Annotated in this window: 51 protein-coding genes and 1 pseudogene (2 of these 52 running past the window's edge); 32 read left to right on the top strand and 20 right to left on the bottom strand. The window is 70.3% G+C overall.

Annotated elements, in window-relative coordinates; all coding sequences use genetic code 11:
* From rpmH to GTY96_RS28100, 8 genes are all read left to right on the top strand, one after another.
* Positions 1-121, top strand: partial view of a 50S ribosomal protein L34 gene (gene rpmH, locus GTY96_RS28135; protein ID WP_014400872.1) — the 3' portion only. The gene continues 32 nt to the left of window position 1, outside the view; only the last 121 of its 153 coding nucleotides appear in the window; its start codon lies beyond the left edge, outside the window; the stop codon is at positions 119-121.
* A gap of 15 nt (positions 122-136) precedes the next feature.
* On the top strand, positions 137-556 hold the full coding sequence (gene rnpA / locus GTY96_RS28130) for a ribonuclease P protein component (RefSeq protein WP_143907530.1): 420 nt from the start codon (positions 137-139) through the stop codon (positions 554-556).
* Entirely contained in the window at positions 553-771 is a 219-nt protein-coding gene (gene yidD, locus GTY96_RS28125; RefSeq protein ID WP_143907532.1) for a membrane protein insertion efficiency factor YidD, read from the top strand. The genes rnpA and yidD overlap by 4 nt, the downstream gene beginning before the upstream one ends.
* A gap of 52 nt (positions 772-823) precedes the next feature.
* Positions 824-2,650 (top strand): membrane protein insertase YidC, encoded by a 1,827-nt coding sequence (gene yidC / locus GTY96_RS28120; protein ID WP_143907534.1) that lies wholly within the window; start codon positions 824-826, stop codon positions 2,648-2,650.
* Positions 2,647-3,429 carry a hypothetical protein gene (locus tag GTY96_RS28115; protein WP_143907536.1) on the top strand — a complete coding sequence of 261 codons (783 nt, stop codon included), beginning with the start codon at positions 2,647-2,649 and terminating at the stop codon, positions 3,427-3,429. Before yidC ends, GTY96_RS28115 begins: the two co-directional genes overlap by 4 nt.
* A gap of 60 nt (positions 3,430-3,489) precedes the next feature.
* On the top strand, positions 3,490-3,717 hold the full coding sequence (locus tag GTY96_RS28110; RefSeq protein ID WP_143907538.1) for a hypothetical protein: 228 nt from the start codon (positions 3,490-3,492) through the stop codon (positions 3,715-3,717).
* A gap of 152 nt (positions 3,718-3,869) precedes the next feature.
* Positions 3,870-5,465 (top strand): tRNA modification GTPase, encoded by a 1,596-nt coding sequence (locus tag GTY96_RS28105; protein WP_143907540.1) that lies wholly within the window; start codon positions 3,870-3,872, stop codon positions 5,463-5,465.
* Positions 5,466-5,541: 76 nt separating this feature from the next.
* Entirely contained in the window at positions 5,542-6,150 is a 609-nt protein-coding gene (locus tag GTY96_RS28100; RefSeq protein WP_143907542.1) for a Uma2 family endonuclease, read from the top strand.
* Positions 6,151-6,155: 5 nt separating this feature from the next.
* Here the strand turns inward: GTY96_RS28100 and GTY96_RS28095 are convergent, their stop codons facing one another.
* Positions 6,156-7,151 carry a GspE/PulE/PilB domain-containing protein gene (locus GTY96_RS28095; RefSeq protein ID WP_143907544.1) on the bottom strand — a complete coding sequence of 332 codons (996 nt, stop codon included), beginning with the start codon at positions 7,149-7,151 and terminating at the stop codon, positions 6,156-6,158.
* Between the two features lie 331 nt (positions 7,152-7,482).
* On the opposite strand from GTY96_RS28095, the gene GTY96_RS28090 reads away from it, so the two are divergent.
* Positions 7,483-8,046: a cysteine dioxygenase gene (locus tag GTY96_RS28090; protein WP_235685917.1), complete on the top strand. Its 564-nt coding sequence runs from the start codon at positions 7,483-7,485 to the stop codon at positions 8,044-8,046.
* A 19-nt stretch (positions 8,047-8,065) separates the two neighbouring features.
* Here the strand turns inward: GTY96_RS28090 and sppA are convergent, their stop codons facing one another.
* Positions 8,066-9,862, bottom strand: a complete 1,797-nt coding sequence (gene sppA / locus GTY96_RS28085) for a signal peptide peptidase SppA (protein WP_143907548.1) — start codon at positions 9,860-9,862, stop codon at positions 8,066-8,068.
* Positions 9,863-10,129: 267 nt separating this feature from the next.
* Between sppA and GTY96_RS28080 the strand changes: the two genes are divergently transcribed.
* Positions 10,130-11,116 (top strand): aldo/keto reductase, encoded by a 987-nt coding sequence (locus tag GTY96_RS28080; protein ID WP_143907549.1) that lies wholly within the window; start codon positions 10,130-10,132, stop codon positions 11,114-11,116.
* A gap of 20 nt (positions 11,117-11,136) precedes the next feature.
* On the opposite strand, the gene GTY96_RS28075 is transcribed toward GTY96_RS28080, so the two are convergent.
* Positions 11,137-11,526 carry a hypothetical protein gene (locus tag GTY96_RS28075; protein ID WP_161666331.1) on the bottom strand — a complete coding sequence of 130 codons (390 nt, stop codon included), beginning with the start codon at positions 11,524-11,526 and terminating at the stop codon, positions 11,137-11,139.
* Positions 11,527-11,757: 231 nt separating this feature from the next.
* Between GTY96_RS28075 and GTY96_RS28070 the strand changes: the two genes are divergently transcribed.
* The 7 genes from GTY96_RS28070 to GTY96_RS38625 all read left to right on the top strand — a co-directional run bounded on the left by GTY96_RS28070 (position 11,758) and on the right by GTY96_RS38625 (position 20,677).
* Positions 11,758-14,568 (top strand): M16 family metallopeptidase, encoded by a 2,811-nt coding sequence (locus GTY96_RS28070; RefSeq protein ID WP_161666330.1) that lies wholly within the window; start codon positions 11,758-11,760, stop codon positions 14,566-14,568.
* Positions 14,569-14,610: 42 nt separating this feature from the next.
* Complete coding sequence (locus GTY96_RS28065) at positions 14,611-15,072, top strand: macro domain-containing protein (RefSeq protein ID WP_143907552.1); 462 nt, start codon at positions 14,611-14,613, stop codon at positions 15,070-15,072.
* A gap of 36 nt (positions 15,073-15,108) precedes the next feature.
* On the top strand, positions 15,109-15,786 hold the full coding sequence (locus tag GTY96_RS28060) for a glutathione S-transferase family protein (RefSeq protein WP_161666329.1): 678 nt from the start codon (positions 15,109-15,111) through the stop codon (positions 15,784-15,786).
* Positions 15,787-15,944: 158 nt separating this feature from the next.
* Positions 15,945-16,499 (top strand): hypothetical protein, encoded by a 555-nt coding sequence (locus GTY96_RS28055; RefSeq protein WP_143907555.1) that lies wholly within the window; start codon positions 15,945-15,947, stop codon positions 16,497-16,499.
* A 522-nt stretch (positions 16,500-17,021) separates the two neighbouring features.
* The gene (gene mnmG / locus GTY96_RS28050) at positions 17,022-18,869 is read left to right on the top strand and encodes a tRNA uridine-5-carboxymethylaminomethyl(34) synthesis enzyme MnmG (RefSeq protein ID WP_161666328.1); all 1,848 of its coding nucleotides are present in this window, start codon (positions 17,022-17,024) and stop codon (positions 18,867-18,869) included.
* Between the two features lie 76 nt (positions 18,870-18,945).
* On the top strand, positions 18,946-19,599 hold the full coding sequence (gene rsmG / locus GTY96_RS28045) for a 16S rRNA (guanine(527)-N(7))-methyltransferase RsmG (protein ID WP_143907559.1): 654 nt from the start codon (positions 18,946-18,948) through the stop codon (positions 19,597-19,599).
* Between the two features lie 157 nt (positions 19,600-19,756).
* On the top strand, positions 19,757-20,677 hold the full coding sequence (locus GTY96_RS38625; protein ID WP_143907561.1) for a helix-turn-helix transcriptional regulator: 921 nt from the start codon (positions 19,757-19,759) through the stop codon (positions 20,675-20,677).
* Here the strand turns inward: GTY96_RS38625 and GTY96_RS28035 are convergent.
* Entirely contained in the window at positions 20,667-21,623 is a 957-nt protein-coding gene (locus GTY96_RS28035; RefSeq protein WP_161666327.1) for an oxidoreductase, read from the bottom strand. The two genes, GTY96_RS38625 and GTY96_RS28035, sit on opposite strands and share 11 nt — an antisense overlap.
* A 278-nt stretch (positions 21,624-21,901) precedes the next feature.
* Here GTY96_RS28035 and GTY96_RS28030 point away from each other — a divergent pair, with 278 nt between their 5' ends.
* The 6 genes from GTY96_RS28030 to GTY96_RS28005 all read left to right on the top strand — a co-directional run bounded on the left by GTY96_RS28030 (position 21,902) and on the right by GTY96_RS28005 (position 30,772).
* Positions 21,902-22,294: a VOC family protein gene (locus tag GTY96_RS28030; RefSeq protein WP_143907565.1), complete on the top strand. Its 393-nt coding sequence runs from the start codon at positions 21,902-21,904 to the stop codon at positions 22,292-22,294.
* Positions 22,295-27,489: 5,195 nt separating this feature from the next.
* On the top strand, positions 27,490-28,281 hold the full coding sequence (locus tag GTY96_RS28025) for a ParA family protein (RefSeq protein ID WP_143907567.1): 792 nt from the start codon (positions 27,490-27,492) through the stop codon (positions 28,279-28,281).
* A gap of 110 nt (positions 28,282-28,391) precedes the next feature.
* Entirely contained in the window at positions 28,392-29,279 is an 888-nt protein-coding gene (locus GTY96_RS28020; protein ID WP_143907569.1) for a ParB/RepB/Spo0J family partition protein, read from the top strand.
* A gap of 3 nt (positions 29,280-29,282) precedes the next feature.
* Positions 29,283-29,732 carry a bactofilin BacM gene (bacM, locus tag GTY96_RS28015; protein WP_143907571.1) on the top strand — a complete coding sequence of 150 codons (450 nt, stop codon included), beginning with the start codon at positions 29,283-29,285 and terminating at the stop codon, positions 29,730-29,732.
* A complete protein-coding gene (locus tag GTY96_RS28010) occupies positions 29,733-30,275 on the top strand; it encodes a hypothetical protein (protein ID WP_255442867.1) in 543 nt (180 codons plus the stop codon).
* Between the two features lie 305 nt (positions 30,276-30,580).
* The gene (locus GTY96_RS28005) at positions 30,581-30,772 is read left to right on the top strand and encodes a hypothetical protein (RefSeq protein WP_143907573.1); all 192 of its coding nucleotides are present in this window, start codon (positions 30,581-30,583) and stop codon (positions 30,770-30,772) included.
* An 88-nt stretch (positions 30,773-30,860) separates the two neighbouring features.
* Here GTY96_RS28005 and egtD read toward each other — a convergent pair whose 3' ends face one another.
* The 3 genes from egtD to GTY96_RS27990 all read right to left on the bottom strand — a co-directional run bounded on the left by egtD (position 30,861) and on the right by GTY96_RS27990 (position 34,096).
* The gene (gene egtD / locus GTY96_RS28000; protein ID WP_143907575.1) at positions 30,861-31,880 is read right to left on the bottom strand and encodes an L-histidine N(alpha)-methyltransferase; all 1,020 of its coding nucleotides are present in this window, start codon (positions 31,878-31,880) and stop codon (positions 30,861-30,863) included.
* 7 nt (positions 31,881-31,887) lie between these two features.
* Positions 31,888-33,222, bottom strand: a complete 1,335-nt coding sequence (gene egtB, locus GTY96_RS27995; RefSeq protein WP_161666326.1) for an ergothioneine biosynthesis protein EgtB — start codon at positions 33,220-33,222, stop codon at positions 31,888-31,890.
* 211 nt (positions 33,223-33,433) lie between these two features.
* On the bottom strand, positions 33,434-34,096 hold the full coding sequence (locus tag GTY96_RS27990) for a trimeric intracellular cation channel family protein (RefSeq protein ID WP_161666325.1): 663 nt from the start codon (positions 34,094-34,096) through the stop codon (positions 33,434-33,436).
* A 133-nt stretch (positions 34,097-34,229) separates the two neighbouring features.
* On the opposite strand from GTY96_RS27990, the gene GTY96_RS27985 reads away from it, so the two are divergent.
* Complete coding sequence (locus GTY96_RS27985) at positions 34,230-34,607, top strand: response regulator (RefSeq protein ID WP_143907581.1); 378 nt, start codon at positions 34,230-34,232, stop codon at positions 34,605-34,607.
* A gap of 30 nt (positions 34,608-34,637) precedes the next feature.
* On the opposite strand, the gene GTY96_RS27980 is transcribed toward GTY96_RS27985, so the two are convergent.
* On the bottom strand, positions 34,638-34,907 hold the full coding sequence (locus GTY96_RS27980) for a hypothetical protein (RefSeq protein WP_143907583.1): 270 nt from the start codon (positions 34,905-34,907) through the stop codon (positions 34,638-34,640).
* 320 nt (positions 34,908-35,227) lie between these two features.
* Here GTY96_RS27980 and GTY96_RS27975 point away from each other — a divergent pair, with 320 nt between their 5' ends.
* The 3 genes from GTY96_RS27975 (at position 35,228) to GTY96_RS27965 (ending at position 36,758) form a co-directional block, all read left to right on the top strand.
* Positions 35,228-35,737, top strand: a complete 510-nt coding sequence (locus GTY96_RS27975; RefSeq protein WP_161666324.1) for a hypothetical protein — start codon at positions 35,228-35,230, stop codon at positions 35,735-35,737.
* Positions 35,738-35,863: 126 nt separating this feature from the next.
* Entirely contained in the window at positions 35,864-36,244 is a 381-nt protein-coding gene (locus GTY96_RS27970; protein WP_143907585.1) for a helix-turn-helix domain-containing protein, read from the top strand.
* Between the two features lie 28 nt (positions 36,245-36,272).
* On the top strand, positions 36,273-36,758 hold the full coding sequence (locus GTY96_RS27965; RefSeq protein WP_143907587.1) for a cupin domain-containing protein: 486 nt from the start codon (positions 36,273-36,275) through the stop codon (positions 36,756-36,758).
* 4 nt (positions 36,759-36,762) lie between these two features.
* Here the strand turns inward: GTY96_RS27965 and GTY96_RS37965 are convergent, their stop codons facing one another.
* From GTY96_RS37965 to GTY96_RS27930, 8 genes and pseudogenes are all read right to left on the bottom strand, one after another.
* Complete coding sequence (locus GTY96_RS37965) at positions 36,763-36,969, bottom strand: Imm52 family immunity protein (protein WP_235685915.1); 207 nt, start codon at positions 36,967-36,969, stop codon at positions 36,763-36,765.
* A 24-nt stretch (positions 36,970-36,993) separates the two neighbouring features.
* Positions 36,994-37,321, bottom strand: a pseudogene (locus GTY96_RS38620) (Imm52 family immunity protein); the annotation flags it as partial.
* Between the two features lie 130 nt (positions 37,322-37,451).
* Positions 37,452-40,301 carry an Ig-like domain-containing protein gene (locus tag GTY96_RS27955; protein ID WP_143907589.1) on the bottom strand — a complete coding sequence of 950 codons (2,850 nt, stop codon included), beginning with the start codon at positions 40,299-40,301 and terminating at the stop codon, positions 37,452-37,454.
* Between the two features lie 257 nt (positions 40,302-40,558).
* On the bottom strand, positions 40,559-41,362 hold the full coding sequence (gene epsA, locus GTY96_RS27950) for an exopolysaccharide biosynthesis glycosyltransferase EpsA (RefSeq protein WP_161666323.1): 804 nt from the start codon (positions 41,360-41,362) through the stop codon (positions 40,559-40,561).
* 10 nt (positions 41,363-41,372) lie between these two features.
* Positions 41,373-43,538: a GH44 family glycoside hydrolase EpsB gene (gene epsB / locus GTY96_RS27945; protein ID WP_161666322.1), complete on the bottom strand. Its 2,166-nt coding sequence runs from the start codon at positions 43,536-43,538 to the stop codon at positions 41,373-41,375.
* A gap of 60 nt (positions 43,539-43,598) precedes the next feature.
* Positions 43,599-44,135, bottom strand: coding sequence for a serine O-acetyltransferase EpsC (epsC, locus tag GTY96_RS27940; RefSeq protein WP_014400828.1), 537 nt, complete (start codon positions 44,133-44,135; stop codon positions 43,599-43,601).
* A gap of 5 nt (positions 44,136-44,140) precedes the next feature.
* Positions 44,141-45,169 (bottom strand): exopolysaccharide biosynthesis glycosyltransferase EpsD, encoded by a 1,029-nt coding sequence (epsD, locus tag GTY96_RS27935; RefSeq protein WP_143907595.1) that lies wholly within the window; start codon positions 45,167-45,169, stop codon positions 44,141-44,143.
* Positions 45,166-45,696, bottom strand: a complete 531-nt coding sequence (locus tag GTY96_RS27930; RefSeq protein ID WP_235685914.1) for a hypothetical protein — start codon at positions 45,694-45,696, stop codon at positions 45,166-45,168. The genes epsD and GTY96_RS27930 overlap by 4 nt, the downstream gene beginning before the upstream one ends.
* A 171-nt stretch (positions 45,697-45,867) precedes the next feature.
* Between GTY96_RS27930 and epsE the strand changes: the two genes are divergently transcribed.
* Entirely contained in the window at positions 45,868-47,094 is a 1,227-nt protein-coding gene (gene epsE, locus GTY96_RS27925) for an exopolysaccharide biosynthesis GT4 family glycosyltransferase EpsE (RefSeq protein ID WP_161666321.1), read from the top strand.
* A 33-nt stretch (positions 47,095-47,127) separates the two neighbouring features.
* Here the strand turns inward: epsE and GTY96_RS27920 are convergent, their stop codons facing one another.
* The gene (locus GTY96_RS27920; protein ID WP_143907601.1) at positions 47,128-47,820 is read right to left on the bottom strand and encodes a hypothetical protein; all 693 of its coding nucleotides are present in this window, start codon (positions 47,818-47,820) and stop codon (positions 47,128-47,130) included.
* A 211-nt stretch (positions 47,821-48,031) separates the two neighbouring features.
* Positions 48,032-48,871: a hypothetical protein gene (locus tag GTY96_RS27915; protein WP_161666320.1), complete on the bottom strand. Its 840-nt coding sequence runs from the start codon at positions 48,869-48,871 to the stop codon at positions 48,032-48,034.
* A 376-nt stretch (positions 48,872-49,247) separates the two neighbouring features.
* Here GTY96_RS27915 and GTY96_RS27910 point away from each other — a divergent pair, with 376 nt between their 5' ends.
* Positions 49,248-49,796, top strand: a complete 549-nt coding sequence (locus GTY96_RS27910; RefSeq protein WP_143907605.1) for an RNA polymerase sigma factor — start codon at positions 49,248-49,250, stop codon at positions 49,794-49,796.
* A 103-nt stretch (positions 49,797-49,899) separates the two neighbouring features.
* Complete coding sequence (locus GTY96_RS27905) at positions 49,900-51,468, top strand: DUF6119 family protein (RefSeq protein ID WP_161666319.1); 1,569 nt, start codon at positions 49,900-49,902, stop codon at positions 51,466-51,468.
* Between the two features lie 26 nt (positions 51,469-51,494).
* On the opposite strand, the gene GTY96_RS38415 is transcribed toward GTY96_RS27905, so the two are convergent.
* Positions 51,495-53,147, bottom strand: coding sequence for a mechanosensitive ion channel family protein (locus tag GTY96_RS38415; protein ID WP_304503247.1), 1,653 nt, complete (start codon positions 53,145-53,147; stop codon positions 51,495-51,497).
* A 161-nt stretch (positions 53,148-53,308) separates the two neighbouring features.
* On the opposite strand from GTY96_RS38415, the gene GTY96_RS27895 reads away from it, so the two are divergent.
* Complete coding sequence (locus GTY96_RS27895; protein WP_161666318.1) at positions 53,309-54,355, top strand: cation diffusion facilitator family transporter; 1,047 nt, start codon at positions 53,309-53,311, stop codon at positions 54,353-54,355.
* 7 nt (positions 54,356-54,362) lie between these two features.
* Here GTY96_RS27895 and wzy read toward each other — a convergent pair whose 3' ends face one another.
* A complete protein-coding gene (gene wzy, locus GTY96_RS27890) occupies positions 54,363-55,946 on the bottom strand; it encodes an exopolysaccharide repeat unit polymerase (protein ID WP_143907609.1) in 1,584 nt (527 codons plus the stop codon).
* A gap of 114 nt (positions 55,947-56,060) precedes the next feature.
* On the opposite strand from wzy, the gene epsH reads away from it, so the two are divergent.
* Positions 56,061-56,243, top strand: the beginning of a protein-coding gene (gene epsH / locus GTY96_RS27885) for an exopolysaccharide biosynthesis glycosyltransferase EpsH (RefSeq protein ID WP_407926984.1). 1,071 nt of this gene lie beyond the right edge of the window; only the first 183 of its 1,254 coding nucleotides appear in the window; its start codon is at positions 56,061-56,063; its stop codon lies off the right edge, out of view.

The raw sequence follows: 56,243 nt of genomic DNA, 5'->3' as shown, positions 1-56,243 counted from the left end.
CCGGCGCAACCGCGCCCACGGGTTCCGTAAGCGGAACGCCACCAAGTCCGGCCGGGATGTCCTCAAGCGCCGCCGCGCGAAGGGCCGTAAGCGCCTGGTGGTGTCGTCGTTCAAGAAGTAACTGGACGCACGGACGATGGCCGAGGGAGCGGCGCCGCGGGTGCCTCAGGCAACCGACGAGCGCTTCCCCAAGGCCTTTCGCCTGCTCCAGCGGCGTGAGTTCCTCGAAGTCCAGGAGGGCGGTCAGAAGATTCCGTCCGACTGCCTCCTGGCCCTCGTTCAACGCAATTCCCGGGCGCACTCCCGCGTAGGACTCACCGTCTCCAGCAAGGTGGGCAACGCGGTGGTGCGCGCGCGCCTGCGCAGGCTGCTTCGCGAGCTGTTCCGCAAGCGCCGCGGGCAATGGCCCCCCGGTCTCGACGTAGTCCTGGTCGTTCGCTCCTCGGCGAAGGGAGCCTCCTTCGCGCAAGTTTCCCGTGCGTTCGACGGCGTCACCCGTAAGCTGCAACGGCTCTTTTCGGCACCACCGGTGCCACCCAAAGAGTCCGCCCCATGAGTCCACTCGCCTTCGTCATCGCCCTGCCCATCCGCTTCTACCGGCGGTTCCTGGGGCCGCTGCTGCCGAAGGCGTGTCGGTTCCATCCCTCGTGCTCCACCTACGCCATGCAGGCGCTGGAGAAGCACGGCGGCTTGAAGGGCAGCGCCCTCACTGTCTGGCGCCTGATGCGCTGCCAGCCATTCCACCCCGGTGGATTCGATCCCGTCCCCTGACGGTTCGCCTCCGCCCGCCCTCCGGCCCTCCTCCGCCGGTACAGGGAAATCCATGACGAACGACCCGCTGTCGCCCCAGTCCAACGATTCACAGAAGCGGCTGCTCCTGGCGCTCGCCCTCTCCTTCGCGGCCACCGCCGCCTACACCTTCTTCTTCGCTCCGAAGACGCCGCCGCCGGGCGCCGAGGGCGCGGACGCCGGTGTGGAGATGGCCGCCACCCTGGATGCCGGTACCCCGGGCATGGCCGCCGTGCCGCCACCGGGCCTGGGCGAGGACGCGGGCACCCACGCGCCCTCCACGGAGGCCCCCCCGCCCCCCGTGCGCACCGCGGACTTCGCCCGGCCGGAGGTCAAGTACACCTTCTCCTCCGAGGGCGCCGGCCTCACCTCCGCCGTGCTCCAGGGCACGAAGATGCGCGAGCAGCAGTCGCTCACCGTCAAGGAGGGCTTCGAGAAGCTCTTCGGCAAGGACATCCCGCCGCCGCCGCAGATGAACGTGGCGCACCCGGTGCCCGGCCAGCCCCTGCCGCTCGCGGTGACGATTGAAGGGGGCGCGCCGCTGGCGGCGAACACCCGCTACGCCGTGCAGGAGGGCCCCTCGGACAACGGCGGCAGCGTCGCGTTCACCGGCCGCCAGGGCCCGTGGGAGGTGACCAAGACGGTCCTGTGGCCGCGCGAGGGCTTCGAGTTCACCTACACCCTCCAGGTGCGCAACACCTCCAGCCAGCCGCAGTCGGGCGAGCTCAAGGTGCACTACGGCCGCGCCATCGACCCGGAGTTCGAGCACGCGCCGTCCTTCTTCGGCGGCGTGGGCAACCTGAGCCGCTCCGCGTGCTGGGTGGACGACAAGCTCCACAAGCTGTCCCCGGGAGACAAGCCGCCGGAGGAGACGCGCGGCCAGATTGCCTTCTTCGGCATCGACCAGCAGTACTTCCTCTCCGCGCTCTACCCGCTGGACGGCCCCATCGCCGGCCACTGCACGCTCGTCGCCTCGCCCACCGCGCGCGAGGTGTCCGCGGGCTTCCCGCTCAACGTGGCCCCCGGCCAGGTGGCGACGTTCCGCTTCGGCGGCTACCTGGGCCCCAAGGATCCGGACCTGCTGCGCCCGGTGCCGGGCCCCGAGCTGCGCAACGTCGCCGGCCTGACCGCCGCGCCGTTCCACCCGCTGCTGGAGGACACGGTCGACTTCGGCATCTGGGCGGTGGTCTGCAAGCTGCTGCTCACCATCATGAAGTTCTTCCACGGCATCGTGGGGAACTGGGGCGTGGCCATCATCCTGCTCACCGTGGTGGTGAAGCTGGCGCTGCTGCCGCTCACCTACCGCTCCATGGTCAGCATGGAGGCGGTGAAGGTGCTGCAGCCGAAGATGGATGAGATCCGCAAGAAGTTCGCGGAGGACAAAGAGCGCCAGAACGTGGAGATCATGAAGCTGTACCAGGAGGCGAAGGTGAACCCCCTGGGCGGCTGCCTGCCCCTGCTCATCCAGATGCCGGTGTGGATCGCGCTCTTCACGTCGCTGCGCAACAGCTTCGAAATCTACGGCGAGCCGTTCGTCGGGCCCATCTGGCGGGACCTCACCTACAAGGACCCCACGTACCTGCTGCCCCTGGCGCTGGGCGTGTCGATGATCATCACGCAGAAGATGCAGCCGCAGATGATGGACGCGGCGCAGGCGCGGATGATGACCTGGGTGATGCCCGTCATCTTCACCTTCACGCTGCTCCAGTACCCCGCGGGCCTGTCGCTCTACATCTTCACCAACAACGTGCTCTCCATTGGCCAGCAGTACGGCCTGCGCAAGTGGCTGGACCGCAAGAAGAACCAGACGGGCGGCGGGACGCCGGCGGTGGTGTCCGCCGGGGGAGGCAAACGCAAGTGAGCGGGACTCAGGGCGTGGTGGGCGGGGGGGACTTCCGCCCTCGGGTGGAGCGGCTGTTGGGGGACATCCTCGGGCTGATGGGCTTCCCTGCACGGCTGGACCTGCAGGACGCCTCCGACGGCAGCCTGTCCGTGGCGCTCCACTTCGAGTCCGGCGCCCCTCAGGGCGTGGAGCCGGGCAAGCGCAGCCAGGTCCTGGATTCGCTCCAGTTCCTGCTCAACAAGATGCTCCACCGCCCTGGCGTCGAGCGCCGCTGGGTGATGCTGGGCGCGGGCGCGCACCCGGAGCCCCGGCCGCGCCGTGACGCCGGGCAGCCGGCCCCTGTCGCCGCGCCGACGGCCGCCGTGGCGCAGGTGGCGGCGGCCGCGCCCGCGCAGCCTGCTCGGGCCGCCGCGCCGGCTCCCGTGGCGCAGCCGCAGCCGAACGCTCGCGGTGGCCAGCGCGGGGGACAGCCCGTCGCGAAGGCCGCGCCGGCGCCGGCGAAGGGCGCGGAGGCGGACGAGCGCTCCGTGCAGGTCGAAGAGGATCCGGTGCTGCGGGAGGCCGTCCGCCGGCTCGCGGAGAAGTCCGCCAGCCTGGGGCGCTTCTACGCGTTCGCCGCGATGAAGACAGAGGACCGCACACGCGTCCTGAAGGCGGTAGAAGGAGTGGAAGGCGTGAAGGTGGCGGCCGAAGGTGAAGGCCGCAACCGACGCGTGGTGTTCACCCCGGCGAAGCCCGCCCCGATGCCCAAGCGGAGCCTGCTGCCGGACGACGACGAGGACGACGTCGACGCCTGAGCGGGTGCCCCAAGGGGCCCGCTCGGAGCCGCCGGCGGGCGCCTGGGACGAGAGGAGCGAATGGGTAAGGCGAAGGGTTTGAAAGACAAGCTGTATGGCGCGGCGGTGCTGAAGATGAGCTTCCGTCTGCGTGGGGACGAGGAGTCCCCGGCCTTCCGCTTCGTCTATCCGGGCGTGCTGCGCGACCTGCAGGTCGACGACGCCGAGGTCGAGAAGTACATCAACGAGCACCGCGACGACGTGGAGCGCGCCGCCCGGGGTTCCACCCCGCCGCAGGGGCCCCGCTAGTCGTGGCCGCCGGGCCGGTCCGTCCGAAGGGCGAGGGCGGGCCGCTCCATCCGGTGTGAACGCATCCCGGGTGGGGATGCGTGCCTTTCTTCGTGAGGGGGCAGCGGTCTGGAGGGCTCCCTTCGCGCGCTGCCATCCCCTGCCCCGCCGCCATGACGCCTGACTCCGCCACCATCGTCGCGCTCGCCACCGCTCCCGCCTCGGGGGCGGTGGGCATCCTCCGGGTGTCCGGCCCGGCCGCGCTGGAGGTAGGGCGTGCGCTCGCGCCCGGTGTTCCCCTGGCGCCCACGCCGCGCCATGCGTACCTGGCGGCGTTCGTGGACGCGGCGGGCGGTGTGCTGGATGAGGGCCTGTTCCTCTACTTCCGGGCGCCCCAGTCCTTCACCGGCGAGGACGTGGTGGAGCTCCAGGCGCATGGCAGCCCGCGCCTCTTGCGGTTGTTGCTCGCGAGGGCGCTGGAGGATCCCCGGGTCCGCCCGGCGCTCCCCGGCGAGTTCACCCGCCGCGCGTTCCTCCATGGCCGCATCGACCTGACCCGCGCGGAGGCGGTCGCGGATCTGGTGGCCGCGGACTCGGAGGCGGCGGTGCGCGCCGCCGCGGCCGGGCTGTCCGGGGCCCTGGCGGAGCGGATCCGCGCGCTGGAGGAGCCGCTGCGCGAACTCCACGCGGACCTGGAGGGCGTCCTCAACTTCCCGGACGAGGCGGAGGACGCGGACGCGGACGCGGGCCCTCGCGTCGCCGCGCTGCGCGCCGTGGCGGTGTCCCTGCGCGCGGAGGTGGGGCGCGGAAGGCTGGTGCGCCAGGGCGCTCGCGTGGCGCTGTACGGTCCAGTGAACGCGGGCAAGTCCACGCTGTTCAACCGGCTGGTGGGCGAGGCCCGGGCGCTCGTGGACGCCGAGCCCGGCACCACGAGGGATGCCCTGGAGGCCCGCGTCGAGTGGGACGGGCTGGGCGTCACGCTCTACGACACCGCTGGTTTGAGAGAGGCCGCCGGTCGCGTGGAGGCCCTGGGCATCGCGCGCACGAGGGAGCTGCTCGCGGCCGTGGACCTGGCGGTGCTCGTGCTGCCGCCGGATGCGTCGCGCGAGGAGGCCGCGTCGTGGATGCGTGAAGCGGGATCCACGGCCGTGCTCGTTGTCGTCGGCAAGTGCGATGTCGTGCCGGAGCTGCTGACGCAGCCCGTGCACTCCGCTGTCGAGCCTGAGTCGCCGACGCAGCCCGCGCATTCCTCTGTCGCGTCCGAGTCGCTGTCGCAGCCCATGCGCTCCGGAGTCGAATCCAGGTCACCGAAGCAACCCATGCACTCCGCGGTCGCGCCCGAGCCCCTGACCTCACTGGGGCAGCGCGATGTCGCGAGGGAGCCTCCGAAGAGCGTCCCCACGGTGCCCGGAGGCGCGGCCTCCGTGCCCCAGACTTCGCTCGTTGAAGCGGACAGCGCCACGGCCATGCCGCGCGTCAGCGGCCTCACGGGAGCGGGCGTGGACGCGCTCCGGACCTCCGTGCTCTCTCGATTGTGGGGCGGTGGCACGCCCTCCGCGGTGGCCCTCGTCTCCGAACGGCACGCGGATGCCCTGCGTCGCACCGCCGAGGCGCTGGACCGCGCGGAGGAGGCCTCGCGCATGTCCACCCTGGAGGTGCTCTCCGGCGAGGTCGGACTCGCGCTGGAGGCCCTGGGCGAAGTGTCCGGAACGAGCGTTTCCGAAGCCCTCCTGGACACCCTTTTCCAGCGTTTTTGCATCGGAAAGTAGCCCCGGGCGGGCAGCGGTCCGCATGTCAGACCCCTCCCTAGAATGCCTCGCGTTCACCGGCGCTCCCCGAGGGTTCATGACGGCACTCCAGCAGCTTCAACCCACCTCCCACCCGCTGCTGTCGGCACTGCCGACAGGCTGGGTCGGGGAAATCCTCGATGGCGAGCTGGTGGCCTCGCCCCGCCCTTCCGTCGCGCCTGCTCGCGCGGCCTTCATGATGGGCGTGGAGCTGGGAGAGCGGCTGGACCCGCGCCGGGGTGGCAACGGCCGCTGGTGCTTCCTGCGCGCGCCAGAGCTGCACCTGGGCGGTGATGTCCTCGTACCGGACCTGGCCGCGTGGCGCCGGGAACGCGTGGCCGCCCCGCCGGAGCCCGGCGCCGCCTTCTTCACCCTCGTGCCGGATTGGATCTGCGAGGTGCTCACCCCCGCGACCACCGCGTTGGACCGGGCGCGCAAGCTGCCCCTGTACGCACGCGCTGGCGTCTCCCACGTGTGGCTCGTGGACCCCGTCGCGCGCACGCTGGAGGTCTACCAGCGCCTCAAGCGCGGCTGGCTCCTCACGGCGAGCCACGAGGACGACGCCCTGGTGCGCGCCGAGCCCTTCCCCTCCATCCACCTGGACCTGGGAGCGCTGTGGCTCCCCGACGGGGTGGAGGAGATGCCCCGGCTCGTCGCGTTGCCGTGAGGCCGTCAGCTCGCGTGCTTGAGGCGCGCTTCCTCGGAGGCGCGCGACAGCCGCCGCACCGCGCGCAGCAGCAGGTCCGGATCCACCGGCGCCGCCACGAAACCCCGGGCGTGCACCGCCTGCGCCCGATGCAGGTCTCGCTCCGGTGTCTTGCCCGCGACCAACACCTGCGCGCGCAGCCGCTGGGCCAGCACCTCCATCGCGGGCAGCGGGGCCACCACCACCTGCGACTCGCTGGCGGTGCACACGTCCCCGGTGCTCGCCACCTTCACCGTGAAGCCCGCGTCGCCCAGCACCCGCACCAGCCCGGCGGCCGCGTCCGCGCCCCAGCCGTACACCAGCACTTGCTCGCGCACCGTCACGCGCGGCTCGGGCACCGGCGTCCGCTCGGGCTCCAGGGGCGCCAGCATGGGCAGGCCCGGGACGTCCCGCGCTTCCGTCGGAGCCTCCATGGCCGTCAGCTCCGCCAGGGACGTGCCCACCACCAGGGGCAGCGTTTCGTCCCACTCCGGCAGCGAGAAGCCCTCCATCCCGGGACGGCGCTGAGGTGTCGCCGGCTCGCCCCGGTACAGCCGCCCGATGGCCCGCTCCAGCGCCGCGTCCGTGGCCAGCCTCGGCACCACCCGCGCCTTGCCGGACACGCTCTTCACCACGTCCAGCGTCGCCAGGCTCGCCGGCGCGGCCAGGGCCACCACCAGCACCGTGTCGCGAGGCCCCTGCCCTTCCAGCCGCAGCGGGACCACCCGGTTCGCCTCCGCCACCCGGCGCGGAATCAACCGCGCGAGCGACGCGTCCAGCGGCTGGGTGTCCAGGTCCACCGCCTCCACTCCGGACTGGGCCGCCAGCGCGGACAACACCGCCTCCGCCGTGCAGAAGCGTTGATCCACCACCACCTGCCCCAGCGCCACGCCCCACTTGCGCTGGTACGCCAGCGCCGACTGCAACTGCAACGCATCCACCACACCCCGCGCGAGCAGGATGTCCCCCAGACGCTTCTTCATCGCACGCTCTCCTCCGGCCCCCCTCGGTGCTTCGGCCGGGACGACCTGCCCATCACACCCTCCCCCTCTACGTCAGGAAGGTGTAAAATTACAGCGAAAGCGCATCCAGGCTGGCGGCGGCGATATCCGATTTCCCAACTGGGCTGGGAAATCCGGTACCCTTTCCCGTGGAGCCACCCGGGGCTTCGCTGTCCTTCAACGGACCCCGCTCCAATCCTTGAGGGGGGGACGACGAGGCGGACGTTCACAGGTGGACCCAAGGGTGGCCGGATGTCGCAGACGTTCCTAGCCTGTAAGCATGGCTGATGCGTGCCTGAGAGAATTCGTGCGGATGCTCCGCGCACGCCGTGGGTCCCCCGGGGGGCTCGTGGGCGTGGACGCCGCCCTGGCGGGGCTGCGGGTGGCTCCGTCCAGCCTCAGGCCCTACCTGCACTTCCTGCCGGGCCGCTACACGCGCAACCTCGTCCACCGCGACGAGGGGTTGGAGATCATCGTCAACTGCTGGTCCGCGGGCGTGGCCTCGCCCATCCACGACCATGACGGCCAGGAGTGCTGGTTCAGCATCCAGCGCGGCGAATTCCTCCTGGAGAACTACCCGCTGTTGGAGGGCGGGACGGAGCCCGGCAGGGCGAGGCTGGGGCCGCCCTCGCGCGTGGGCCCGGTGGGCGCGGGGCACGTGGACTTCCGTGACCCCAGCGCGTCCATCCACCGGGTGAGCGTCTCCGGCGCCGCCCCGGGCGTGACGCTGCACGTCTACACGGGCCCGGTCGCGAACTGCCTCGTCTTCGACCCGCGCCGCCACCGCTGCGCGTCACACACCCTGCGCTACCACAGCGTCTTCGGGCGGCTGGTGCGGCCCAACGAAGGCCGCGCGCCGCTCCCCGTGCACCTCTGACGCGGGGCGGTCCCCTCCCCTACCAGCGCAGCTCCGGCATGGGCGCGTACAGCGTGCGCCCTTCCACGCCCTCCTCCCCCAGGCCCAGCTTCGCGCCCACCCGGTACACGGCCCGCACCTGCTCCAGCACCTGGGGCGCGACCGCGGACTGGGCGCCGGCGGCGTCGTCGTCGCTGTTGTCCGCCTCGTGCTTGCCCAGGAGCTCCGACAGCACCTGTCCGGTGGGCTTGGGGCGCGGGAAGACCACGATGCGGAGGGGGGCGTCCTTCTCCAGCTTCGCGGCCTCCCTCACCAGCTCCAGCGCCTTCGGGTAGCCGCCGAGCGCGTCCACCAGCCCGCGCGCCAGCGCGTCCTCGCCCGTCCACACGCGCCCCTTCGCGACCTCCTGCAGCTTCTCCAGCGGCATGTTGCGCGCCTGGGCGGCGCGGCTGGTGAAGTCCAGGTAGATGGTGTCCAACTGGGACTCCATCTTCGCGCGCTGCTCGGGCGTGAACTCCGAGTCCGAGCTGGAGAAGGTGGCGTTCTTGCCGAAGGAGATGGTGTCCCAGTTCACGCCCAGCTTCGCCCACAGCTCCGACGTGACGAACTTGCCGTTGTACACGCCGATGCTGCCCGTCAGCGTGCCCGGCTGGGCCACGATTTTATCCCCGGCCATGGCCACGAAGTAGCCGCCGCTGGCCGCGTACGTGCCCATGGAGACGATGACGGGCTTGCCCGCCTCGCGCGCCCGCTGCACCTCGCGGCGGATGGTGTCGCTGGCGGAGTAGCTGCCGCCCGGGCTGTCCACGCGGAAGAGGATGGCCTTCACCGAGGGGTCCTCCACCGCCTTGCGGAAGGCCGCCGCCACCGTGTCGCCGCCCATCACCTCGCTGCCGGAGAGCGGGTTGGACTGGCTCTTGCCCCGGAGCACCTCGCCCACCCCGAAGATGAGCGCGATGGAGGTCCCCGTCTGGTAGGGCCGGCCCGCGCGCTCCAGGTACTTGTCCACGTAGAGGAACTTCGCGCCGTCGCCGGCCTGCTGCTTCAGCTCGTCGTAGATTTCGTCGCGGTAGCGCAGCCCGTCCACCAGCTTCGCGTCCACCGCCTGCTGGCCCATGTACGGAGCCCGGTCGATGATGGCGCGCACCTCGTCCTCGGACAGCTTGCGGCCCTCCGCCACGCCCTTCACGATCTGGGAGAAGAGGCTGCCGCCGTAGGCCTCCGTGGCCTCGCGCTGGGGGGCGCCGTAGGACTCGTCGGTGAAGGTGTTGACGGCGTTCTTGTACTCCGCGCGCTTGCCGAACTCCGGCTTCACCCCGACCTTCGCGAACGCGTCGCGCGCGAAGGGCGTCTCCATCAGCAGGCCGGTGACGTCCACGTCGCCGGAGGGCTGGATGTAGACGGAGTCGAAGGCGCTCGCCAGGTAGTAGGCGCCGGTGCCGTTGCCCGCCTCCCCGAAGCCGTCCGCGTACGCCACCGCCCGCTTGCCCGTCGCGCGGAAGGCCTTCACCGCGTCCCGCAGCTCCTGCACCTGCGCGGCGCTGCCCGGCTGCCCCACGCGCACCACCAGCGCCTTCACCCGGGGGTCCGTGCCGGCCTTGCCCAGCGCCTCCACCACGTCCCGCAGCGTCGTGGGCTCGTCCCCGAAGGCCCCCGCGAGCGACGTGTCCAGCGTGTATTCCGGCAGCGGGTGCTTCAGGTCCAGCTCCAGCACCAGGTTCGACGGCACGCTCGGCTTGCTCGCCGACGCGAGCATCAACAGCCCCACCACACCCACCACGAAGAGGATGGACAGCGCTCCAATGAAGGCCAGCGCGCCAATGAAGAAGCGTTTCATCCGGAAGGACTCCTGGTTCCACCTGCCCGAGGGACAGCCCCCCGCATCCAGGCGGCCTACCATCAACGCACGCGCCCGACGATGCTTGCCTGCTCCCCAATGGTGAGAGGCGGACGGGACGCGGCGCACGCCCGTCCCGGTGGATGGGGGGCGGGCCTGGACCCGCGCCCGGGCAGGGGCCGCCACGGTGCACACCGTCCCTCCAGGGGCCTGCCGGGCGCGGCGGGAGGACCGCCGTGCCCTCCTTCCGCCCCCAGGAGGCATGGGATGCAGAAGCGACGGTTGGGCAATTCAGACATGGACCTCACCCCGCTGGGCTTTGGCGCGTGGGCCATTGGCGGGGGTGGCTGGGCGTTCGCCTGGGGTTCGCAGGACGACGCGCGGTCCATCGAAGCCATCCAGCGCGCCCTGGATTCAGGCATCAACTGGATCGACACCGCGGCGGTCTATGGGCTGGGACACTCCGAGGAGGTGGTCGCGAAGGCGCTCCAGGGCCGCGACCGGCGCCCGTATGTCTTCACCAAGTGCGCCATGGTCTGGAATGACCAGGGCGACGTCAGCCGCGCGTTCAACGCGGAGTCGGTGCGCAAGGAGTGCGAGGCGTCCCTGCGTCGGCTGAAGGTGGATGCCATTGACTTGTATCAGGTGCACTGGCCGGTGGACTCCACGGCGGAGCTGGAAGAGGGCTGGACGGCGCTGGCGGAGCTGCAACGCCAGGGCAAGGTGCGCTGGCTGGGCGTGTCCAACTTCAATGTCTCTCAATTGCAGCAGGTGCAGAAGATCGCGAAGGTGACGTCGCTGCAGCCGCCCTACTCCCTCATCCACCGGGACATCGAGGATGACCTGTTGCCCTACTGCCAGCAGCAAGGCATTGGCGTCATCGTGTATTCCCCCATGGCCTCCGGGCTGCTCACCGGCGCGATGACGCGCGGGCGCATCCAGCAGATGCCAGACGACGACTGGCGCCGCCGCAGCCCGGACTTCCAGGAGCCGAAGCTGTCGCACCACCTGGCCCTGGTGGAGCGCATGCGCGAAGTGGGCGCGCGGCATGGGCGCTCTCCCGCGGAGGTGGCCATCGCCTGGGTGCTGCGGGATCCGGCCGTCACCGCCGCCATCGTGGGGGCGCGCAGCGCGAAGCAGGTGGATGGCTTCATCCACGCGGCGGACCTCCGGCTGACGTCCGAGGAGGTGCGCGAGGTGGAGGAGGCGCTGGGCTCGGGCTCCGCCATGGCGCCGGGGGGCATCTACGCCTGAGGGCCGGCGGGGCACGGGGCTCAGTGCTCCCCTGCCCCCTCCACGTGCTGCTCCAACACGACGATGCGCTGGCGGTCGGCGGCCTGCGCATCCGCCAGGTGGTGCAGCATGCGGCCCATCTGGTCGAACATCTTCGTCTGCACGCGTTTGACCCCGTCCAGCTCCTTCGCCAGGGTCGACACGTGGGTCGTGAGCTCCCCCACGTTGTCTCGGAACTCATCCAACTGAACCGCGAAGGCTCGCACCTGGTTCGCGAGGACCTGGGTCCGCTTGAAGAGCACCCGGACCTTCGTGTTGACCACCTTCAGGGACTTGTCCGTCCGCGCGAACTGGACCCGTGACTCCTCCTGCAGCTCGCGGAACTCATGCAGGAGCTGCAGCACCATGTCCCCGCCCATCGCCTTCGCCATTCCGTTTCCTCCCTGGTGGAGCGCGTGCTTCCTACCAACCCGTCCTGACATCGGATCCGCGCCAGGATACATGACAACCCGTGGGGTTTGAAGCCGGAGATACGACCTGGAATATCCTGTCCGGGTCCTTGCGCGAATGCCTGCCCGGGGGGCATGACTCGGCTCGGGATGGCGGGACCCCCTGGAGCGGTTAGAGGTCCCGTGCCCACGCCTTCGCACCCCGAGGACCGCATGCCGCGTCGTACCCCGCTCGCCCTGCTGGCCGTCCTGCTCGTGGCCGCCCCGCCCGTCTGGGCCCGTGCCCCGGCCCCCACCGCGAAGCTCGCCGTCACGGCTCGGGCCCCCGTGAAGCCGGTCGCCCCCGTGGCCAGCGTGGAGGGCATCACCGAATACCGCCTGCCCAATGGCCTGCGCGTCCTGCTCTTCCCGGACCCGACCAAGCCCACCGTCACCGTCAACGTCACCTACCTCGTGGGCAGCAAGCACGAAGGCTACGGCGAGACGGGCATGGCCCACCTGCTCGAGCACCTGATGTTCAAGGGCACGCCCACCACCCCCAACGTGCCCCAGGCCCTCACCGAGCGCGGCGCGCGGCCCAATGGCACCACCTGGTTGGATCGCACCAACTACTACGAGACGCTGCCCGCCTCGGACGACAACCTGACGTGGGCGCTCACCTTCGAGGCGGACCGCATGGTCCACAGCTTCATCGCCCAGAAGGACCTCGACAGCGAGATGACCGTCGTGCGCAACGAGTTCGAGTCCGGTGAGAACGACCCGCGCGGCATCCTCTTCAAGCGCACCATGAGCGCCGCCTACCTCTGGCACAACTACGGCAAGGCCACCATCGGCGCCAAGGCGGACCTGGAGCACGTGCCCATCGACCGGCTCCAGGCCTTCTACCGGCGCTACTACCGGCCGGACAACGCGGTGCTCGCCATCGCCGGGCGCTTCCAGCCGGAGAAGGCCCTGGCCCTGGTGCAGTCCACCTTCGGCAAGCTTCAGCGCCCCCCGGAGCCGGTGCCCCTCACGTACACCCAGGAGCCCACCCAGGATGGTGAGCGCGAGGTGACGCTGCGCCGCGTGGGCGACAATCAACTGCTCACCAGCCTCTACCACGTGCCCGAGGGCGCCCACCCCGACTTCGCCGCCATCGACGTGCTCACCGAGGTCCTGGGCGACGTGCCCTCCGGCCGCCTCTACAAGGCGCTCGTGGAGACGAAGAAGGCCGCGCGCGCCGGGGCCTTCAACTTCCAGCTGCGCGACCCGGGCGTCGTCGGCTTCAGCGCCGAGGCCCGCCAGGACCAGCCCCTGGGCCCCGTGCGCGACGCGCTGCTCAAGACCGTGGAGGAGGCCGCGCGCACGCCCTTCACCGACGAAGAGGTGAACCGCGCGAAGACGAGCCTCGCCAAGCAGACGGAGCTGCTGCTCAACAACTCCGAGCGCGCCGCCATCCTCCTCTCCGAGTGGGCCGCCGTGGGCGACTGGCGCCTGCTCTTCCTGCACCGCGACCGCGTGGAGGCCGTCACGCCCGCGGACGTCACCCGCGTGGCCGCCGCGTACCTCAAGAGCTCCAACCGCACGCTGGGCACCTTCCTGCCCACGCCGAAGCCGGACCGCTCGGAGCTGCCGCCTCCGGTGGACGTGGCGAAGGCGGTGGACGGCTACCAGGGCAAGGCGCTGGTGGCCCAGGGCGAGGCCTTCGACCCCTCCCCCGCCCACATCGAGTCGCGCGTGCAGCGCGGCGAGCTGTCCTCCGGGGTGAAGTACGCGCTGCTCCCCAAGAAGACGCGCGGCGAGATGGTCAACCTCACCCTCAACCTGCGCTGGGGCACCGAGGAGACCGTGAGCGGCAAGCTGCCCGCCGCCGCGTACGCCGGCCGCATGCTGATGCGCGGCACGACGAAGCACACCCGCCAGCAGCTGTCCGACGCGCTCGACAAGCTCAAGGCCCGCGTGAGCCTGGACGGCGGCGCGCTGGGCGCGAACCTCTCCATCGAGTGCCCGCGCGCGAGCCTCCCGGAGGTCCTCACGCTGATGGCCGAGGTGCTGCGCGAGCCCGCCTTCGACGCGAACGAGTTCGCCGTCCTCAAGCAGGAGCGGCTGGCCGCGCTGGAGTCGCAGCGCAGCGAACCGCAGACGCAGGCCAGCATCGCGTTCTGGCGCGTGCTCAACGCGCGGTACCCCAAGGGCCACCCGTTCTACGTGCCCACGCTGGAGGAGCGCCTGTCCGACGTGAAGGACGTCACGCTGGAGCAGGCGCGCGACTTCCACCGCCAGTTCTACGGCGCGTCGCGCGGGGAGCTGTCGGTGGTGGGAGACTTCGACGCGAAGGCGCTGCTCCCGCTCACGAACGCGCTGTTCGACGGGTGGAAGAGCCCGGCGCCCTACGCGCGCGTGCAGAAGACCTATCAGCCCGTGGGCCCGCGGGCCGTCGCGCTGGAGACGCCGGACAAGGCCAATGCGTACTTCCTCGCGGGACAGACGCTGAAGCTGCGCGAGGACGACGCGGACTGGCCGGGCGTGATGATGGGCAACTTCATCCTGGGCGGCGGCTTCCTCAACTCGCGGCTGGCCACGCGCGTGCGCCAGCAGGAAGGCCTGTCCTACGGCGTGGGCAGCAGCGCCTCCGCGGGGGACCTGGACGCGGTGGGCTCGTTCGTCACCTACGCCATCTACGCGCCGCAGAACGTTGAGAAGCTGGAGGCCGCCATGCGCGAGGAGGTCACCCGCGCCGTGCAGAAGGGCTTCACCCAGCAGGAGCTGGACAAGGCGCGCTCGGGCCTCCTGGAGTACCGCCAGTCCGCGCGGGCCCAGGACGGGAACCTGTCGCAGCGGCTGGCCGACGACCTGTATCTGGGCCGCACGTTGATGTTCGACGCGGCGCTGGAGGCGAAGCTCCAGAAGCTGACGCCGGAGGACGTGCGCAAGGCATTGGCGAACCACGTGGACTGGAGCCAGGCCACCGTCGTGCGCGCGGGCGACTTCGCCGCGGCGGCGAAGCAGGCACCCGCGCCGACCAAGGCGAACGCGGCGCCATGAAGCGTGTCTGGCATTGATGGGATGCGGTAGGCTCGGGCGCTCATGCCCGTGCGAATCGTGGAAGGCGATCTGCTGGAACAGCCGGTGGACGCCATCGTCAATGCGTGGAACCGGAACATCATCCCCTGGTGGCTGCTGTTGCCGCAGGGGGTGTCGGGCGCCATCAAGCGCCGGGGCGGCACCGGGCCCTTCCGCGAGCTGGCGCGCGTGGGGCCCATGCCCCTGGGCTCGGCGGTGGTCACGGGCCCGGGGCGCCTGCCCTTCAAGGGCATCATCCACGTCGCGGGCATTGACATGCTGTGGCGCGCGTCCGCCCGGTCCATCCAGGACTCGGTGCGCCACGCGCTGGAGCGGGCCCGGGAGCACGGCTTCCAGTCCGTGGCGTTCCCCATCATCGGCGCCGGCTCCGGGAGCTTCAACGAGGACCGCGCGCTGGAGCTGATGCGCGAGACCTTGAGCGACGCGCCCGCTTTCGACGTGCGCGTGGTGCGCTTCCGCCGTTAGACGAGCGCACGTTCTACACGCGAAGCGGAGGCCGTGATGATTGACCTGTATACGTGGGGCACGCCGAATGGGTTCAAGGTGTCGGTGGCGCTGGAGGAGCTGGCGCTGCCATACACGGTGCATGCGCTGGACATCTCCACGGGCGTGCAGAAACAGCCCGCGTTCCTGGCCATCAATCCCAACGGCCGCATCCCAGCCATCGTGGACCGCGCGGAGGGAGACTTCGCCGTCTTCGAATCCGGCGCCATCCTGGTGTACCTGGCGGAGAAGACGGGCCGGCTGATGCCCACGGACGCGAAGGGCCGCTCCCGCGTCATGCAGTGGCTGATGTTCCAGATGGGCGGCGTGGGCCCGATGCAGGGACAGGCCAACGTCTTCTTCCGCTACTTCCCGGAGAAGCTCCAGCCAGCCATCGACCGGTACCAGAACGAGACGCGCCGCCTGTACACGGTGCTGGAGCGCCAGCTGAAGGACCACGAGTACCTGGCGGGGGACTACAGCATCGCGGACATCGCGAACTGGGCCTGGGTGCGTTCACACGACTGGGCCGGGGTGTCGGTGGAGGGGCTGCCGGGCGTGCAGCGGTGGCTGGCCGCCATCGAGAGCCGGCCCGCAGCGCAGCGCGGACTGGACGTGCCCACGCCGCGCAAGCAGGAGGACGCGAGGACGGCCGCGCAGCGCATCGAGAGCGCTCGCGGCCTCATCCAGCGCTGACGCCCGTTCCCGTCCCGGGTTCCCGACCCGCGCCGCCGGACATTCCGCTCCGGCGTGCGCATGATGGGGGCCGGGCCCGCCCAGACCTCCGTGGCGGTTCGCCCGTTCAAGTCTCTCGAGGGCCGATTCGGGGCCCTCCGGAGCGAGGAGTGGACGACATGGGAGCGGTGCGGAGTCTGGGCCGGTGGGCGGGGCTGTGTCTGGCGCTGGGGTTGTTCGGGGCGTGCACGTCGGGTGGGGGAGAGTCGGTGCGCGCGTCGCGGGACAACGTGGCGCCGGATGGCTGTGCTCCGGCGACGTGCTCGCAGGCGATGGTGGCCTGTGGGCGGACGCCGGATGGCTGTGGCGGTGTCATCGACTGTGGCGACTGCGAGGCGGGCACGTGCTCGCGGGGCCGCTGCGTGGCGCCGCCGGTGGCCTCGGAGCCGAAGCGGGGCACCGCGGGTCCCACCAGCACCTGCGCCCCGGGGTGCGGACCCAACGAGTCCTGCGTGGACGACCGCTGCGTCTGCCAGCGCGCGACGTGCTCGTCGCTGGGGCTGAAGTGCGGCACCGCGGACGACGGCTGCGGCGGCGTGGTGCGGTGCGGGGCGTGCGTGCCGGCGTGCCAGCCGGACGAGATGGAGTGCTGCGGCGCGTGCATCCCGAAGTCGGATGGGCGCTGCCCGGAGAACGTGCACTGCCCCACGGCGAACCCGCTGCCCACGCGCTGACGCCGGAAGCCCGGTTCCGGGGCCCGCTTCACGGCCCGGAACCGGGAATGTCAGACCCCCCCGCTATACCTTCCCCCGTCGCGCACACGGGAGGACGGCCGGCCTCGCAGGTTCGAGTCCGACAACCCCATGCGCCCTCACCGCACGGGCAGGCTCTGTCTCCCGTGTGCGCGACGCCATGTGAAGGCACGGGACCGGGGGACCCGTGCAGGCAGGTCCCATGGATGCCATCGCCGTCGCAGGGCCAGACGCCACCGGTGTGTCGGGCGCGCCCTGGGACGGAACCACGATGACCGGTGCGCGCGAGGCGGGCGGCGTTGTTACCCCTCCCACTGTCCGCCTCGCGTGCTCCCGTAACTGGGGCGCCACCGTGTCTGTCTTTTCCTCGCGCTCCCGGCCCAGGGGGCGGGCAGGGGAGGGGACCGTCCGGTGGAGGGGGTCCGCGCGCCCCGGCTTGCCACGGATGCGTCCGGGCGTGATACCCCACGCGGGGCCTCGGTTCCTTCCGGGCGCCGTGACGCGATGGAACTCCGATACGACATCGTGGTGGTGGGGCTGGGCCACGCCGGCTGTGAGGCGGCGCTCGCGTGCGCACGCATGGGCCTGTCCACGCTGGGGGTGACGCTCAAGCGCGAGCGCGCCGCCGTGATGAGCTGCAACCCCGCCGTGGGCGGCACCGCCAAGGGCCACCTGGTGCGTGAGCTGGATGCGCTCGGCGGCCAGATGGGGCGCGCGGCGGACCTCGCGGGCACGCACCTGAAGACGCTCAATCCCTCCAAGGGCCCCGCGGTGCAGGCCACCCGCATCCTCTGCGACCGCGACGCCTACGCCGCCGGCATGCAGGCCGTGCTCTTCACCCAGCCGAACCTCACCGTGCGCGAGGCCGAGGTGTCCGCCGTCGTCTCGGAGGGCGGGCGTGTCCGGGGCGTGGTGCTGGGGGACGGCACGCAGGTCGTCGCCCGCGCGGTGCTCCTCACCACCGGCACCTTCCTGCGCGCCCTGATGCACGTGGGGGAGCAGAAGGAGGTCGGTGGCCGGCTGGGGGATGACGCGGCCCGGGGCCTGTCGGATTCGCTGCACGCCCTGGGCTTCACGCTGGGCCGCTTCAAGACGGGCACGCCCGCGCGCCTGTCCCGCGACAGCATTGACTGGGATGCCGTCACGCCGCAGCCCGGCGACGCGGGCGTGCGTCCGTTCTCCTGGCGCACGCGGGGGGAGCTCGCGGCGGGAGCGCCATTCCCGCGCCAGCCTGGCGTCACGTGCGGCCTCACCGCCACCACCGAGGCGACCCACCGGCTCTTGCGCGACAACCTGCACCGCTCGCCCCTGTTCCAGGGGGACATCGTGGGGCGGGGGCCGCGCTACTGCCCGTCACTGGAGGACAAGGTGGTGCGCTTCGCCGCGCGCGAACGGCATCAGGTGTTCCTGGAGCCAGAGGGGCCCCTGTCACCGCTCGTGTACCCCGCGGGCCTGTCCACGAGCATGCCCGCGGACGTGCAGTGGGACTTCCTTCGCACCATCCCCGGCCTCTCCCGCGTGGAGGTGATCCGCTACGGGTACGCGGTGGAGTACGACTACGCGCCGCCCACGCAGCTGCACCCCACGCTGGAGACGAAGGCCGTCGCGGGCCTGTACTTCGCGGGGCAGCTCAACGGCACCTCCGGCTACGAGGAGGCCGCCTTCCAGGGCTTGTGGGCCGGCATCCAGGCGGCGCTCCAGGTGAAGGGCGAACCGCCGCTCGTCATCGGCCGCGACGAGGCGCACGGCGCGGTGCTCGTGGACGACCTGGTGACGAAGGGCGTGGACGAACCGTTCCGCATGTTCACCAGCCGCTCCGAGCACCGGCTCAAGCTGCGCGAGGGGAACGCGGACCTGCGCCTCGCGAAGCACGGCCACCGCGTGGGGCTGCTCCCGAGCGAGGCCCTGGAGCGCGCGGAGGCGCGGGCCCACGCGGTGACGGGAGAGGTGGCCCGGCTCAAGCGCGTCGGCCTGGCGCCGCGGCTCAAGCGCCCGGAGGTGACGTACGCGCAGCTCGCGGAAGGACGCGAGGACTTCCCACCTCTCGCCTCCGACGTCGCCGAGGAGGTGGAGGTCGAGGTGAAGTACGAGGGCTACATCGCGCAGGCGGCCCGGGCGGCGGCGCGCGAGTCGGAGGCCTCCGACCGTTGGCGCATCCCGGAGGCGTTCCGCTTCGAGGACGTGCGCGGCCTGAGCACGGAGGCGGTGGAGAAGTTGTCGACGCATCGGCCCGCGACGGTGGGGCAGGCGCGCCGGATTCCAGGCCTGACCCCCGCCGCGGTGTCGCTGCTCCGGGTGGCGATCAAGCGCGGGCAGGGGCCGTCAAGTGATCAGGAACAGGGCTGTGGATAACGTGTGGATATTTCTGGGGATCCATTTCCCCTGAGTGATTCCAAGGACTTGAAGGGCCCTTCGGGGTGGAGGTGTTGTGGATAACGCGCGGTTCGCAGATCAGCTGGCCTCGGGATGCAGTGCGTTGGGCGTGTCGGTGGGCGAGGACGTGGGCCCTCGGCTGCAGCGGCTGATGGCGGAGCTCCTGAAGTGGAACGCGAAGGTGAACCTCACGGCCATCACCGCGCCGGAGGAGGTGCTGGAGAAGCACTTCCTGGACTCGCTGGCGGTGCTGCCGGAGGTGACGGGCGCGGCGTCGCTCCTGGATTTGGGCGCGGGCGCGGGCTTCCCGGGACTGCCGCTCAAGCTGGTGTTGCCCGCGATGGGCGTGACGTTGGTGGACGCGGTGGGAAAGAAGGTCGCGTTCATCAAGGCGGCGGCGGCGAGCCTGGGCCTCATCGGCGTGCGCGGCCTGCATGCGCGAGCGGAGGGGAAGCCGGAGGTGGAGGGGATTCCGCGCGCGCAGGTGCTCATCGCGCGGGCGTTCATGGACCTGCCGGACTGGCTCGCGCTGGCGCCCGCGTACGTGGAGGAGGGCGGGCGCGTGGTGGCGATGCTCGGCAAGGCGCAGACGGACGCGGAGCTGCGGGCGCGAGCGTCGGAGCGGAACCTGCGCGTGGTGTCCGCTCGCGCGTACCGGCTCCCGTTCTCCGGTGCCGAGCGACAGGTCGCGGTGTTCGCGAAGGAGTAGGGGAGGGGAGCGCTGGTTCGGAGGCAGGGGCGCGACCTGAAGGTCCGCGTCCCGCGCGAAAAGAGCGCCCCTTCATCTGATGACAGGCACGCGCCCGATGCGGCTGGCCGCGAGCCTCGCTTCGGATCCGTGAAGTTCCCGTGGGCCGTCCGGGAGGGTGTTCGCGGAAGGGGAGGGGAGCGCAGGCCGGCGGTGCCGCGCATGCGCCCATCGCCTAACCTTCGGGCGCGTGACGGCCACCCCTCGAAGTCCTGGGCGCGCGGAGCTCGCGCACTTCCTCCGCAGCCGCCGTGCGCGTGTGCATCCGGAGGACGTGGGCCTGCCATCGAGCAGCCGGCGGCGCACGCCGGGCCTTCGTCGCGAGGAGCTGGCCCGGCTCGCGGATGTCGGGGTGAGTTGGTACACGTGGCTCGAGCAGGGGCGGGACATCCACGTGTCGGAGCCATTGCTGGAGCGCCTCTCGCTCGCGCTCCGCCTGACGCCGACCGAACGCGCGCACCTCTTTGAACTGGCGCAGGGACGGCCGGCGGCGCGTCCGTTGATGACCCCCACCACCGTCAGCATCGCCCTCCGGCGGATCCTGGAGGCCCACCCCTATCCGGCGTTGGTTTCAACGCAGCGCTGGGACGTGCTCGCGTGGAACGAAGCGGCGTCTCTCGTCTACGGGGACCTGGATGCCTTGCCCGTCGAACATCGCAACGGGTTGTGGTCGCTGTTCATGAACCCGGAACGGCGGGCCCGCATGCCGGAGTGGGAGGCCGCCGCGCGCAGGGCCGTGGCGGGCTTTCGCCTCGACGCCGCGCGCGCGGCCAACCGGGAGGCGTTCGACTCGCTCGCGGCGAGGCTGGTGGAGTCCAGCCCGGAGTTCGCGCGCCTCTGGGGCGAGCACGACGTGGTCGAGTTCCCCGAGATGCTGAAGGTGATCATCCACCCCGAGCTGGGCCCCATCGAGTTCGAGAACGTCACGCTCCTGCACGCGGAGCCCGACGGTCACGTGCTCCGCGTCTCGTTCTACGCGCCGCGCCCCGGGGTCAGCATGGAGCGCGCGCGGAAGCTGTTCCCACGCATCACGGAGTGAACCGCACGCCGGTCCACGCCTCGCTCCGCGCCCACAGCCTGTCGGCGAGGGCCGGATCCACCGCCCACGCCTTCACGCCCCGCCGCGAGGTCTCGTCGTTGGCCGCCGCCACCTGGGCGATGTCCACGTCCTCGCAGTAGACGCCGCCCATGCCGTCCAGTTGGGGGCTGGTCGCGCACCAGACGCTGGTGGCCGCGCCCTGTTCGGGGGTCTTCATCGGGGCCAGCTTGTTCGCGGACTCGACGGCGGCGCGGACCTCCTCTTCGGACATGGAGCGCACCAGGTCCGTCATGATGGCCCCGGGGTGGACGGAGAACGCGCGCACGCGGTGGGCTTCTCCCCGTGCATCGAGCCCGAGCGCGAAGAGGATGTTCGCCGTCTTCGACTGCCCGTAAGCGACCCACTTGTCGTAGGGGCGCCGCTCGAAGTGGGTGTCCTCGAAGTCGACGCCGGAGTTCCAGTGGCCGCGCGACGACAGGGAGACGACGCGCGCGCCGTTCGCCTTTCGAAGCGCGGGCCAGAGCCGGGCGGTGAGCTGGAAGTGGCCCAGGTGGTTGGTGGCGAACTGGGACTCGAAGCCGCGCGCATCCCGACGGAGCGGGGTGGCCATGATGCCCGCGTTGTTGATCAGCATGTGGAGGGGCCGGCCGGACGCGAGGAGGCGCGAGGCGAACGCATCGATGGACGCGGGTTCGCCCAGCTCCAGGTGTTCCAGCTCCACGCGCTCCAGCCCGGCGAGCGCCGCGCGTGCCTTGTCAGGCGTGCGGGCGGGGACGACGACGGTCGCGCCGGCGGCCTGGAGCGCGCGAGTCGTCTCCAGTCCGATGCCCGCGTAGCCGCCGGTCACGATGGCGATGGCGCCGTCGAGTCGCTTGTCGCCCAGCACCTCGCGCGCGGTGGTGCGGGCGCCGAAGCCGGAGGGGAGGGGTTTCTGGTTCGTGGTCATGGGCGCAACCTGAAGGTTCGCGGCCCGCGCGAAAAGAGCGTCCCTTCATCCTATGACCGGCACCACCCGGATGCGTCCGGCCGGGAGCACCCCGCCGGTTCCTGCCGTTGTCTTCGCATCCCCTGGCTCGGTCCGGGAGGAGGGGAGGGCCTCAGCGGATCCGGGGTACATCGCTGACGGCCGGCGGAGCGAGCTGTCCTGGGGGCCGGGGCCCCACCGGTTTTCGGAAGCGGTTCGTGATGAGGTCCGCGGCAAGTGATGGCGAGGAGGCACGACACATGGACACAGCGAAGCTGCGGGTAGCGAGGCCGGCACGGGACCTGGAGGCGGTGGTGCGCTTCTACCGGGATGGGCTGGGCTTCGAGGTGCTGGGCGAGTTCGCGGACCACGCGGGTTTTGACGGCGTGATGCTGGGGCATCCAGGGGCGCCGTATCACCTGGAGTTCACGGTCGAGCACGGACACGAGGCACCCCGAGCGCCCTCCCAGGACCACCTGTTGGTGTTCTACGTGCCGGACCCCGAGGCGTGGTCGGCCCGGGTCCAGCGCATGGAGGGCGCGGGCTTCGCGCCGGTGTCCTCGCGCAATCCGTACTGGGATGTGAACGGTAAGACCTTCGAGGATCCGGACGGCTACCGCGTCGTGATTCAACGCGCGGCCTGGCCGCGCTGAAGCAGGGACGCCGGGGCAGGGGAGGGGACCTGGTTTTTTCCCGGGCCCCGGGCGCGGACTCGAACCGGCGCGCGGAACGCACCGGCCGCCGAGATGCCAGGGCGCGCGGGTCCACGAAGGTGAGTCCCATTCGTTGAGCGGTCCTGTGCTGGGTTCTTGGGGCAGCCCATGAGAGCCGATGCCGCCGGACCGTGTTCCACGTGGAACAGCGTGACCTCCAACGCGCCGAAGTCGCCGGCTTCGGTTCGCGCGTGAGGTCCTGATGGGCGCGCCGTGTTGTCGCGAGCAACCCACACGAAAGCGCCAGCCAGAGGACTCGCGCGGGTCGACGCGGTGGGGTTCGTCATGGCTGCACCGTGCGAGGCGCGGTGGGTGAAGCCGCTGCTGGTGAGCGGGCTCACCGCATGGATGGCGAACCCTCGCGCGCGAGCACGGCCACATGCGCGGGTGGCGGGGCGTGGGGACAGAGGTCCTGGTGGGTGCCGTCACAGGGCCTGTGCGGATGCCGCCGTGGGAATCAGAACGGGCGCCGAATCGGGAATCGGAACGGATACCAGCGTTGCTGAACCGATGACCCGTGACTGGGGACCGTTACGGTCTGCTTGTGGGGTCCCATGCCCTCACGCAAGTGAAGCCAGGCAGCGGATGGGGGCGCACGCTGGATCCAGCGCGCCGCGTGTCGAGGCCACCACGGGATGAGCAAGGTCCGCTTCTGGAGCCGTGGCCCTTCCTGCTGTTCCACGTGGAGCGTCCGCGCCTGAGCCCCGCGATGGATGCGCAGGAGCGAGGACGAAGTGCAGCTCACTCAGCCATCGATGGTGCATCCACGAACGATGGCCACGGTCCCGCGGAGGATGACCGCCGACAAGCATGTTCAAGCGGAGGCCATCGGTGCCGCCGCGAACCGAGGTGGATCCGCTTCAAGACACGCGGCCCCTGTTCCACGTGGAACACCCAGCGCAGTGGAGGCTGAAGCGAGAGAGGGGCGCATGGCGAACGGCCCTATCCGTGATGTCCCCGCCCGCGATGCGCGGCTCGTGTTGGCGCGGGTCGTTCGATGGGAACGCCGCACAATGGAGTCCGGCTTCGCGGTGGTCCCGACGCGTGTCCTGACAGCGTCATCCAGCGCCCCCCAACTGCCGCTGGTTGGAGCGGCGCCATCGAACCGCACCGCGTGCACGGGATTCGCGGCGTGGCGTTGGTTCGATGGATCCATGAAAGGAAAGCAGCACAGGCCGCGTGGAGCACCCGATGGACAAGGGAGCCCCGGTCCGGGCGCACGGTGTTCCACGTGGAACACGGCCGGCCTCCTGCCCGGGATCCGGTGCATCGATGTGCCGCTTCAACTCGCGAGGAAGGAGCGGGCCGGACGCTTCATGTGCCGCCAGTGATGCCTGCCGTGGAGCACTTGATGGAGCGCGAGGGGTGGGGCCAGGAGGGCGCGGCCTCGCGCATGTTCCACGTGGAACACGGCCCAAGAGAGGGCCCTCCTGGTTGCTTGGACTCCGGCCATCAACGCATCGGTTGCCGTGCTGGAGGCACGGCTCGGATGTGGCGGACAGGCCGCATGAACGGAGGCACATCACGGATGCCTGCCTCGTGAGCGGTGGCCTCCAGTCGTCGGATCCGTGGGGCACCTTCAGCACTTCTGGGCGGCCGCGGATGCGGAACGAAGCACCCTGAAGGAAGCACCTGTCTGGTGCCTCGCCCTTCAACCTCGACGCTGAATCACGCGTCGCTGAAGGGGTTCGGTTCGTTTCCAAGCCAGGGTGTCTTGGGGGCGTGTTCCACGTGGAACGTCAGCCGTGGATGCATGCGTGGCCCGCTGTCGCGGATGGATGCGCTGAACCGTTCCCGCGCATCGGCTGTCGTCATGTCCGCGCGAGGTGATCACTCAAGGAACGCCAGCACGTGTTCCACGTGGAACAGGGGAAGCCCCATGGCGGCACCGCTCCACGCCGCCCCCCTTACGGGATGCGCTGAACGCTCCGAAGTGCCGCGAAGGGGTGTCCACGCAGTTCATGACGTGCATGGCCTGTGAGCGGCGAACTCGAAGCCGCGGAACGGACGCCGCGTTGCTGATGGGTGCCTCCGCATGACGGTGTTCCACGTGGAACGTCCGCCATCCTCATCCGGTGAATCGAGCGACCACTGGAGCGCGTGCGCACGCGCGTCGACTGAGGTCCCCGCGTGCCACGAAAGTCGTTCACGTCGTCTGCAGCTGTCCGGCATGGCCCCGAACCTACGGCCGCGAATCCGGCGCCATGCCGCCAGTGGGGTGCCTTCGCATGACGGTGTTCCACGTGGAACGTCCGCCATCCCCATCCGGTCATCCGCCGAATCGAGCGACCACTGGACCGCATGCGCACGCGCGCGTCGACTGAGGTCCCCTCGTGCCACGACAGACATTCACGCCGCCTGCGGCTGTCCGGCATGGCCCCGAACCTACGGCCGCGAATCCGGCGCCATGCCGCCAGAGGGGTGCCTCCGCATGACGGTGTTCCACGTGGAACATCTGGCATCCCTGCGCGGCCTGTTCGCGGCGCGCGATGACGACGCACCGCCTGGCGGATGCGTGAGCCCGGTTCCCACGGCCTGCGTTGAGGTTCGAGTCTCCCGTGCCGGGTCCTCGCTGAAGCACGCATCTCCGATACGGGACCTGGGCCGCGCATCCGGTGGCGTTGGCCAACACCGCGTGGCTGTTCCACGTGGAACAGGGGCCACGCGAAGAGCTCATGCGGTTTCGCGAACCCTGTGCGGCATGCGGTCGCGGAGGAAGTCCAACGGCCGCTTCGTTCGCGGCGGATGCGAGGCCACGAGCACTTGGGCGAACAGGACTGAGTTGGGCGCGTGAGCCCATGGAGTCAAAGCGGGGGGCCGAAAGGCCGCCATCGAGGTGTCGCGATCCCGCGCGACGTTGATGCGTGCCGGAAGTGGAGTCGACGCGGGCATCCGTCATGGCGACAAGGGCGCTCCGCGCGGAGGCAGCACGTGGGGTCATGAATCGCGTGGTGGGCGCGGTGCGACCGATGCGGAGGCGGAAGCCGTCATGCCGTGAGGCGTTCGCGCGTGCTGCGATGCAGGCACTCACGGTGGCGTTGCGGCGGAGTTCGTCGGCTGAAGCCGTGAGGCGTTCGCGCGCGGTGCGGTGCGAGCACTCAAGGCGGGTGCTGCGGCGGAGGTGGTGCCGTGAAGCCGCGAGGCGTTCGAGTGCGGTGCGAGCACTCAAGGCGGGTGCTGCGGCGGAGGTGGTGCCGTGAAGCCGCGAGGCGTTCGCACGTGCTGCGGCGCGGGTACTCGAGGTCGCTCTGCGGCGGAGGTCGTCGTCGGTGCAGTGAAGGCGTCAGGCGTTCGTTCGCGGTGCGGTGCAGGCACTCAAGCCATCTCTGGGACAGAGGTCGTCAGTGGTGTCGCGTGGCCCGAGGCATCCGTGCGTGCCAGGGGAGGGGGCAGCACGAGGACTCAAGGCAGCGTTGTGACCGAGGTTGTCGGTGCCGTAGCGAAGCCGCGAGTCGCCCGGTCGTGCTGCGGTGCGAGCACTCAAGGCGGCACTGTGGCGGAGGTCGTCAGTGGGGCCGTGATGCCGGGAGGCGTTCACGTGGAGGGGGCACGAGGACTCAATGCAGCGTTGCGACCGGAGTCGTCGGTGGTGCCTCGAAGCCGAGAGACGTCCGTGCGTGCTGCGATGCGAGCCACTCAAAGCGGTGCTGAGGCGAAGGTCGTCGGTGGTGCCGTGATGCCGGGAAGCGTTCACGTGGAGGGGGCACGGGGCACGAGGACTCAATGCAGCGTTGCGACCGGAGTCGTCGGTGGTGCCTCGAAGCCGCGAGTCGCCCGGTCGTGCTGCGGTGCGAGCACTCAAGGCGGCACTGTGGCGGAGGTCGTCAGTGGGACCGTGATGCCGGGAAGCGTTCACGTGGAGGGGGCATGGGGACTCAATGCAGTGTTGCGACCGGAGTCGTCGGTGGTGTCTCGAAGCCAAGAAGCGTCCGTGCGTGCTGCGATGCGAGCCACTCAGAGCGGCGCTGAGGCGAAGGTCGTCGGTGATGCCGTGATGCCGGGAAGCGTTCACGTGGAGGGGGCACGGAGACTCAATGCAGCGTTGCGACCGAGGTCGTCGGTGATGCCTCGAAGTCTTCACGGGGAGGAGGCACCGGGAGGACTCAATGCCGCGCTTCGGTAGAGGTTGTCGGTGGTGTGGTGGAGTCGCGAGGCGTTCCTGCGTGCCGCGATGCGGGCACTCACGGTGGCTTCGCGGCGGATGCTGTCGGAGCGCGGTGGAGCCGCGCGGCGTTTGGTCGTGCCGCGATGCGGGGACTCACGGCATCGCGGCGACCGAGGTCATCTCTGGTGCCGAGCCTCCATGAGGCGCCCGTACATGCCGGGGGCGGCACGAGGTCTCAAGGTGGCGTTGCGGCCGAGGTTGTCGCCGGTGCCGTGAAACCGAGTGGTGTTCGCATGAAGGGGCCGGCACGAGGACTCAAGGTCGCGCTCCGGCAGAAGTCGCCACTGGTGCCGCGAAACCGCATGGTGTTCGCGTGGAGGGGACAGCGCGGGACTCAAGGCCGCGCTTCGTCGGAGGTCGTCGTCGGTTTCGCGAATCCGCGCGGCGTTCATGCGTGCCGTGGAATGGAGGACCCAGGCGCGGACGTGCATGGCGGCAGGAACTCTCCGCAACGGCGCCGCGAGGTCGCGCGGCGCTCACGCAATGGCGAATCCTCACGGCGATGCGGCAGCAGAGGTCATCGGGCGTTCACCCACGCCATCGGCTGGATGTCGTGGCGCGGGCAAGCACACCGGAACGACGGCCATCCCGAAGTGCCACGAAGCCGCGCGGCGTTCACATCCGTCGACGGTGGATCCATACCCGCTGCGTTCCACGTGAAACGCCGGACCCGCGAAGCCGCACGCGCCTTCCCGTCGCGGACCCCTCGAAAAAACCAACCCACCGGAACGCGCGCCCACAAGCAGCCAGGCAGGCTCATCCGGCGCCCGTTCATCACGAATTCCCACCCCTCTAGAGCTTCCACGGCCCCCCGAGCGAGGGGCCGGGCAGGGTCGCCGCCGCCCACATGGATGGGAAATTGATCCGTCCTCGAACCCCGTGCTAGCTGCCTGATCAGCACTAAGCCGTGCTTCTCGAGCACGAATGAGTGTGGGCTCCGGCCCAGCCGGAGCGAGAGAGGATGGGCCACGTGGGTCGTATCATCTGCATCTCCAACCAGAAGGGCGGGGTGGGTAAGACCACCACCGCCATCAACCTCGCCGCGAGTCTCGCGTCCGCGGAGCGCCGCACCCTGCTGGTGGACATGGACCCTCAGGGCAACGCAGGCAGCGGCCTGGGCCTCAAGCGCGACGCCCTCCACGGCACCGTCTACGACGCACTCCTCGGCGGTCGCCCCGCCTCCGAGCTCATCCACCCCACCGAGCTGCGCTTCCTCCAGGTCATCCCCGCCACGCCCGACCTCACCGGCGCGGAAGTCGAACTGGTCGGCCTGGAGCGCCGCGAGTTCCGCCTGCGCGAAGCCCTGCTGCCGCTCAAGGACAAGTACGACTACATCATCATCGACTGTCCGCCCTCGCTCGGCCTGCTCACGCTCAACGCGCTCGTCACCGCGGACTCCGTCCTCATCCCGCTCCAGTGCGAGTACTACGCGCTGGAGGGCCTGTCGCAGCTCACGCACACCATCGACCTGGTCAAGCAGGGGCTCAACCCGTCGCTGAAGATGGAGGGCATCCTGCTCACCATGTTCGACGCGCGGGCCAACATCGCGCACCAGGTCGTCGACGAGGTGCGCGGCTACTTCAAGGACCAGGTGTTCCAGGCCGTCGTGCCGCGCAACGTGCGCCTGTCCGAGTGCCCGTCCTTCGGCAAGCCCATCATCCTCTATGACATCAAGTCGAAGGGCTGCGAGAGCTACCTGGCGCTCGGCCGCGAGCTGATGCGCCGGGACAGCCCCAAGCCGTCCAAGCGCCGGGTCGCCTGACCGGTCGCTTCATTCGAAGCGAATGGTGGGACCGGGTGCCCGGTTCGCCGTGAAGCACCTCAAGGCCCATGCGCGCCGGCCCCACGCCGGCGCGGGAGTTTCCGACCGCCGTGCAGAAGAACGCTGACACCCAGAAGCGCGCCCTGGGCCGGGGCCTCTCCGCCCTCATCCCGCAGGCCGCCCCCGCCGCCCCGGCGCCCACGGCTCCCTCGAAGGCCGGCGTGCTCAAGCTGGCCATCGAGTCCATCCACCGCGACTCGCTCCAGCCCCGCCGCCACTTCGACGAGTCCAAGCTCCACGAGCTCACCGAGTCCATCAAGGCGCAGGGCCTGCTCCAGCCCATCCTCGTGCGCAAGGACGGGGACGGGTACAAGATCATCGCCGGCGAGCGCCGCTGGCGCGCGTCCCAGGCCGCCGGCCTCAAGGAGATCCCGGCCATCGTCCGCGAGGTCACGGAGGCCCAGTCCTTCGAGCTCGCCCTGGTGGAGAACCTCCAGCGCGCGGACCTCAACCCCATTGAAGAGGCGGACGGCTACAAGCGCCTCGTCGAGGAGTTCAAGCTCACGCAGGAGCAGGTGGCCCAGCGCGTGGGCAAGGAGCGCTCCACCGTCGCCAACGCGCTGCGCCTGCTGGCCCTGCCCCCGGATGTGAAGGACATGGTGGCGGACGGCTCCCTCAGCATGGGCCACGCGCGTGCGCTGCTGGGCGTGCCCCGGCTGCCGGAGCTGCAGAACCTGGCCCGGCAGGTGACGGAGAAGAAGCTGTCCGTGCGCGACACGGAGCGGCTGGTCCAGCAGGGCCGGTCCACGAAGAAGGATGCCGGGAAACCGGCCCCCAAGGTGAGCCCCCAGGTGAAGGCGCTGACCGAGGAACTGCAACGTCGGTTGGGGACAAAGGTACGGCTGTCGGAGAAAAGCCCGGGAAAAGGCACCCTGGAAGTGGACTTCTTCTCCTACGATGACCTGGATCGGCTGTTGAAGCTTCTGAGGAAGGAGTAGGGCGTGGCGCTCCTTGGCGGGAAGAAAGACGAAGCACCCAGCAAGCCCTTGTTCAAACGGGAGGAGGATTTCGTGTCGACGCGTCCGGGTGAGGTTCACACGCTTCTGGGCAAGGGAAGCGAGTTCGAGGGGAAGCTCACCTTCGAAGGTCAGGTTCGAATCGACGGCAAGTTCAACGGGCAGATTGTCACCAAGGACGTGCTCGTCATTGGCGACGGCGCCCGCGTGCAGGCGGAGATCCAGGCCGGCACCGTCATCATCAATGGCACGGTGGAAGGCAACGTGCGCGCCACGCAGCTCATCGAGCTGAAGCAGCCGGGCCGCGTGAAGGGCAACCTGGAGACGCCGTCGCTCTCCATGGACCGCGGCGTCATCTTCGAGGGCTCCCTCAAGATGGAGAACCTGGGCGGCAACAAGGGTGGCAACCCGCCGCCGCCCGGAGAGAAGAAGTAGGTGCGTGTCCGCGCGTCCAGCGTGCGGAGGGCCGCGGGGCTGGTCTCGCTCGCGCTCTTCGTGGGCTGCCGGGGCTGCCAGGAGGAGACTCCCTCCACTGGCGGCCTGACGGAGGACGCGGGGCTGCGCTCGGGTGTGAAGGTGCCGCTGCCGCCGGGCTGGTCCGCGCAGGTGGCCACCGACGGCAGCTTCCAGGCGGGCCCTCCTGGCCGCCCGGCGCTGCGCGTGGACTTGAAGCCGGGGCAGGGCGAGCAGATGCCCTCCTCGGAGAAGCTGGCGGACACCGTCCGTCAGCAGATGAAGCACTTCACGCTGTCGCTGGACCAGGAGGAGGACACCACCTCCTTCTCCCTGCTGCGCGTGACCATGGCCCCGTCCCTCGCGGATGGAGGCCTGGGCCCGGAGGCCCCCGCGTTCTTCGGCGCCCGGCGCGTGGGGGACGACCTGTTCCTCTGCGCCAGCCTGCCCGGCGCCTCCGTCGAGGACGTGCGCCTGGCCACCGAGGCTTGCCGGACCATCCAGGTCCAGGCCGCGCCCCGGTGAAGTGAAGCCCGCACGCGGGGTGGCCCCCCTCCGGGGATCCGCGATGACGCCGCGATTGTTCGGGAACGTCCTGCGCGGCCCGCGTGTCCCCATTACGTGAGACGGGTGATGGTTTCCGGCGACTGCCACGGGGAGGGGATGGACTTCGGGACCAACCCGAGGTGCAATTCCGTCCACGCGGCGTCACCGCGGGTCTCCGGGACTTCCCGAAACCCTTCCGACTTCCTAACCTTAGCCTCCCGACCTGTGTCGAGCGCCCGCCCGTCCCGGGTCTTCACGCTGTGCCCCTCGTAAGGAGTCCGCGCATGACGCTCACCGAGATGCTTCCCCTCCCCCTGGCCGTCGTGGAGATCGGCTCCCTGGGCGAGCAGCTTGCAGCGGCGGGAGGCCTGGTCATCACCGCGGCGGCGGCGCTCTGGGCCGCGTGGACCCGCCCGACGCAGCAGCCGGCCCCGGTGCCGGTGCCCGCGCGTCGCGGTCCTCCGCGCCGCCGCTAGCCGTCCCCGGCGGTCCCTGCTGATTCGGGTCCCGGCCCGGCGCGTCTGGACGATGCGCCGGGCGGCCCCCTCCGAGCGGGTCTCCCGCTCAGCGCTTCATCGCCAGCGACAGCGCGAAGTCTCCGTCCGCGTCCGTCCACCACGCGGCCAGGTCGAGGCCCGCGTCGCTGAGCTCCGACTGCACCTGCTCGCGACAGAACTTACAGCTCACCTCCGTGCGCAGACATTCGCCCTGCGCGAATTCCACGCGCCGGCCCAGGTCCTCCAGCCACACGGACTGGGGCTTGCGCGAGATGAGCCGCATTTCGATCCACTTGTTCGTCTCATCGAACGGGGCCAGGTGTTCGAAGGCCTCCGGGTCGAAGTCCGCCTTCAGCTCGCGGTTGAGCACGCGCAGCACGTTGCGGTTGAAGTCCGCCGTCACGCCCGCGCTGTCGTTGTAGGCGGCGAAGAGGCGCTCGCGGTCCTTGATGAGGTCCGTGCCCAGGAGCAGTCCGTCCCCTGGCCGGAGCCCGGAGGACAGCTCGCGCAGGAACAGCGCGCGCTCGCGGGGCTTGAGGTTCCCGATGGTGCCGCCCAGGAAGGCGATGAGCCGGCGGCCGCCGCCCGGGATGCGGCCCAGGTGCTGCTCGAAGTCCCCCACCACCGCGTGCACGGTGATGCGCGGGTACTCGCGCGCCAGCCCCTCCGCCGCCTTGCGCAGGAAGGCCTCGCTCACGTCGAAGGGCACGAAGCGCTTGAGCTGCCCGGCGGCGTCCATCGCGTCGAGCAAGAGGCGGGTCTTCTCGCTGGTGCCGCTGCCCAGCTCCACCAGCGTGTCCGCGCCGCTCAGGTTCGCGATGTCGTCCGCGTGGGCGTGGAGGATCTCCCGCTCGCGGCGCGTCGGGTAGTACTCCGGCAGGCGGGTGATGTCGTCGAAGAGCTGGCTGCCGCGCTCGTCGTAGAGCCACTTGGGCGAGAGCTCCTTGGGGCCGTGGCAGAGCCCTTCGAGCACCTCGGCGCGCAGCGCGCGCTGCGCATCCCCGGGCTTCACGTACACGTCCACCTTCACGCCCGTCGCCGCGGTGTCCACGCCCCCTGCCTCACCCTGCTCCGTCCTCATCCTCATGCGTTCCTCACCTCACGTCCCGTGCACAGCGAAAGCCGGCGAAGATCTGCCGCCGGATGGGGAAGTCCCAGTTGCGGAAGCTGTTGCGCACCGCGACCGGCGCGCTCGCCCAGGCGCCGCCTCGCAGCACCTTCGACGTGGCGCCGAAGAAGACCTCCGAGTACTCGCGGTAGGGAAAGGCCCGGAAGCCCGCGTACGGCTGGAAGTCGCTGGCGGTCCATTCCCAGACGTCCCCCACGAGCCCCCAGACCCCGTCCGCGCCGCGGCCCGCCGGGTGGCTGCCCACCGGTGACGGTCCCCAGCGCGTCCCGCCCAGGTTGGCGTGCGCGTCCGTGGGCTCGGCGTCGCCCCAGGGGTACTCGCGCGCCACGCCGTCGCTGCCCTGCGCGGCCTTCTCCCACTCGGCCTCGGTGGGCAGGCGCTTTCCGGCCCAGCGCGCGTACGCGTCCGCTTCGTACCAGGACACGTGCTGCACGGGCTCATCCCTGGGCAGCCGCTCCACCGTGCCGAAGCGGCGGCGCAGCCACACGTGCGAACCCTGCGGCATCCAGAACAGGGGATGCTTCAAGCCCTCCGCCTGGAGCCACGCGAAGCCCTTGGGGTCCCACCAGCGCGCGTCCTCGTAGCCGCCGGACTCCACGAACACGAGGTAGTCCCCGGTGGTGACGGGATGCGCGTCCAGCAGGAAGGGCGCCACGTCCACGGCGTGCCGGGGCCGCTCGTTGTCGTAGGCCCACGCGGAGGTGCTGCCCAGGTGCACCGGGCCGCCGGGGATGAAGACCTCGGATTGGGGCACCGCGCCGGGCCGGGGGCGCGGCGCCTCCACCGGGTGGTACTCCACGTGCGTCATCAGCTGCAGCGTGGCGGCCAGCGTCTCCGCGTGCTGCTGCGCGTGCTGCGCCACCATGCCGAAGACGCAGCCCCCGGTGAGCAGCGGATCCGCGCTCGCGTCTGGCAGCGTCTCCAGGTGCGCGCGCACCGCTTCGCGCACGCGGGTGGCGTAGGCCCAGGCGGCCTCGGGCTCCAGCAGCGGCAGCGCGGAGCGGGTGTTCCGGGGGTGGCGGAAGGCGTCGTAGATGGCGTCGAACGCGGGGTCCGTGAAGGCCGGAGCCCCCAGCGCGCGCAGCAGCCACTGCTCCTCGTAGTTGGCCACGTGGGCCACGTCCCAGACCAGCGGGGACATCAGCGGCGAGTGCTGCCGCATCAGCTCCGCCTCTGGCAGCGGCGCCAGCATGGCCTGGATGCGCTCACGCCCCGCTTCCAGCTCCCGCCACGCGCGCGCCTTCCACCGCGTGTCGTCCCTCGAGGGGGTGCTTCCTTGTTCCCTGCTCCTCAGCGACATGGTCGGCCCAAGGTAGGAAGGGGCTCCGGGCCCCGCTAACCCCCCGGGCCCCTCTGGTAAGGGACTCCCGTGAGGGAACGCACGTTTGCGGGCCTGCCTGCCCTTCGTCATTCCGCGCAGTCCTAACCGGAGGCTCCCGCGCTGTCGGGTGATTCTGGACCGAAAGGTTCGTTTTTTCCCAAAATATTGGGACGAAATACGGTCTTTCGGCTCAGGGAGGTGGGGGCGGGCGGCGCGCGCGGAGCCGATCCATCAGGAGGAGCAGGTCGAAGCGGGCGGGCAGGTGCCACCGGCGCCACATGGCCCCCAGGCGCAGGGCGCTGGCCGCGCAGATGGAGAGGGTCTCCGCCAGGGGCGCGGGCAGCGCCAGGCCCACGGCGAGCGCGACGTACAGGAGGCCGCAGAACAGGGCCACGGAGGTGTACAGCTCCCCGGGAGAGACGAGCGCGGTGCGCTCCCCCAGGAGCACGTCGCGGATGACGCCTCCGCCCACGGACGTGACGATTCCCAGGAACACCGCGGACGGCAGGGGCAGCTGGAACGCGAGCGCCTTCTCCAGCCCCAGCACCACCCAGAGCCCCAGCAGGAGCGCGTCCACCACGTCGAGCGCCCGGTACAGCCGGGACAGCCACGGCACGAAGAGCACGGCGAGCACCGCGCACGCCACCACCGCCAGCAGGTAGCGCGAGGAGCGCAGGGCCGCGGGCTGCTGCGCGAGCAGCACGTCGCGCACCATGCCGCCGCCCACGCTGGTGCAGGTGGACACCGCCAGCACCCCCATCACGTCCGCCCCTCTCCGGAGCGCGTGCAGGGCCCCCGACAGGGCGCCCAGCCCCACCGCGCCCAGCTCCAGGTAGACGGGCAGCATCAGCATGGGCCCAACCTCCCAGAGCGGATGTCCTCGCCCCAAGGGGGCCACCCCGCGGGGCTGGCCATCTGTCCACAAGTAGTCGGGTTATTCTGGGAAGGCGTGTCCGAGTGGGGGAGGGGGTCTCTATGCTGCGGGCATGTTCCAGCCCGCGCCGCGCAAGCCCGTGCTCGTGGTGGAGGACGACGATGATGCTCGTGCCGCCATCGCCGAAATCCTGGAGGGGGAAGGCTATGAGGTGGCCGTCGCCGCCAATGGCCGTGAGGCCCTGAACGAACTCCAACACCTGCCGCCGCCGAGCCTCATCCTGCTGGACCTGAGGATGCCGGTGATGGACGGCCCTGAGTTCCTGCGCCACCTGCGCGCGGACTGGCCGCGGTTGAGGGCCGTGCCGGTGCTGCTGCTCAGCGGCGTGGGCGCGGAGATGCTGCCGGACACGGGCGGGCTGCTGCGCAAGCCCATCGTCCCCGACGAGCTGGTGGCCACCGTGGGCCGGCTGGCCGGCCGGGACGCCTGAGGCGGGCGGCCGCGCGAGAGGGCCAGGGCTTCAACCCACGCGCGTCACCGCGAGCAGCGTGAGCGTGCTGGCGCGAGGGTCGCGCTCGTAGAGCAGCTCCAGGCCGTGGCCCTCCACGCGGTAGCGCGCGGGCCCCGCCACCGAGTCCTGGTTCTTCGACCGCTCCGCCAGGCGCGCCAGGGCCTGCTGCAGGGCCTCGAACGCCTCCGCGGACATGCGCCCCACCTCCCGCCACGCGGGCGGCGCGTAGTGGACGCGGTACGGGAGGATCAGGCGGTTTCGGGCGGAAGACTGGGGCACGGGTTCGGTTCCTTGGCGGAAGACGGCCCTTGCGAACCCCATGCCTACCTGTGCTCCCGGGAATTCCAGGCACTTTCACGCCTGACGGCCCTGACGGCCTGAAGAAGTTACGGATCCGCCGGAATCGTGGGGGAAGAAATGACGGGCCACCTGACACTTCGGGGAGGGAGGTGGAGGGGGGCCTGGCCGCCTGCCCGGGCGTCGGTGTGGCGGGCCACCGGTGCGGGGTGGCTGCCCCCTTCCGCGCGGGGTGCGCAGCGTTGAGCAGTGGACGGGCCCGCTTCCGGTGCCCGCCGCCCTCAACTCAAGGAGGCACACCCATGGCACGGCGGATTCCCACCCCCTGGTCGCTGACGAACGGGCTGCTGTTCGGCGTGGCCGCGGGGGTGATGCTGGCGCTGGCGGAGACGGCCCTGGCGGTGGCGGCGGGGGAGTCTCCCTTCGTCCCGGTGCGGATGACGGCGGCGGTGGTGCTGGGGACGCCCGCCTTCACGCCGCAGGTGTCCACGGCGGCGGCGGTGGCGGTGGGGCTGCTGGTGCACCTGGTCATCGCGGCGGGCTGGGGGGTGGTGTACTCGCTGCTGGACGCGATGTTGCCGGTGGATGGGCGGGGCCGGTGGGAGTTCCAGGCGGCCGTGGGGATGCTCTTCGGCATCTTCGTGTGGCTGGTGGACTTCCAGCTCCTGGCGCGCGGCTACTTCCCGTGGTTCCTGGGCGTTCCGCAGTTCCTCCAGATTGTGTGGCACGCGGTGTTCATGGGGCTGCCCATGGCGATGCTGTTCACGATGGCGGAGCGCCGGCGCGCGCCCGTGCCGGAGCCCTCGCCGTGAGGGGGGCGGCCGGGGTGCGCGGGGGAGGGAAAAAACGCCAGAGGTAAGGTGACATGACCCGACCTTCAGGGTTATGCCGTGCGGCCGAGGCCATGGAGGCGCTTCCTCGCGGGGACTGGCAAGGGCATGGACACTGAACTGGCGGGCATCCTCGGCGCGGCGGCGCGCACGGTGCGGGTGCGGATGGGCCTGACCCAGGCGGACGTGGCGGATCGCATCGGCATGGCGTCGGAGGTGTATGGCCGGCTGGAGCGGGGCCACATGCTGCCGAGCGTGCAGAACCTGCGTCGGCTGTGCGTCGTCCTGAACATCCCGCCGCACGACCTGCTGGGGTTGGGCGAGGCGTTCGCGGCCCCTCCGCCGAAGGAGAAGCCCCGGGCGCGGAGTGACGAGGACGTGCCGGAGATGCGGCGGCTCTTGCGCAACCTGCGGCGGCTGACGCCGGTTCAGCTGAAGCTGATGAACCTGGTGGCGTCCGCGATGCAGCAGCAGAAGAAGAAGCCCTGAGGGGGTGAGGCGTTAGACTGGTGGCACCATGGTGGAAGAACTGGTGCGCAGGCTGGACCTCAAGCCCCATCCGGAGGGCGGGTATTTCCGGGAGACCTACCGTGCGGCGTTCCAGGTGCAGACGCTGCGGGGGCGCAGGTCCGCGGGGACGGCCATCTACTACCTGCTGACGCGGGGTGAGTTCTCCGCCTGGCACCGGGTGGTGGGCGCGGACGAGCTGTGGCTGTTCCACGATGGCGAGCCCCTGGCGCTGCACCTGATGCACGAGGACGGCCGGCTGGAGACGGCGGTGCTGGGCCGGGACGTGACGAAGGGGGAGCAGCCGCAGGTGCTGGTGCCGGCGGGAGTGCTCCAGGCGGCGGAGCCGCTGGGCGCGTACACGCTGGTGGGCTGCACGGTGTCGCCGGGGTTCGACTTCGCGGACTTCGAGTTGCCGGAGGCGGAGGTGATGGTGGCCCGCCACCCCGCGCACGAAGCGCTGCTGCGGAGGCTGGCGAAGCCCGGGCCGCGCTGAGGGGTCAGGTGCCCCAGGGGCGCAGGGGCGTGAGCATGCCCGCGTCCTGGAGGCGCCGCTGGACGTCCGCGGCCAGCGCGACGTGGGCCGGGTTGGAGGCGGTGAACCGCTCCTGCGTGAGGGTGATGAGCGTGCCCCGGTCCGGGAGGCGCTCCACCTGGACGGGGGTTGGGAGCGGGGGGACGGGGCCGCGGAAGTCGGCGAAGTACATGACCCAGCCGACCGTCCAGGAGACAGACGGAGTTCATGTGTGTCGCGGCGCTGCCGCAGTGACCGTGGACCTTCGAGGTCTCCTCCTCAGTGAGGCCCGCCCAGAGCCAGAAGCGCGACATGTCCATGAATCGGCTGGCCTTGCCCTTCAGGAGCTTCGAAAGCGTGGCCGCGTCTGGCTGCACCCGCAGCTTCCGTGCTTGCTCGAACGTCGCGGCTGTCTGGTGCCAATGCCTCCACGTAGGCTCCAACGGGCCCAACTGGCGGAGGAACGACTCCAGACGATGGGCGCAGGCCTCGACAGGTTCCGGTCGAGCCAACCAGTAGCAGCCTGAGTAATACGTCTCCTTCATGGTCGCGGCATTCCTCGCCCGGCAGCATGCGGCCCGCTCCCAATCCCTGACAACCACCCCCAAAACACAACGGGGCGGAAGGCCCGTGAGGACCTCCCGCCCCGAAGGGTCCGGCTTCAATCGCTGTCGGCTAGTGGTTCTTCACCGTGAAGTTGAAGCTCTGGATGACGAAGTTGTCCACCGCGTCCGTCATCCACACGTCCACCGTGTGCGTGCCATCCAGCAGCTCGCGGGTGTCCAGCTCCGCGGTCCAGGTGCCGTTCGGCTGGAGCGTGCCGGCGCGGATGCCCGACCCGTCCCGCGTGAAGGCCACGTTCTTGATGGCGCTCAGCGCGTCCGTCACCCGGGCGGACAGCGTAATCACCCCGCTGGCCGTGCTGCCCGGGGCCGGCGTGAGGAGCGTCGCCGTCGGCGCCTGGGTGTCATAGCGCACGGTGCGCGTGGTGCGGACGTTGCGGCCCGCCTCGTTCGTCACGTCGATGGTGAACGTGTTCACCCCCGACGCCAGCGTCACCGACGTCTGGATTTCACCGCCGCCGCGCGGCAGCTGGAACGTCTGGCTGCCCAGCTTCACCGTCGTGCCAGACATGGACGACACGCGAATCACATACGGCAGCGTGTGGTTCGCGCGCGGCCCGAAGGTGGCGCCGTCCGCCGGGTCCGTCGTCACCGTGGGGGTGCCGGCGTCCACGAACACGTGCACCACGGCCTCCGTCACGTTGCCCGCCGAGTCCGTGGCGCGCACCAGGATGCCCTGATGGCCGAAGTTGGGCAGGCTCACCGGGTGCGTCACCGAACCGGTGCCGAACTCCAGCAGCGTGCTGTTCACCCACTGCGTCTCCACGCGCGTCGGGGTCTGCTCGTCAATCAGGCTCGTCACGTCCACGATGGCCGTGCCCACCACCTGGCCCTCCACCGGCGACTGGATGGTGATGACCGGCGGGATGCGGTCCACCGTCAGGTTGATCTGCTTCGTCGTGATGCCGCCCAGGTTGTCGCGCCCCGTGAGCTGGATGATGTTCGGCCCCTCCACCAGCTCCACCGGCGTGTACACCAGACCGCCGCTGGCCTCGGGGTTCACCACCACCGGCGTGCCGCCGTTCACGATGAACGCCGCGTAGGTGATGACCGCGCCGTTGGTCGCGGGCTTCACGAAGCCCCACACCGACAGCGTCGTCTCGCGGAGGAACGCGGGCTGGTTGCCCATGATGACCTCCGGCGGGGTGTACGGATAGGCATTGATGACCAGCGTCTGGGACGCCGTGCTGCCCAGCAGGTTCGGCTTGGCCGGCTGCAGCGTCACGCCCGAGTACACCGCGCGGTAGTCCTGCGCGCCCGTGGCGGACCACGTGTCCGTCGCCAGGCTCCACGGCAGGGAGAACACGCCGTCGCCGTCCGCGTCGTCATCCGCGCCAATCGCCACGCCCGCCACGAAGAACGTCACGACGCCCTTCAGCGGCCCCGTCACGATGACGTTGGACGCGTCCCGCACCCGGGCCGACAGCAGCGTCGCCTGCCCGATGGTCACCTGCGCGTTCGCCGCGGGCGTCAGGATGGCCGTCGTCGTCGCCACGCCCGTCACCGGCGGCGGCGGCGGCGTGTACGTCCGCACGCGGGCGGAGGCCGACACGCCCACCGCGCCACCCGAGGCCGCCTTCACGGTCACCTCCGACAGCAGCGACGGCAGCAGGTTCGCCGGAGCGCGCACCGTGAGCGTCACCGTGGACTCCGCGCCGGAGGCCAGGAACACCGTGGGCCGGCTCAGCGTGGCCGTCCAGCCCGGCAGGCCGCCCGCGGCGCTCAGCGTGTACGTGTCCGCCTGGTAGCCGTGGTTCTTCACCTTGAACGTGTAGGTCGTCTCCTGGATGGCCGGGTCGTAGATGGGGAACATCTTCGTGTCCTCGCCCACCACGGACACCTCCACGCTGAAGTCGCCGAAGCACGCCAGACCCAGCGACGCGAACGTCGTCGGGATGTCCGGCGACGCCGTGCCCGAACCCCAGCTGCCGTCCGCGGCCTGCCGCGACTTCAGCCACTCAATCGCGTTGAACAGGCGCGCGTTGCTGGCCGGCTCCAGGCCCGCCAGGCACATCGCGTACACGCCGATGCCGGTCGCGAAGTCATTGGACGCCTCCGACGGCAGGTTGCCCCAGCCCTTGCCGCTCACCGCCGGCATCGCCACCATCTGGTTCGCCAGCGTCTGGATGGCGGTGGTGTTCACCCCGTTGGTGCCCGGGCCCGCGGCCTTCAGGCCCACGATGGCCCACGACTTCTGGAACGTGTACGGCATGCCGTCGCCCGTGCCGGACGTGTCGTTGTTGTTCAGGTTCGCGCGCAGGTACGCCGCCGCCTTGTCGATGGCCGTCTGGTACGCCGCCGCCTTCGCCGGGTCCACGCGCTGCTTCGCCTGCGCCAGCGTCACGATGAAGCGCGCGGTGAGCGGCACGCTGCCGTGGTCCACCGGGAAGTTGATGTGGTCCTCCGGCCACCGGCCGCTGGCCTGCTGGATGCCCAGCGCCCAGTTGGCCGCCATCACCAGCGCGCTGCTGTACTGCGTGGACACGTACTGGTCGAAGCCCGCCAGGCCGAAGGACGCCCAGCTCGTCTTCTCGTTCGGGTACGCGGAGCCCTCGTGCAGCCAGTTGCCCGCGGGCTTCTGGTCCGTCTTGATGCGCTCGGCCAGGAAGTCCAGGTTGCCCTGGATGGTGCGGCCGTTGCTGGTGGCCTGGGCCATGTTGTAGCCGTTGGCCTTGGCGCTCGACAGACCGAACACCGCCGCGCCCTGACGGTGACACGCGATACAATTCTGTGACGTGGTCCAGTTGGCCACGTCCGAGCTCAGGAATTGGATGGCCTTCTGCGTGGCCTCCGTGTTGGTGGCCGCCGCCGCCGGGAGGGCAAAGGCAGACAGCAACACCGCCGCGAACGCAGCGAGGCACGCCGCCCAACGGGGCGACGAACGGTAGACAACAGGTGACATGAGGGGTCCAGGGGCCTACGGGTGGGCACGTCCCAGAGCGCGGGAGGCCCGTCCCAGCGCACACCCCGGCCCGTCCACCCGCGCTCGACTCGCGCGCCCCGGTGGTCCGATACCTGCGTCTGACTGGGAAGATGCACCCCGCGAAAGGTGTGCGGGGCAAGAATACTCAAGCTTGGCTGTATTTGTCCAGGGAGGGGGAAGCGCCTCTAAACCCAGAATTCAAGGACAGACAGTCAAGCTTGTGAGTCCTCCGGGACTCATTCTCCCTGTCTACCGCTGGTGCGCTTCCACAGCTCGCGCAGCAGGATGATGCCGAATTGTGAGTCGTTGAGAATGTATCGGCGCCACAGGCGCTTGGGCTCATGGGTGAGGCGGTAGAGCCACTCGAAGCCGGCCTTGGAGATCCACTCCGGGGCGCGCTTGGCGGTGCCGGCGATGAAGTCGAACCCGGCGCCAATGCCAATGGCCACCGTGGGCCCCAGCTTCTGGGCCACCTGGGAGATCCACACCTCCTGCTTGGGGCTGCCCAGCGCGACGAAGAGCAGGTGCGGATCCTTCTCCCGGATGCGCGCGACGATGGGGTCGTTCTGCGCGTCGCCGGCGTCCAGGTTCACCATGGGCGAGTCCCAGCCCACCACCTCGATGCCGGGGTACTCCGCCTGGAACTGGCGGCCCACCTTCTCCGCGACGCCGGGGCCGGCGCCCAGGAGGAAGATGCGCCACTTGCGCTCGGCGCCCAGCTTCACCAGGGGGAGGATGAGGTCGGAGCCGGCGATGCGCTCCGGCAGGGACACGTCCAGCATCCGCGACGCCCAGACGATGGGCATCCCGTCCACCACGGAGATCGTGGCCTTGGCGTACGCGTCGCGGAAGCGGGTGTTCGTCTCCGCGAGCACCACGTGGTCCACGTTGGCGGTGAAGACGTAGCCGCCCTGGTGCGCGTCCACCAGGGCGCCAATGGCGGTCACGGCCTCCGGGAAGGACAGCTGATCAATGGCGAGCTGGCCGATGCTCAGGCGCGGGCGGGGAGAGGCGGCGGCGGGGGCGTGTGCGGTGGTCAAGGCGTCGTCTTCACTTCACCGTGAGGTCCAGCACGGTGATGGAGTAGGGGGGAAGGCGCTGCGACAGGGTCTGGTCGGCCTGGGTGCCCTGGGCCTGTTCGGTGAAGCCGCCGGGCGCGCCCGAGTAGCCCAGCACGCGCACGGTGTTGAGCGCGCCGCAGCCCTTGAACTCCAGCTGCGCCTGGGCGGCCTGCTCGGGGTCGAAGTTGAGCAGCACGGCGGTGAGCTTCTTGCCGGAGGCGTCCCGGGACGCGAAGAGGCTGGTGCCCTCCGGCGCCGTGGTGGACAGGGCGTTGTCCTGGAAGCGGCCGCCCTTGCCGTCGAAGTCGCGGTACGCGCGGAACGCCCAGAACGTGGGGCTGTTCTCCGCGGGGTACTGCCAGAAGAACGCGGAGGTGAGCCCCTGCTGGCCGAAGCGGCCCAGGGCCTCCGCCTGCGCCAGGCCCCCGCTCATGTGCTTCATCGCGCCGAAGTTGTACTCGCCAATGGACAGGCCCCGGCCGGGGTAGTTCTCCGAGATCCACTGCTTCACGCGGGGGATCAGCTGGATGGGCTCCGCGATCCACGACTCGTCCTTGTAGGTCGGGTCCCACAGCGCGCGGGTGGAGCGGATCCGCCGCGCGTTGGTGTCCGGGTCGGTGGCGCCCTCCAGGCCCAGGCCCACGTTGCTCTGCGGGTAGAAGTGCACGTCCACCACGTCCAGCACGCGCACGCCGGTCTTCTTCTCGTGGTCGCGCAGCTCGCGCAGGTACCAGGGGAGGAGCGCCACGTCGCCGTGCGCGCGCCGGTCGGTGTAGGGCGGGCGGCCGGGGGCGAAGTCGGCGGCGGACCAGAAGTAGTTCGTCCAGCCCCACTCCGCGGGGCCGGCGATGACGGCCTCGGGGTCCGCGCGGCGCACGGCGGTGCCGTAGTCGATGGTGCGCTTGAGCAGCTCGTCGTAGGTGAGCGGCTCGGGGTGCACGTCCCGGTGCGTGGAGCTCCAGAGGGCGGGCTCGTTGTCCAGGATGTACATGTTCACGCCGCGCGCGCCGCCGCGCCTGGCGTCCGCGGCCTTCAGCGCCTTCACCCATTCAGAGATGAACTCCGGCGGGGCCTGCACGCTGGTGGCGGTGGGCGCGGCGGGGACCAGGGGCGTGCCGTCGCGGCGCACGCCGTTGCCGCCCGCGGGCTCCGTGTCGTCCTGGGCCTGCTGCGGGCCGAAGTCCGCCACTGGGAAGCCCACGGCGGACGTGTCCTTGGCCACCCAGCCGAGCAGCGGCAGCGTGAGCGCGGACTGCATGTTGTGCTGGCGGTTGGACTCCAGGAAGTCATCCGCGCCGAAGCCCAGCTGCACGTTGCGGAAGTACCAGTCGTTGCCGGTGTTCCACGCGCGCCCCAGCTTCCAGTTGTAGCGGGAGGTGGGGTTGCCGCCCCAGCGGCGGATGGTGGCGCCCAGCTTCCACTGGTGCGTGTCCGTGGTCTCCTTGTTGCCGTCCAGCGCGATGCCGTAGATGAGCGGGCTGATGGGCTTCGCGGGGCCGGAGCAGTCGATGACCATCTTCGACTCGCGGCCGTCGCCCCGGCCCATGCGCCCGCCGCCCGCGGCCCTGGCGGCGGCGATGTCCGGCGACAGCGGCACCAGGGCCACCTTGTCGAAGAGCACCCAGTCGCGGCCCACGTCCTTCGAGGCGCGCATCACCACGCGGTCGAACGGCTCGTTGCGCGGGTTGAGGACCTCCATGGGCACGACGACCTCCGCCCACTCGCGGTCCTTCCGGACGATGAACTCCGGGCTGATCCGCACGTGCGGGAACACCCGGGGGCCCGCCGAGTCCAGGCGCACGTCCAGGAACTCGCCGTAGGCCTCCGGCGCGGTGAAGCGGAAGCTCAGCGCGCCATACGCGCCCGCGAGCTTCGGCTGGTAGAGGATCCACCCGCCGTAGTTGAACATCCGCAGGCGCGCGGGGGCGCTCTTCGGCAGCTCGCGCGGCGCCCACCCGATGTCGTTCCACCCGGGCTTGAGGCCGCCGTCGTAGAGGACGACGGAGGCCGTGGCATCCGCGGGCGCGGGGGCCGCGTCCTTCGCGGGCGCGGGGGGGCCCTGCTGGGCCATGGCCACGCCGGCGCCGCCGCCCAGCACCGCGCAGGTGAGGATGACGGTCCGCTTCCACCGCGCCTGCTTCGCCTTGTCAGCCATGACCTTCACCCCATGCCCCGGAACGAAGCCCGGCACCGCGGAACGACGACGACAGCTCGGCTACAGCGGGACCTCGTCCAGGTCCTTGCGCGGGAAGATGCGCGCGGGGATGCCCACCGCCACGCTGTCCGGCGGCACGTCCTGGAGCACCACGGCGTTCGCGCCGATGCGCGAGCGGGCGCCAATGCGCACCGGCCCCAGGATGCGGGCGCCGGCGCCAATCCAGACGTCGTCCTCGATGGTGGGGTAGCCGTTGTCCTTGGCGGTGCCCACGGTGTTGTTGCCGTAGAAGCGCACGCGGTCGCCGATGCGCGCGTCCCCGCCGATGACGACGCCCAGGCTGTGCACGAAGTACACGCCCTTGCCCAGCGTCACGTCCTTGCCAATCTCGATGCCCATCACCGCCGTCTGGGCCACGCGCAGCACGTGGTTGACCAGCGGGATGTGGAACGCGAGCGCCGCCTCACGGGCGCGGTTGAGCGCGGTGATGCGGTACGAGTCGCTGGTCAGCACCACCTTGGCGATGGACTTCGCGTCGGACGTGCCGGTGGCGGCCTTGGCCATCTCCAACGCATCCGAGATGAGGGCTCCGAACATGGCTTTCATCCTTGGGGATTTCCCCGGCCCTGCAGGTAGCGCGCGACGCCCTTGGCGACGCCCTTCCAGCCGCCGGCCTCCGTGCGGGCGCCGCGCAGGTACTCCATGCCGTACGCCACGGACGTGCCCGCGAACGCGGCGCCCTTCAGGCCCAGCTTGTCCGCGACGCCCGAGGCCGTGACCACCGCGTTCGTCAGCCGGCGCGACGCCTCCGGCGCCATCACCGCGGAGGCCAGCAGCGGGCGCGACAGGAGGTTCGTCTCGAACAGCAGGCGCCAGGGGTTCACGCCCTTCACGTCCGGGTGCTTCACGGAGACGTGGGTGTCGAACATGCCGTAGCGGTGCGCGCGGCGGATCCACTTCTCGAAGCTGACGTGGTCGCTGCCGTGCAGCACGTAGGCGTCCGGCGCGAAGAGGAACGCGCAGCCGGCCTTCTCCAGGCGCAGGCCCAGCTCCACGTCCTCGGACTGGCCCAGCGTCTTGTCGAAGCCGCCCACGCCCACGTAGTCCGCGCGGGGGAAGGACACGTTGCCGGTGTACAGGTGGTTGCCGCGCGCCTTCGCGCCGGGGACGGACAGCTCCTCCGCCATGCGGTTGTTGAGGTGCGCATACCAGCGCTCGAACAGCGGCATGTCGCCGATTTCGGGGTCCGGCCGGATGCGGCCCAGCACCACGTTGCGCGAGCCGTGCGGGTGGTGCGCCAGGTGGCGCGCGAGGAAGTCGGAGGCCACCTGCATGTCGTCGTCGGTGACGAGGACGGTGGGGGCCTTCGCGGCCAGCACGCCCCGGTGCCGCGCGGCGGCGGCGCCCGCGTTGGCCTGCACCTCCACGCGCAGGGTGTAGGGCAGCTTCAGCGCCAGCAGCGGCCCGCGCACGTCGGTGGCGGAGCCGTCGTCCACCACGACGACCTCGAACTCCTCCGGCGGCAGCGTCTGGCCCGCCAGCTGCTGGAGCAGCCGCGTGATGAGGGGCAGCCGGTTGTACGTGGCGATGACGACGCTGATCCGGGGGGCCGGGGAGTCGGAAGGGCTCATGGCTTCTTCTTCTCCTTCTGTTTGGCCTTGTCGGCGCGCTGCTGCTTCTTCGTGGGACGGGGGAAGGTGACGCTGCCGGCGAAGCGCTCGGGGCCCACCAGCTGGAGGGTCTTCTGGGCGGAGCCGAAGTCCGTCTCACCCAGCGTGATGACCAGCAGGGCGGTGTCCGCGGCGAGCGCCAGCGGGATGCTCGCGGGGTGGGTCAGGAGCGAGTCGATGACCACCACCACCCGCTCCCCCTGCTCCACGCGGCGGCGCACCTCCTGGACCAGGCGCGGCGCTCCGGCGGGCTCGATGCCGGTGGCGTCCACCAGGCGAAGGGGGGGCTCCGGGTAGGGGGAGCCCGCCTCCATCAGCGCCTGGGCCGCGTCCAGCGCGGGGGCGCCCGGGTGGGCCGGGACGACCGCGAGGTAGCTCCAGCCACGGCGGTCCAGCGCGAACCACAGCCGCGACAGCTCCGGTGAGGGCGCGGCGCTCGGGGGCGGGGTCTCCTCGGGGGATGACGGGGGGCTCGAATCGGCGGACATGGGAGCGCGGACGGTATAACGCATCGAGGCGTCAGCGCCCAACGACCCGGGCGGGCGGGCAGCCGAAGGAGCGCGCCACCGGTCTGCTGTCACGCATGACACCCCCAAGGCCCGGGCTCGGACCCGTCATGGCCGAGGGGAGATGGGGACGCGGCGTGTTATGGAAGGCGGGTGCAGAAGATCGGCTACCTGATTCCCGAGTTCCCCGGGCAGACCCACATCTTCTTCTGGCGCGAGTTGCAGGCGCTGCCGGGGAAGGGCGTGTCGCCGGAGCTGGTGTCCACCCGTCCTCCGCCCGCGCGCATCATCAGCCACAGCTGGGCGCGCGAGGCGATGGCGCGCACGGAGTACCTGGCGCCGCCGGGGCCGTGGGGCGTGGCGAAGGCCGCGCTGGAGGTGGCGAGGGCCATGCCCACGGGCTGGGCGCGGTGCCTGGCGTCCATCGCGAGGGCGGAGGGGCTGGACGCGAAGGGGCGCGCGCAGCTGCTGGCGTTCGCGGTGATGGGCGGCCGGCTGGCGTCGCTGGCGCGCGAGCGCGGGTGGACGCACGTGCACGTGCACTCCTGCGCCAACGCCGCGCACGTGGCGATGTTCGCGCACCTCTTGTCGGGCCTCACGTACAGCATGACGCTGCACGGGCCGCTGGACGACTACGGGCCGAACCAGCGGGAGAAGTGGCGGCACTCCCGGTTCGCCTTCGTCATCACGAAGAAGCTCCTGGGGGAAGTGAACCAGGAGCTGGCGGGGAGCCTGCCGGAGCGCATCGAGCTGGCGCCCATGGGCGTGGAGCTGGCGCGCTTCCAGCGCACGGTGCCCTACGAGCCGTGGTCCGGCGAAGGCCCGCTGCGGCTGTTCGCGTGCGGCCGGCTGAACCCGTGCAAGGGGCACGCGGACCTCATCGACGCGGTGGGGATGCTGCGCAAGAAGGGCATCGACGCGCGGCTGTCCATCGCGGGCGAGGACGAGGCCGGCGGCACGACGTACCGCAAGGTGCTGGAGGCGAAGCTCCAGCAGGACGGCCTCCAGGACGCGGTGACGCTGCTGGGCGCGGTGAGCGAGGACGTGGTGAAGGACGGCATCCAGCGCTCGCACCTCTTCGCGCTGGCCAGCCTCCAGGAGCCGCTGGGCGTGGCCATCATGGAGGCCATGGCGATGCGCGCGCCGGTGGTGGTGACGGGCGCGGGCGGCGTGAAGGAGCTGGTGGACGACGGCGTGGACGGGGTGCTCGTGCAGCCGCAGGCCCCGGTGGAGCTGGCGGAGAAGCTGGAGAAGCTGGCGCGCGACCCGGCGGAGGCGGTGCGGCTGGGCGAGGCGGGCCGCCGCAAGGTGGAGCAGCAGTTCAGCAGCGAGCGCAGCGCGGACATGCTCGCGCAGATGCTGGGCGCGCGGCCGTCGTAGCCGCGCGCCGTGGAGGCGCCGTGCGGCTCACCTTCAGCGCACGGCCTTCCAGAAGAAGAGCGCGGTGGCGCGCTTGTTCCGCTTGTCGCCCTTGCCGAAGTACGCGGTCGCCGAGTGCACGAAGTCCGCGCGGTAGACGACGAGGCGGTTGAAGACGTTCTCCACCTCCACGTCCTGCGCCCACGCGTTCGCCGGCAGCTTCGTCACGCCGAAGGCCTGGGTGAGGTTGACGCAGCCAGGAGGGCAGGTGTTGCCGCCCAGGCCCCCGCTGGGGAGGCGCAGGCGGAAGAACGACGTGCCCACGTGCTTCACCGGCGGCTTCGGGTGCAGGTAGATGACGCCCGCGTAGTCGCACAGCGCCAGCGAGTCCACGTGCGGCTTGGCGGTGGACTCCGTCTCTCCCACCAGCTGCACGTGGTTGTGGGACAGCGCGCCCTGGGTGGGGGCCTCCTGCTTGAGGCCGCGCACGCCGGTCTGTTCGCGGATCCACGCCTCCACTGGGGCCAGCTCCTCCGGGGTGAGGGCGTGGGGGGCTCGGATGCCGGGCCAGATCTCCGGGCGCCACGGCGCGCCCAGGGTCCAGTCCTCGCGCGCCAGGTTGCGCTCGTAGACCTCCAGCGCGTTGGGCAGCACGTTCTCCTTGATCCAATAGTCCCGCCCCAGCTTCGGCTTCCGGTAGGGAAGCACGTCGCGAACGGCTGACTCGGGACGCCTGGGTTCCGCCATGACCGACACCGCCTTCCCGCGCTCCGCGGCGACCGGGGCGCGGAGCCCCGGATGCCACGGTGGCGGCGGTTACAGCACGCCTCGGGCCGTGACACCCGCGGCGTCAGGAGGGCGAAACATTTCGAAACAGACCGCGCATGCCTGGCTGCTTCCTTCCGGGGGGGAAGGGCCTCCCGCCGTGACGGGAGGCGCGCCGTGCGGGGCGGGGTTCTCAGGGCACTTCGTACATGGCGACCACTCCATCCGCGGCCGGGCCCAGGCCGAAGGTGGTGGGGTTCTCGATGATGACGGAGCCGGTGTTCTCGATGGTGCACTCGCTGCGCAGCAGCTGGGCCTCTCCCGCGTCCTGGCAGTGGGTTCCGCCCACCCAGGCGAGCGTGATGCCGTGCCTGCTGCCGTCCGTGGAGCGCACCTGCGCCTCGATTTCGTAGTGACCCTGGTTGAGGCTCCAGCTCACGCGGCGGCCGTCGTTGAGCAGCAGCGGCTCCGACCGGACCTTGCGCACCACGGTCACGGGCGTGGAGGCGGTCCGCTCCCCGGCGGACGCGACGAGGTTCGCGGTGCCCACCGACACGGGGGCGAGCGCGCCTGCCTCCACGCGGAAGATGGAGGGATTGGAGGACCCCAGCGTCACGGGCACGTCGTGCAGCACCGCTCCGCTCGCGTCCAGGGCGGAGACCGCCACGGCCACGGGCGCGTTGGGGATGATGAGGCGCGAGGCGGAGGGCATGCGCAGCGTCTCCACCAGCCGGCAGCGCAGGGGCTCCTCGCGACGGACGGGGCCCGCGGTCGCGGAGAGGGTGCCATCCCCGGAGCGGAGGCAGCGCACGCCCGCGGATGCCGTGACGACCGCGAGGTCCGGAGGGGCCACGGCGAACCGGGGCCGCGCATCCTCCAGCACGTCGCCGCCCTGGGTCAGCACCCGGGGCTGGAGGGCGACCTCGCTGGACGACAGCACGTAGCCGGGGGGCTGGAATTCGATCCGCGCGGGGGCACGGTCACAGGCCCCTGCGCACAGCATGAGTGGAACAGTGGGGAGGAAACGCTTCATGGCTCTCCAGGGAGGAGGGAAACCCGCAGCGTCTCGCATCCGCCCCGGAAGCACGCTCACCCGGAAGAGGTAGGGACGCGCGAAAGACGTTCCCCCTTTCGTGCAATCACCCTCCAGGGCCGTCGCCGTCCGGAGCCTCCCGGAATGACCACTGTCTGTCATTCCAACACGCTTCTGTCGGAAACCCCGGCACCCCTGCCCCTGGTGGACACCCGAAAGACAGACACTGGATGCATTCGCGACAGCCAGGATGGAAATCGCCGGGTGGGATAGGATTTCCAGACACTCTTGGTAATTCCAGGAAAAGTTGCTCTGCCGGACCTGGAAAGCTTTGTCATCATGGTTCCTGCACGGAACGCCGCTCGGGGGGCACTCCATGGCTGACAAAGAGATGCAGACGTTCGCAGCGCTGGTCATCCAATTCCGGTCGGGGCTGTTGAAGCACGCCCAGCGCATCCTGGGGAACGCCGCGGATGCGGAGGACCTGGTGCAGCACGCGCTGGACGAGGCGTGGAAGGAGCGGCTGCACCTGCAGGGGGCGGAGGCCTTCCGGGCGTGGACGGGGCGGGTCATCAACACGCGGGCCATCAGCCTCTTGCGGCATCACCGGGCGGAGCAGCGCAAGGCGGTGAACGCGGGCTGGGTGACGGTGCTGAGCGATGATCCGGAGGAGGGGGAGGGTGGGGAGCTGTGGACGTTCATCCAGGAGAAGGACCTGCGCGAGGCGGTGGACCGGCTGCCGCCGCAGCAGCGGGAGGTCTTCCACCTGCGGGCGCAGGGGCGCTCCTACGTGAGCATCGGGGTGCAGGTGGGCCGCTCCACCGGCACGGTGGGGTGGTGGCTGCACCAGGTGCGCGAGCAGCTGCGGGAGCGGCTGCTGCCCATCGCGGAGCAGCGCCGGCTCTCCGTGGGGGCGTGGCACTGACCCACGAGGGGCTCGGGCCTACCCCTTCAGAGGGATGGTTCGCAGGTCGGACCTTGGGTTGATTCCGAGATCCTCATTCCGAGGATCAACGGTAGGTCTCCCCATGAATCTGACCGTGTACCTGCTTCGCGACGTTGTCTCCGACCTCGACCAACTTCAGCGCAAGGAGGGCTATCGCGAGCTGAAGCCCAGCGAAGCGCTCCCCTTTCCCTGCGTCGCGTGGGTGCAGGCCAACAGGCCGACCCCGCCCAAGTGGACCCCCTGGCTGGAGACGGCTTTCAGCGTTGGGGCGCTCCACCTGAAGAACCAGTCGAATTCCTTTGTCCTCTTCCTCAAGGTGGACAAGCGCATCTTCGCGATCACCTTCGGGCATGGCCTGGGGGCCATCGAACGCTCCCTCATCGAGCCGGATTTCGGGTTGAGGGTCACCCTCAACGAGGTGGATCCGGGGGCGCTCGACATGGTGGACACCCGAAGGGTGGACCGGGTCAGCCGTCAGCGGCGGACCCACCTCAATGCGGGAAGAGGGGTGGGGGAGTTCGACATCAGCACGGAGCTCGACTGGTTCCAGAAGGTCAGTGGGCGTCCCCTGTCCACCGAGTTGACGAAGAAGATGGTGGGCGCGGACTCCCTCAAGCTCTCCATGCAATGCACCGTCGCGGAGTTGGGCGAACACTGCCGGACGTTCCTCAAGCAGTACCGCAAGCGTCAGTACAAGAAGCACTTCGGCTTCATCGACCATCTGCGGCCCCTCAAGTCTCGGGATCCGCTCCTGCCGCTGCTGGAAGAGGCGCTGGTCGGCCTGCTGACGGCTGGCTCCCATGAGGGGCTTGCCGTCGCGTTTCCGGAGATGCCCAACGAGCAGATCCTGACCTGGAGCTTGTCGCAGGGGCATCGCTTGAAGGAGTTCGAGGACTTCGACATCGCACAGGTCTTCGCCTTTCTAGACGCCCATCCCGAGGTGCCGCGGGTTCCTCAGAAGATCTGGGTACGCGGCTACAACTCCGAGGGAGAGCAGTTGACGGCGAAGGACAATCTCCACCTGTACCTGGTGGCTCAGGTCGAACACCAGGGCGCGACCTACATGCTGTCCCTGGGACAGTGGTTCCGGGTCGACACGGATTACATCGCCAAGGTGCGCAGGCAAGTGCGAGCGCTGCCCGACATCACGGCGAAGCTCCAGCTTCCGAAGTGGAGCCCCGCCTTCAAGAAAGAGGGGCAGTACAACCAACACGTGGGGCAGACGAAGAACTGGCTCGTGTTGGATGCGAAGCCGTTCTACCCCGAGAGCCACACGGGGAAGATGGAGGTCTGCGATCTGCTCAGTCCGAACCGGGACTTCATCCATGTGAAGGACATGAAGGACTCCGCCACGTTGAGTCACCTGTTCGGACAGGGGAGCGTGTCCGCCATGGTGTTCAGGTCGGAGAGCGCGCACGCGGACAAGGTCCGGGAGCACTTCCACGACCACTATGGACGCGCGAATGACTTCGAGCGCATGAAAGGAGTGCCGCGAGTCGTCTACGCGATCGCCACGTCCCGGCAAGGCTCCCTGGCGGACACGCTTTTCTTCTTCAGTGTCGTCAACCTCCTGGAGCACGTGAAGACCGTGCAGATGGCGGGCTTCAACGTCGCGCTCTGCAGGATTGAACGGGAGAGCCCCGCGCCCTGATGTGCCCGGGCGCGGGGGTCGACAGTTCAGCGCGGCGGTTCGGCGCGGGTCATGTTACCGGCGCGCGTGGGCAGGAGTGACGGGCCCGGGGACTTCTCCTCGGGGAAGGGCAGCGGCGAGGCCTCCGCGCGCAGCAGGGGCAGGCCGTGCGGCTGGGCCTGGAGGAAGGCCACCAGCTTCTCGCGCACCAGGCAGCGCAGGTCGAACGCCTTGCCCGAGTCCGCCGCGCTCACCAGGGCGCGCAGCTTCATGGTGCGCTCGCTCAGGTCCGTCACCTGGAGCCCCTGCACCCTCCCATCCCACAGGCCGTTCGACTCCTGCTCCAGGATGCGCTTGAGCTCCGCGCGCACGCCGGCCACGTCGGTGCGGAAGTCCACGTAGAGCTCCGCGGTGCCCAATATCTCCGGCGACACCTTGCTCCAGTTCTGGAAGGGCTTCTCCAGGAACTGGGTGATGGGGATGACCAGCCGGCGCAGGTCCCACACCTTCACGACGACGTAGGTGAGGGTGATCTCCTCCACCCATCCCCACTCGTTCTCGATGATGACCGTGTCGCCAATGCGCATGGGCTGGGTGATGGACAGCTGGATGCCCGCCAGCAGCGTGGAGATGGACTTCTGCGCGGCCAGACCCAACACCAGGCCCGCGATGCCCGCGGACGCGAGCAGCGACACGCCCACGTTGCGCACCGCCTCGAACTGGAGCAGCAGCAGCGACGCGGCCACCAGCACCACCGCCACCTCCACCACGCGGCGCAGGATGGACAGCTGGGTGCGCAGCCCGCGCACGCGAGCCACGTCCGTGCCCTCCGGTGACTTGGACACCTTCTCTTCCAGGAACCGGGCGGCCCGGGTCAGGAAGCGCAGCAGGAACATGGCCACCGCCACGATGATCAGCGACCGCGCCCCCAGGTCCACCGCCGCCTGCGCGGGCGGGGGCAGCTTCAGGAACCGCGCGCCCGCCGCCGCCAGCACCCCCGCCAGCACGTAGCGGATGTTCCCCTGGCCCGCGGCGAGCAACTCGTCATCCCAGCCGGACTTCGTCATCCCCGTGGCCCGGGCCCCCACGCGCAGCGTCACCGCCTCGCCCAGTCGCCCCAGCAGCCACGCCCCCACCAGCACCCCCGCGAGCCCCAGCCACTGCCACGTCTCCAGCACCCACAAGGGACGCGAGAAGAAGACCGGGGGCAGCATCTCCAGCAGCGGCGAGCCGTGCTCCTGGAAGAGCGTGTCGATGGCGCCCACCGTGTCCGCGCTGAAGACCCACACCGGGCCGCCTGCCGCGTCCACCCGCTCCAGCACGATGTCCTGGGACCCGCGCGACGTGGCCACCTGACCCAGCACCTCGCGGCGCGCGCGCTCCCCCGGCCCCGCCGGCTCCTTCCCGATGCGCGCGAAGTCCAGCCAGAGCGTCCGGTCCAGCACCACCACCAGCCGCCGCGCCAGCCCCAGCCCCTGCTCCGCCTGCTCCGCGGGAGCCAGCCGCGACAGGTCCAGGTACTGCGGCGCCCGGAGCGCGTCCCGAGCATGCGCCGCGTCCAGGAACCCCGCCGCCGTCGCCGCGGGCGTGCTCCGGTCCACGTCCGGCGGAGGCGGCGGCAGCCCCGCGTTCAGCGCGAAGGCCCCCGAAGGCCCCCACAGCAGCAGCAGCCACATCCAAGGCGGCACGAAACGGCGCACGGTGTTCTCCCAATCCTTAATTGATTTGAGAGCAAACAATCACCCTGGAGGTGCGCTGTCCACCCTGGTTGACGCGGAAGGACAAGGGCCGGACGGAGGCCGGGCGGGCAAAAGGGGCCGCTCCTGCCGCGCTGCGTCGTCATGGTAGGTTTGGCACCTCCATGTCCGCTCCTGCTTCGTCGCTCAAGGCCGTCATCGTCGCGTTGTCCGGCAACGTGTTGGTAACGCTGATCAAGTTCATCGCCTTCTTCCTGTCGGGGTCGGGGGCGATGTTGTCGGAGGCGATCCACTCGGCGGCGGACACGGGGAACCAGGTGTTGTTGTTCCTGGGGTTGAAGCGGGCGGCGCGGGTGGAGGACGAGGCGCACCCGTACGGCTACGGCGGCGAGCGCTTCATCTTCGGCATCCTGTCCGCGTCCGGCATCTTCTTCGTGGGCTGCGGCGTCACGGTCTACCACGGCATCCAGTCGCTCCTGCACCCGCACGTGGCGGAGACGGGGGTGGTGACGTTCGCGGTGTTGGGGTTGTCGTTCCTCATCGAGGGGGGGGTGTTGGTGTTCGCGGTGATGGGGGTGCTGAAGCAGGCGGCGGGTGAGCCCTTCTTCCGCTTCGTGAGGGAGAAGGCGGATCCCGCGTCGGTGGCCATCCTGTTGGAGGACGGCGCGGCGGTGCTGGGGCTGGTGCTGGCGACGGCGGGCATCGTGCTGGCGCACGTGACGGGCAACCCGGTGTGGGACGCGATGGCGTCGCTGACGGTGGGCGTGTTGCTGGGGCTCATCGCGCTCTACCTGATGGTGGAGAACCGGGAGCTGTTGTTGGGGCAGTCGGTGCCGCCGGACGTGGAGCAGCGCTTCGAGGAGCTGCTGCGCAAGCGGCCCAGCCTGGCGGACATGCACGACGTGAAGACGCGGCAGCTCACGCCGGAGGTGTACCAGCTCAAGGCGGAGCTGCGCTTCAGCGAGGCGTTCGTGGCGGCCCGTCTGGCGGAGGCGCTGCCCACGCAAGGGCTGCCGCCGGCGGGAGCGGAGCGCGAGCGCGCGTTGAACGACATGGCCCGGCATCTGATCCGCACGCTGAGCGAGGAGATCGACGCGATTGAAGCGGAGATCCGCCGCGCCATCCCGCAGGCGAAGCACATCGACCTGGAGCTGGAGCACCTGACCGCCGCCGCGGCGGAAGCCGAGGAGCTTCGCGCCCGCGTGGGTTGAGGCCCTGTCACGCTGTCTGGCCCGCGTCTGGCGTCACACCGGCCGGCGCGGAGTCCTCGGAGGGCGGCGTGCGCGTCAGGCCCAGCACCTTCTCGCGCTGGGGCCAGGGCCAGGCGCCGGTGACCATGGCCAGCTTGCCCGCGAGCACCGACGCCACGGCGACCTGGAACGTGCAGATGTACGAGATGATGCCCATGTCCCCGAACACCTGGTTCAGGTACGACGCCACCACGCCCACGATGACCAGACACGCGGTGCGGTGCTCTGGCGCATGGGCCCGGTGATACGAGCGCGCCGCCAGGTACACCGTCACCACCAGGTACATCCACACGCCCGTGAACCCGAACCACCCGCCGAAGGCCAGCAGGCCCAACAGCGAGTTGTGCGGATGGAAGCGGTACGTGGGGAACACGAACGCGATGTTGGGCAGCGGGTACGGCTCCAGGAACTCGTGCCCGTAGCCCGTGCCGAACACCGGGTTGGTGTTCCACGTCGCGATGAGGTTGAGGTTCTCGATGTCGCGGTAGTCCAGCTCTCCCTCGGCGTGCTGGCCCTCGATGATGGAGCGGAAGGTCTGCACCGGCTTGAACACGCTGCTGTGCGCGTTCCACCCCACCAGGAAGTACACGACCAGCAGCGGTGAGCACGACAACAGCCCGCGCGTGACGAACTTCTTCAGCGGCGTCCACGGGTTGAACAGGTACGCGGCGGCCAGTGACCCCACGAGGCTCACGTACGCGAGCCGGCGGTCGTTGAAGAACATCCCGATGAACACCAGCACGATGATGATGAGGCCGCGGATGGCATGCCCGGACTTGGGCCGTTCCAGCCAGCGCGCGATGCACACCATCAGCGCGAAGATGAACGTCATCGAGTCCGAGTGGCAGGTCGTGTACTCCACCTCCAGCGCCTGCGCCGGAACGATGACCAGCGCGAAGTACGTGCTCACCGCGGACTTGGTCAGCGCCGCCAGGATGATGGTCTTCGCCACCACCGGCCAGTCCTCCGGCCCGCGCAGGCTGTAGTGGTACATCATCCCCACCAGCGGCAGCACGGCGGCCTGGTGCCACTGCCACAGCGAGTTCTTGATGTCCCCGCCCCGCGCGATGCCCCACACCTCCATCCACATGATGGCGAAGAACGACAGCGCGAGCACCACCACCAGCGGCCGTGGAATGGGCACCACCGGCGGGTCGATCTTCGACTTCGTCGCCCGCCGGTAGATGCCGATGCCAATGGACCCGACGATGAGCCCGTCGATGAGCGGGAAGCGCAGGGCGCCAATGCCCACCAGCTCGTGCATCTGGGTGAACAGCAGCTTCCCGAAGGGAAACAGCGGCGACGGCCAGAACATCGACTGGGGACGCTCGGGTGTGTAGTCCGCCGCGAGCACCAGGTAGAGCACCGTGAGCGCCAGGTAGCGCAGCGGCACCTTCAAGATGACCCACACCACCGTGAAGGCCAGCACCGGCGCCAGTGTGACGATGGGGTCTCCATTACCCACGGCGGCGGCGCCCAGGGTGACGGCGCCCAGGCCCACGACCATGACGATGTACTGGAGCCAGGCGGTGGGGGACGGTTCGGAGGCCATCGGAGCGAGGGGGGAGGCTATATCCCGGGCCCGGGTTGGGATAGATGCGGAAGGCGTATGGCTGGCTCCCGACCCCGCGTCCTCCTGATTGCTGAGCTGTGCAACCCAGACTGGGTGAGCGTCCCCCTGGAAGGCTGGTCCCTGGCCCGCGCGCTGGCCGAGGTAGCGGACGTGCACCTGGTCACGCAGGTCCGCAACCGCGAGAACATCCTCAAGCAGGGGTTGGTGGAGGGGAAGGACTTCACGGCGTTGGACTCCACGCCGGTGGAGCGTCCGCTGGAGAAGGTGGGCGAGGTG

Origin of the sequence: Corallococcus silvisoli (assembly GCF_009909145.1) — a bacterium.
GTDB lineage: Bacteria > Myxococcota > Myxococcia > Myxococcales > Myxococcaceae > Corallococcus > Corallococcus silvisoli.
The sequence above is the reverse complement of the archived record's forward strand: the minus strand, read 5'-3'. Positions and strand labels throughout refer to the sequence as shown.

Excerpts from the sequence above, each read along its gene's own strand:
- GTY96_RS28080 (WP_143907549.1), top strand. The coding sequence starts at position 10,130 with ATGCAGAAGCGACGGTTGGGCAATTCAGACATGGACCTCACCCCGCTG.
- GTY96_RS28100 (WP_143907542.1), top strand. The coding sequence starts at position 5,542 with ATGACGGCACTCCAGCAGCTTCAACCCACCTCCCACCCGCTGCTGTCG.
- GTY96_RS27905 (WP_161666319.1), top strand. The coding sequence starts at position 49,900 with ATGAATCTGACCGTGTACCTGCTTCGCGACGTTGTCTCCGACCTCGAC.
- GTY96_RS27910 (WP_143907605.1), top strand. The coding sequence starts at position 49,248 with ATGGCTGACAAAGAGATGCAGACGTTCGCAGCGCTGGTCATCCAATTC.
- GTY96_RS27895 (WP_161666318.1), top strand. The coding sequence starts at position 53,309 with ATGTCCGCTCCTGCTTCGTCGCTCAAGGCCGTCATCGTCGCGTTGTCC.
- GTY96_RS28090 (WP_235685917.1), top strand. The coding sequence starts at position 7,483 with ATGCTCCGCGCACGCCGTGGGTCCCCCGGGGGGCTCGTGGGCGTGGAC.
- GTY96_RS27955 (WP_143907589.1), bottom strand. The coding sequence starts at position 40,301 with ATGTCACCTGTTGTCTACCGTTCGTCGCCCCGTTGGGCGGCGTGCCTC.
- yidD (WP_143907532.1), top strand. The coding sequence starts at position 553 with ATGAGTCCACTCGCCTTCGTCATCGCCCTGCCCATCCGCTTCTACCGG.
- epsD (WP_143907595.1), bottom strand. The coding sequence starts at position 45,169 with ATGAGCCCTTCCGACTCCCCGGCCCCCCGGATCAGCGTCGTCATCGCC.
- GTY96_RS28110 (WP_143907538.1), top strand. The coding sequence starts at position 3,490 with ATGGGTAAGGCGAAGGGTTTGAAAGACAAGCTGTATGGCGCGGCGGTG.
- wzy (WP_143907609.1), bottom strand. The coding sequence starts at position 55,946 with ATGGCCTCCGAACCGTCCCCCACCGCCTGGCTCCAGTACATCGTCATG.
- GTY96_RS27975 (WP_161666324.1), top strand. The coding sequence starts at position 35,228 with ATGGCACGGCGGATTCCCACCCCCTGGTCGCTGACGAACGGGCTGCTG.
- GTY96_RS37965 (WP_235685915.1), bottom strand. The coding sequence starts at position 36,969 with ATGTACTTCGCCGACTTCCGCGGCCCCGTCCCCCCGCTCCCAACCCCC.
- epsC (WP_014400828.1), bottom strand. The coding sequence starts at position 44,135 with ATGTTCGGAGCCCTCATCTCGGATGCGTTGGAGATGGCCAAGGCCGCC.
- GTY96_RS27990 (WP_161666325.1), bottom strand. The coding sequence starts at position 34,096 with ATGCTGATGCTGCCCGTCTACCTGGAGCTGGGCGCGGTGGGGCTGGGC.
- GTY96_RS27970 (WP_143907585.1), top strand. The coding sequence starts at position 35,864 with ATGGACACTGAACTGGCGGGCATCCTCGGCGCGGCGGCGCGCACGGTG.
- epsB (WP_161666322.1), bottom strand. The coding sequence starts at position 43,538 with ATGGCTGACAAGGCGAAGCAGGCGCGGTGGAAGCGGACCGTCATCCTC.
- egtB (WP_161666326.1), bottom strand. The coding sequence starts at position 33,222 with ATGTCGCTGAGGAGCAGGGAACAAGGAAGCACCCCCTCGAGGGACGAC.
- GTY96_RS28105 (WP_143907540.1), top strand. The coding sequence starts at position 3,870 with ATGACGCCTGACTCCGCCACCATCGTCGCGCTCGCCACCGCTCCCGCC.
- GTY96_RS27915 (WP_161666320.1), bottom strand. The coding sequence starts at position 48,871 with ATGAAGCGTTTCCTCCCCACTGTTCCACTCATGCTGTGCGCAGGGGCC.
- GTY96_RS28030 (WP_143907565.1), top strand. The coding sequence starts at position 21,902 with ATGGACACAGCGAAGCTGCGGGTAGCGAGGCCGGCACGGGACCTGGAG.
- mnmG (WP_161666328.1), top strand. The coding sequence starts at position 17,022 with ATGGAACTCCGATACGACATCGTGGTGGTGGGGCTGGGCCACGCCGGC.
- GTY96_RS28075 (WP_161666331.1), bottom strand. The coding sequence starts at position 11,526 with ATGGCGAAGGCGATGGGCGGGGACATGGTGCTGCAGCTCCTGCATGAG.
- GTY96_RS28055 (WP_143907555.1), top strand. The coding sequence starts at position 15,945 with ATGGGAGCGGTGCGGAGTCTGGGCCGGTGGGCGGGGCTGTGTCTGGCG.
- GTY96_RS28035 (WP_161666327.1), bottom strand. The coding sequence starts at position 21,623 with ATGACCACGAACCAGAAACCCCTCCCCTCCGGCTTCGGCGCCCGCACC.
- sppA (WP_143907548.1), bottom strand. The coding sequence starts at position 9,862 with ATGAAACGCTTCTTCATTGGCGCGCTGGCCTTCATTGGAGCGCTGTCC.
- GTY96_RS27985 (WP_143907581.1), top strand. The coding sequence starts at position 34,230 with ATGTTCCAGCCCGCGCCGCGCAAGCCCGTGCTCGTGGTGGAGGACGAC.
- GTY96_RS28095 (WP_143907544.1), bottom strand. The coding sequence starts at position 7,151 with ATGAAGAAGCGTCTGGGGGACATCCTGCTCGCGCGGGGTGTGGTGGAT.
- GTY96_RS27920 (WP_143907601.1), bottom strand. The coding sequence starts at position 47,820 with ATGGCGGAACCCAGGCGTCCCGAGTCAGCCGTTCGCGACGTGCTTCCC.
- GTY96_RS28065 (WP_143907552.1), top strand. The coding sequence starts at position 14,611 with ATGCCCGTGCGAATCGTGGAAGGCGATCTGCTGGAACAGCCGGTGGAC.
- GTY96_RS28005 (WP_143907573.1), top strand. The coding sequence starts at position 30,581 with ATGACGCTCACCGAGATGCTTCCCCTCCCCCTGGCCGTCGTGGAGATC.
- GTY96_RS27930 (WP_235685914.1), bottom strand. The coding sequence starts at position 45,696 with ATGTCCGCCGATTCGAGCCCCCCGTCATCCCCCGAGGAGACCCCGCCC.
- rnpA (WP_143907530.1), top strand. The coding sequence starts at position 137 with ATGGCCGAGGGAGCGGCGCCGCGGGTGCCTCAGGCAACCGACGAGCGC.
- GTY96_RS27965 (WP_143907587.1), top strand. The coding sequence starts at position 36,273 with ATGGTGGAAGAACTGGTGCGCAGGCTGGACCTCAAGCCCCATCCGGAG.
- GTY96_RS28060 (WP_161666329.1), top strand. The coding sequence starts at position 15,109 with ATGATTGACCTGTATACGTGGGGCACGCCGAATGGGTTCAAGGTGTCG.
- GTY96_RS28070 (WP_161666330.1), top strand. The coding sequence starts at position 11,758 with ATGCCGCGTCGTACCCCGCTCGCCCTGCTGGCCGTCCTGCTCGTGGCC.
- egtD (WP_143907575.1), bottom strand. The coding sequence starts at position 31,880 with ATGAGGATGAGGACGGAGCAGGGTGAGGCAGGGGGCGTGGACACCGCG.
- yidC (WP_143907534.1), top strand. The coding sequence starts at position 824 with ATGACGAACGACCCGCTGTCGCCCCAGTCCAACGATTCACAGAAGCGG.